Annotated in this window: 49 protein-coding genes (1 of these 49 running past the window's edge); 19 read left to right on the forward strand and 30 right to left on the reverse strand. The window is 71.2% G+C overall.

The annotated features are described in order from the left end of the window. Positions 1-248: 248 nt before the first annotated feature. The 6 genes from ACZ79I_RS25605 to ACZ79I_RS25630 form a co-directional block, all read right to left on the reverse strand. Entirely contained in the window at positions 249-5,246 is a 4,998-nt protein-coding gene (locus ACZ79I_RS25605; RefSeq protein ID WP_471499809.1) for a DNA repair ATPase, read from the reverse strand. A 72-nt stretch (positions 5,247-5,318) separates the two neighbouring features. Next, positions 5,319-7,388 carry a flotillin family protein gene (locus tag ACZ79I_RS25610; RefSeq protein ID WP_471499810.1) on the reverse strand — a complete coding sequence of 690 codons (2,070 nt, stop codon included), beginning with the start codon at positions 7,386-7,388 and terminating at the stop codon, positions 5,319-5,321. A gap of 287 nt (positions 7,389-7,675) precedes the next feature. Beyond that, a complete protein-coding gene (locus ACZ79I_RS25615; RefSeq protein WP_471499811.1) occupies positions 7,676-8,974 on the reverse strand; it encodes an ArsB/NhaD family transporter in 1,299 nt (432 codons plus the stop codon). Further along, entirely contained in the window at positions 8,971-10,224 is a 1,254-nt protein-coding gene (locus ACZ79I_RS25620; protein ID WP_471505212.1) for a cation:proton antiporter, read from the reverse strand. The genes ACZ79I_RS25615 and ACZ79I_RS25620 overlap by 4 nt, the downstream gene beginning before the upstream one ends. Positions 10,225-10,546: 322 nt before the next feature. Continuing rightward, on the reverse strand, positions 10,547-11,008 hold the full coding sequence (locus ACZ79I_RS25625) for a CBS domain-containing protein (protein ID WP_471499812.1): 462 nt from the start codon (positions 11,006-11,008) through the stop codon (positions 10,547-10,549). Next, entirely contained in the window at positions 10,995-11,594 is a 600-nt protein-coding gene (locus ACZ79I_RS25630) for a hypothetical protein (RefSeq protein ID WP_471499813.1), read from the reverse strand. The genes ACZ79I_RS25625 and ACZ79I_RS25630 overlap by 14 nt, the downstream gene beginning before the upstream one ends. Positions 11,595-11,755: 161 nt before the next feature. Here ACZ79I_RS25630 and ACZ79I_RS25635 point away from each other — a divergent pair, with 161 nt between their 5' ends. Both ACZ79I_RS25635 and ACZ79I_RS25640 read left to right on the forward strand, forming a co-directional pair. Continuing rightward, positions 11,756-11,881, forward strand: coding sequence for a hypothetical protein (locus tag ACZ79I_RS25635; RefSeq protein ID WP_471499814.1), 126 nt, complete (start codon positions 11,756-11,758; stop codon positions 11,879-11,881). Positions 11,882-11,908: 27 nt separating this feature from the next. Continuing rightward, positions 11,909-12,073, forward strand: coding sequence for a hypothetical protein (locus tag ACZ79I_RS25640; RefSeq protein ID WP_471499815.1), 165 nt, complete (start codon positions 11,909-11,911; stop codon positions 12,071-12,073). A 60-nt stretch (positions 12,074-12,133) separates the two neighbouring features. On the opposite strand, the gene ACZ79I_RS25645 is transcribed toward ACZ79I_RS25640, so the two are convergent. The 12 genes from ACZ79I_RS25645 to ACZ79I_RS25700 form a co-directional block, all read right to left on the reverse strand. Next, positions 12,134-12,730 carry a biotin transporter BioY gene (locus tag ACZ79I_RS25645; RefSeq protein WP_471499816.1) on the reverse strand — a complete coding sequence of 199 codons (597 nt, stop codon included), beginning with the start codon at positions 12,728-12,730 and terminating at the stop codon, positions 12,134-12,136. A 39-nt stretch (positions 12,731-12,769) separates the two neighbouring features. Then, positions 12,770-13,744 (reverse strand): 5-oxoprolinase subunit C family protein, encoded by a 975-nt coding sequence (locus tag ACZ79I_RS25650; protein ID WP_471499817.1) that lies wholly within the window; start codon positions 13,742-13,744, stop codon positions 12,770-12,772. Beyond that, on the reverse strand, positions 13,734-14,624 hold the full coding sequence (locus tag ACZ79I_RS25655; protein ID WP_471499818.1) for a 5-oxoprolinase subunit B family protein: 891 nt from the start codon (positions 14,622-14,624) through the stop codon (positions 13,734-13,736). The genes ACZ79I_RS25650 and ACZ79I_RS25655 overlap by 11 nt, the downstream gene beginning before the upstream one ends. Beyond that, on the reverse strand, positions 14,621-15,997 hold the full coding sequence (locus ACZ79I_RS25660) for an acetyl-CoA carboxylase biotin carboxylase subunit (RefSeq protein ID WP_471499819.1): 1,377 nt from the start codon (positions 15,995-15,997) through the stop codon (positions 14,621-14,623). The genes ACZ79I_RS25655 and ACZ79I_RS25660 overlap by 4 nt, the downstream gene beginning before the upstream one ends. Before the next feature lie 6 nt (positions 15,998-16,003). Next, complete coding sequence (locus ACZ79I_RS25665) at positions 16,004-16,249, reverse strand: acetyl-CoA carboxylase (RefSeq protein ID WP_471499820.1); 246 nt, start codon at positions 16,247-16,249, stop codon at positions 16,004-16,006. A gap of 38 nt (positions 16,250-16,287) precedes the next feature. Then, positions 16,288-17,013: a 5-oxoprolinase subunit PxpA gene (gene pxpA, locus ACZ79I_RS25670; RefSeq protein ID WP_471499821.1), complete on the reverse strand. Its 726-nt coding sequence runs from the start codon at positions 17,011-17,013 to the stop codon at positions 16,288-16,290. Between the two features lie 6 nt (positions 17,014-17,019). Then, a complete protein-coding gene (locus ACZ79I_RS25675; RefSeq protein WP_471499822.1) occupies positions 17,020-17,364 on the reverse strand; it encodes a hypothetical protein in 345 nt (114 codons plus the stop codon). A gap of 9 nt (positions 17,365-17,373) precedes the next feature. Continuing rightward, positions 17,374-18,120: an SDR family NAD(P)-dependent oxidoreductase gene (locus ACZ79I_RS25680; RefSeq protein WP_471499823.1), complete on the reverse strand. Its 747-nt coding sequence runs from the start codon at positions 18,118-18,120 to the stop codon at positions 17,374-17,376. Then, a complete protein-coding gene (locus ACZ79I_RS25685) occupies positions 18,117-18,905 on the reverse strand; it encodes an SDR family NAD(P)-dependent oxidoreductase (RefSeq protein WP_471499824.1) in 789 nt (262 codons plus the stop codon). The genes ACZ79I_RS25680 and ACZ79I_RS25685 overlap by 4 nt, the downstream gene beginning before the upstream one ends. A gap of 182 nt (positions 18,906-19,087) precedes the next feature. Further along, a complete protein-coding gene (locus ACZ79I_RS25690) occupies positions 19,088-20,467 on the reverse strand; it encodes an MFS transporter (protein ID WP_471499825.1) in 1,380 nt (459 codons plus the stop codon). Beyond that, a complete protein-coding gene (locus ACZ79I_RS25695) occupies positions 20,464-21,354 on the reverse strand; it encodes a polysaccharide deacetylase family protein (protein ID WP_471499826.1) in 891 nt (296 codons plus the stop codon). Before ACZ79I_RS25695 ends, ACZ79I_RS25690 begins: the two co-directional genes overlap by 4 nt. Before the next feature lie 61 nt (positions 21,355-21,415). Next, positions 21,416-22,402, reverse strand: a complete 987-nt coding sequence (locus tag ACZ79I_RS25700; RefSeq protein WP_471499827.1) for an asparaginase — start codon at positions 22,400-22,402, stop codon at positions 21,416-21,418. Positions 22,403-22,552: 150 nt separating this feature from the next. Between ACZ79I_RS25700 and ACZ79I_RS25705 the strand changes: the two genes are divergently transcribed. Then, positions 22,553-23,602 (forward strand): LacI family DNA-binding transcriptional regulator, encoded by a 1,050-nt coding sequence (locus ACZ79I_RS25705; RefSeq protein WP_471499828.1) that lies wholly within the window; start codon positions 22,553-22,555, stop codon positions 23,600-23,602. A 78-nt stretch (positions 23,603-23,680) separates the two neighbouring features. Here ACZ79I_RS25705 and ACZ79I_RS25710 read toward each other — a convergent pair whose 3' ends face one another. Beyond that, on the reverse strand, positions 23,681-25,243 hold the full coding sequence (locus ACZ79I_RS25710) for an aldehyde dehydrogenase (NADP(+)) (protein ID WP_471505215.1): 1,563 nt from the start codon (positions 25,241-25,243) through the stop codon (positions 23,681-23,683). Positions 25,244-25,386: 143 nt separating this feature from the next. Between ACZ79I_RS25710 and ACZ79I_RS25715 the strand changes: the two genes are divergently transcribed. The 12 genes from ACZ79I_RS25715 (at position 25,387) to ACZ79I_RS25770 (ending at position 37,346) form a co-directional block, all read left to right on the forward strand. After that, a complete protein-coding gene (locus tag ACZ79I_RS25715) occupies positions 25,387-26,547 on the forward strand; it encodes an NAD(P)/FAD-dependent oxidoreductase (RefSeq protein WP_471505217.1) in 1,161 nt (386 codons plus the stop codon). Continuing rightward, positions 26,544-26,798 (forward strand): (2Fe-2S)-binding protein, encoded by a 255-nt coding sequence (locus ACZ79I_RS25720; RefSeq protein WP_471499829.1) that lies wholly within the window; start codon positions 26,544-26,546, stop codon positions 26,796-26,798. The genes ACZ79I_RS25715 and ACZ79I_RS25720 overlap by 4 nt, the downstream gene beginning before the upstream one ends. Continuing rightward, positions 26,791-28,209: an FAD-dependent oxidoreductase gene (locus tag ACZ79I_RS25725; protein ID WP_471499830.1), complete on the forward strand. Its 1,419-nt coding sequence runs from the start codon at positions 26,791-26,793 to the stop codon at positions 28,207-28,209. The genes ACZ79I_RS25720 and ACZ79I_RS25725 overlap by 8 nt, the downstream gene beginning before the upstream one ends. A 45-nt stretch (positions 28,210-28,254) precedes the next feature. After that, complete coding sequence (locus ACZ79I_RS25730) at positions 28,255-29,151, forward strand: dihydrodipicolinate synthase family protein (protein ID WP_471499831.1); 897 nt, start codon at positions 28,255-28,257, stop codon at positions 29,149-29,151. 2 nt (positions 29,152-29,153) lie between these two features. Continuing rightward, on the forward strand, positions 29,154-30,155 hold the full coding sequence (locus ACZ79I_RS25735; RefSeq protein WP_471499832.1) for a proline racemase family protein: 1,002 nt from the start codon (positions 29,154-29,156) through the stop codon (positions 30,153-30,155). A gap of 427 nt (positions 30,156-30,582) precedes the next feature. Then, on the forward strand, positions 30,583-31,731 hold the full coding sequence (locus tag ACZ79I_RS25740; RefSeq protein WP_471499833.1) for a branched-chain amino acid ABC transporter substrate-binding protein: 1,149 nt from the start codon (positions 30,583-30,585) through the stop codon (positions 31,729-31,731). A 76-nt stretch (positions 31,732-31,807) separates the two neighbouring features. Continuing rightward, a complete protein-coding gene (locus tag ACZ79I_RS25745) occupies positions 31,808-32,707 on the forward strand; it encodes a branched-chain amino acid ABC transporter permease (RefSeq protein WP_471499834.1) in 900 nt (299 codons plus the stop codon). After that, positions 32,707-33,807 (forward strand): branched-chain amino acid ABC transporter permease, encoded by a 1,101-nt coding sequence (locus ACZ79I_RS25750; RefSeq protein ID WP_471499835.1) that lies wholly within the window; start codon positions 32,707-32,709, stop codon positions 33,805-33,807. The genes ACZ79I_RS25745 and ACZ79I_RS25750 overlap by 1 nt, the downstream gene beginning before the upstream one ends. Next, positions 33,804-34,643 (forward strand): ABC transporter ATP-binding protein, encoded by an 840-nt coding sequence (locus ACZ79I_RS25755; protein ID WP_471499836.1) that lies wholly within the window; start codon positions 33,804-33,806, stop codon positions 34,641-34,643. The genes ACZ79I_RS25750 and ACZ79I_RS25755 overlap by 4 nt, the downstream gene beginning before the upstream one ends. Next, the gene (locus ACZ79I_RS25760; RefSeq protein WP_471499837.1) at positions 34,640-35,353 is read left to right on the forward strand and encodes an ABC transporter ATP-binding protein; all 714 of its coding nucleotides are present in this window, start codon (positions 34,640-34,642) and stop codon (positions 35,351-35,353) included. The genes ACZ79I_RS25755 and ACZ79I_RS25760 overlap by 4 nt, the downstream gene beginning before the upstream one ends. 17 nt (positions 35,354-35,370) lie before the next feature. Further along, complete coding sequence (locus tag ACZ79I_RS25765; protein ID WP_471499838.1) at positions 35,371-36,417, forward strand: proline racemase family protein; 1,047 nt, start codon at positions 35,371-35,373, stop codon at positions 36,415-36,417. After that, entirely contained in the window at positions 36,414-37,346 is a 933-nt protein-coding gene (locus tag ACZ79I_RS25770; RefSeq protein ID WP_471499839.1) for an ornithine cyclodeaminase family protein, read from the forward strand. Before ACZ79I_RS25765 ends, ACZ79I_RS25770 begins: the two co-directional genes overlap by 4 nt. 450 nt (positions 37,347-37,796) lie before the next feature. On the opposite strand, the gene ACZ79I_RS25775 is transcribed toward ACZ79I_RS25770, so the two are convergent. The 9 genes from ACZ79I_RS25775 to ACZ79I_RS25815 form a co-directional block, all read right to left on the reverse strand. Next, positions 37,797-40,148, reverse strand: a complete 2,352-nt coding sequence (locus ACZ79I_RS25775) for a M9 family metallopeptidase (RefSeq protein ID WP_471499840.1) — start codon at positions 40,146-40,148, stop codon at positions 37,797-37,799. Between the two features lie 336 nt (positions 40,149-40,484). After that, entirely contained in the window at positions 40,485-41,498 is a 1,014-nt protein-coding gene (locus ACZ79I_RS25780; RefSeq protein ID WP_471499841.1) for an ABC transporter ATP-binding protein, read from the reverse strand. Next, entirely contained in the window at positions 41,495-42,556 is a 1,062-nt protein-coding gene (locus ACZ79I_RS25785) for an ABC transporter ATP-binding protein (protein WP_471499842.1), read from the reverse strand. Before ACZ79I_RS25785 ends, ACZ79I_RS25780 begins: the two co-directional genes overlap by 4 nt. 2 nt (positions 42,557-42,558) lie before the next feature. Then, a complete protein-coding gene (locus tag ACZ79I_RS25790; protein ID WP_471499843.1) occupies positions 42,559-43,545 on the reverse strand; it encodes an ABC transporter permease in 987 nt (328 codons plus the stop codon). Beyond that, positions 43,542-44,486: an ABC transporter permease gene (locus ACZ79I_RS25795; protein WP_471499844.1), complete on the reverse strand. Its 945-nt coding sequence runs from the start codon at positions 44,484-44,486 to the stop codon at positions 43,542-43,544. The genes ACZ79I_RS25790 and ACZ79I_RS25795 overlap by 4 nt, the downstream gene beginning before the upstream one ends. A gap of 12 nt (positions 44,487-44,498) precedes the next feature. Then, entirely contained in the window at positions 44,499-46,241 is a 1,743-nt protein-coding gene (locus ACZ79I_RS25800; RefSeq protein WP_471499845.1) for an ABC transporter substrate-binding protein, read from the reverse strand. A 241-nt stretch (positions 46,242-46,482) separates the two neighbouring features. Continuing rightward, entirely contained in the window at positions 46,483-47,190 is a 708-nt protein-coding gene (locus ACZ79I_RS25805) for a GntR family transcriptional regulator (RefSeq protein ID WP_471499846.1), read from the reverse strand. A 112-nt stretch (positions 47,191-47,302) separates the two neighbouring features. After that, positions 47,303-48,766 carry an aminopeptidase P family protein gene (locus ACZ79I_RS25810; protein WP_471499847.1) on the reverse strand — a complete coding sequence of 488 codons (1,464 nt, stop codon included), beginning with the start codon at positions 48,764-48,766 and terminating at the stop codon, positions 47,303-47,305. Continuing rightward, positions 48,763-49,299: an ATP-binding protein gene (locus ACZ79I_RS25815; RefSeq protein WP_471499848.1), complete on the reverse strand. Its 537-nt coding sequence runs from the start codon at positions 49,297-49,299 to the stop codon at positions 48,763-48,765. Before ACZ79I_RS25815 ends, ACZ79I_RS25810 begins: the two co-directional genes overlap by 4 nt. 391 nt (positions 49,300-49,690) lie before the next feature. On the opposite strand from ACZ79I_RS25815, the gene ACZ79I_RS25820 reads away from it, so the two are divergent. After that, positions 49,691-50,794 carry a LysR family transcriptional regulator gene (locus ACZ79I_RS25820; RefSeq protein WP_471499849.1) on the forward strand — a complete coding sequence of 368 codons (1,104 nt, stop codon included), beginning with the start codon at positions 49,691-49,693 and terminating at the stop codon, positions 50,792-50,794. Between the two features lie 96 nt (positions 50,795-50,890). Continuing rightward, the gene (locus ACZ79I_RS25825; protein WP_471504790.1) at positions 50,891-52,471 is read left to right on the forward strand and encodes an IS1182 family transposase; all 1,581 of its coding nucleotides are present in this window, start codon (positions 50,891-50,893) and stop codon (positions 52,469-52,471) included. A 225-nt stretch (positions 52,472-52,696) separates the two neighbouring features. Here the strand turns inward: ACZ79I_RS25825 and ACZ79I_RS25830 are convergent, their stop codons facing one another. After that, on the reverse strand, positions 52,697-52,891 hold the full coding sequence (locus tag ACZ79I_RS25830) for a hypothetical protein (protein WP_471499850.1): 195 nt from the start codon (positions 52,889-52,891) through the stop codon (positions 52,697-52,699). A gap of 308 nt (positions 52,892-53,199) precedes the next feature. On the opposite strand from ACZ79I_RS25830, the gene ACZ79I_RS25835 reads away from it, so the two are divergent. Next, complete coding sequence (locus ACZ79I_RS25835; protein WP_471499851.1) at positions 53,200-55,380, forward strand: DEAD/DEAH box helicase; 2,181 nt, start codon at positions 53,200-53,202, stop codon at positions 55,378-55,380. 80 nt (positions 55,381-55,460) lie between these two features. On the opposite strand, the gene ACZ79I_RS25840 is transcribed toward ACZ79I_RS25835, so the two are convergent. Continuing rightward, positions 55,461-56,498, reverse strand: a complete 1,038-nt coding sequence (locus ACZ79I_RS25840; RefSeq protein ID WP_471499852.1) for a hypothetical protein — start codon at positions 56,496-56,498, stop codon at positions 55,461-55,463. A gap of 206 nt (positions 56,499-56,704) precedes the next feature. Here ACZ79I_RS25840 and ACZ79I_RS25845 point away from each other — a divergent pair, with 206 nt between their 5' ends. After that, a protein-coding gene (locus ACZ79I_RS25845) for a hypothetical protein (protein ID WP_471499853.1) crosses the window boundary here: on the forward strand, positions 56,705-57,512 show its start. It continues 1,580 nt past the right edge of the window; the window shows 808 of its 2,388 coding nt (coding positions 1-808); it begins with the start codon at positions 56,705-56,707; its stop codon lies off the right edge, out of view.

Consider the following 57,512-nt stretch of genomic DNA (forward strand, 5'->3'; position numbering starts at 1 on the left):
CTCGCTCGGCGCGAGATGCCCTCAGCAGGGACACGGACAGCGGCTGCTCATCCCGGCAGTTTCCATGACCGGCCAGTGCCTGAGCCATCCGTTTTGTCGGGCAGTGGTCTTTCGCTTCGACATTACTTGAGGTTGGTCTTCATGCCGTCATCGTCGTGGTCGGTCGGTGGAGACCGGTCGCCTTGCCGGGAGGGCGGTAGAGCGGGGTCAGCGCCATGCGTCGATGAGGTGGTCGGGTGAGGACACCGTCACCGCTCCTTCGGCCCGGCCGCGTGTCGGGCGTCGGGGCTCGCAAGCAGGGAGCGTGGGCCTGCGGCGCGGGTGATGGCGGACTCGACGGCGGCCACGCGGTCGGCGAGCAGGCCGAGTGCGGCGACGACGGGGGTTCCCCCTGCTTGGGCGAGGCCGAGGGCTCGGGGGAGGGCGAGGGGGTCCTCCCCCGGACCGCCGAGGGGCTGGGCACGGACGTAGGAGGCCTTCAGCTCGGCCCAGCGGTCGGCCTGTCGTGGGGTCAGGGTGCCGCGCAGTTCGGCGAGTTTCAGCAGGCCGGCCTCGGCGCCGCTGGTGAGGGTCTGGGCCTCCGCGGTGAAGTGGTCGTCGATGACGGCGGCGAGTTCGGCGTCGTCCATGACGGGCTGGATGCGCTGGGCGATCTTGTTCATGGTGCGGTAGGAGCCCTGGAGCCGGAAGGGCGGCTCGGTGCGCGTGGTGTCGGACTGTGCGGCGGAGGCGATGTAGGCGGCGTTGACCGCGAGGACGGTCGCGCGCGCGGTGACCAGGTGCCGCAGCACGGCCACGATGCGCTCCGCCTCGGCCGGGTCGTAGGGGTGTACGAGGCGGTCGGGGCGGGCCGTGGGGTCCTGCTGCGCGAGCCGGATGAAAAGGTCGAGGTCGCGGCGGTCGCGGCCGGCGAGCGGGGCGAGCACCGGGTTGGAGGTGAGCGCGTTCTCCAGGAAGCTGAGCGCGAAGACGTCCTCCTTGCCGGCGAGGACGTCGCCGAGGTTCCAGATGTCCGCGCGGTCGGCGAGCATGTCGGGGACGCGGAAGCGGGCGCCGGACTCGGTGTAGGGGTTGCCGGCCATGCAGACCGCGAAGCGCTTGCCGCGCAGGTCGTAGCTGCGCGGTTCGCCGTCCCACACGCCGTCGATGCGGCGGGTGGCGTCGCACAGGGGGATGAACTTCTGCAGCAGCTCCGCTGAGGTGTGCTGGATGTCGTCGAGGTACAGGAGGGTGTTGTTCCCGGCCGTGAGCGCGAAGTTGATCTTCTCGATCTCCTGGCGGGCCGTGGCGTTCGGGGCCTCGGCCGGGTCGAGCGAGGTGACCGTGCGCCCGAGGGCCGGGCCGCTGACCTTCACGAGCATCAGGCCGAGGCGGTCGGCGACGTACTCCATCAGGGTCGTCTTGCCGTAGCCGGGCGGGGAGACCAGCAGCAGGAGGCCGCCCGTGTCGGTGCGCCTGGTCTCGCCCGCGGTGCCGAGCTGCCGGGCGAGGCTGTCGCCGACGAGCGGGAGGTAGACCTCGTCGATGAGGCGGTTGCGGACGAAGGACGCCATGGCGCGCGGGCGGTGGTCGTCCAGGCGCAGGCGGGTGCGTTCGGCGGCCACCAGCGCGGTACGCCGACGCAGACAGCTGCGGAAGGCGGGGACGTCCCGCTCGTCGAACCGCTTCGTCCGGGCGAGGAACTCGTCGATCCTCAGGGAAAGGCGGCGGCCGGTGATGCGCGGGTGGGTGCCCAGCAGGTTCGCGGCCGAGGCCGTGAGTGCGGCGTCGGACTCGTAGCGGGTCAGCTCCGGGCACAGCTCGGCCGCCACCGCCTCGGCCAGGTCCCCGGCGGCGGCGTCCGTGCCGGTGGAGGCCGCGAAGGCCGACAGCCATGCATCGGCCAACTGGCGGCGCGCCGCGAGGTCGTCGAGTGCGGCGAGGTCGTCGTCGTAGGCCGCAGTGCCCACCGTACGGCGGAACCTGCCGAGCAGCGTGCGGGTGGCGGCGCTGACGACGAAGCCGTCGGGTCCGGTCGTCAGCTCGTCGAAGAGGTACGCGGCCGCTGCGGACGCGGGCCGTTCGGCATCCGGGTCCCATGCGGCGATCGCCTCCGCCAGTTCCTCCTCCAGGTCGCCGATCGCGGGTGCCAGGCCGAACGTGTCGCGGGCCCGGGCCAGGGACACGGCCCGCCGGGTCCACGTCCGGCGCGCCCCGGCCGTGGTGCCGTGCGCCCAGTACAGCTGGGCGGCCGCCCGGGCGGCGGGTTCGTGGCGCAGGGGGCCGGCCTGCTGGTGCAGGGGCAGGAGGGCGGCAAGGATCACGGTGGCGTCGTGGTCGTGGACACCGCGCTCATGGCCCTCGTCGTACGCCTCCTCCGCGGCCTTGCGTACCAGGGCGGGGAGATCGGCCTCAGCGAGGGCGGTGGGGCCGTACTCCCTCAGCAGGCGGGCGGCGAGGTGTTCGGCGCGGTAGACCTCCGGTGACTCGGAGGGCAGGTGGCGGTCCCAGTACCGGCGGGTGGCGGCGAAGCCGGGGTCGGTGACGGGTGAGCGGTAGTCGGTGCCGGTGAGGGCGAAGGCGAGGCCGTCGCCGTGCGGGACCAGGGTGAGGTCGAGGGGCTGGGTGGTGACGGCGAAGCGGTGGCTGCCCAGCCGGAGGGTCCGGCCGTCGTCGGCGTACAGGTCGGTGCGGTCGCGCAGGGCGCGGGCCGCCTCCTGGCGGGCTGCCTTCAGACCGCCGTCCAGCTCCTCGGCGTGTACCGGGTCGCCGAGTCCGCGCAGTTCGTCGGCGGTGCGGCGGACCTTGGAGACCAAGGGGTCGGAGGCGAAGTAGCTGCTCACCGCGTCGGTGTCCGCGAGGGCGGCCGCGCGCCGTGCGATCGTGTCCAGGACGCGGGCGGCGGACGCGGCGAGCTGCTCGGCGCGGCGGGCACGGGCGTCGAGGAAGGTCTGCCTACGGGCGGAGAACGCCTCGTGGACCTCCGCGCGCTTGTCGGCGAGTGCACCGAGGAAGTCGTCGAACTCCGCGAAACGGGACTCCAGGTCCTCCAGCCGCACCAGCATGCCCGTCAGTTGCTCGTCGCAGGCGTCCGGACCGTCCGCCGACGCGAGCGCGCCGGCGACCGCCTGGCCCAGCAGCGCGAACTCGGCGGCGAACTCGGCGCGCCCCTCGCTGTCGCGCAGGCTCCGGCGGCGGGCGTCGAGCAGGGCACGGGCCCGGTTGACGCCGCCCAGCACGTCGGCGATGCGCTCCAGGACGGAGGTGCGCACGGTGGCGTCGGCGATGTCGAGGCCGGTGACGACCTCGGTGACCGTGCGCATCGTGTCGGCGAGGCCGTCGAGCCGGGAAACGACGGGCGCGGCCCCGGCCGCGCTGCCGATCGTCTCCGCGTCGGCCACAAGACGTTCGATGTCCTGGTGATGTCCGGCGAAGGCGTCCTCGCGGGCCAGGAAGGCCACGGCGCGCTGCCCGAAGGAGGTCAGGTCCGCCTCGGCCTGGGCGGCGAGTTCGTCGATGCGGGCGGTGTCGGCGTACCGCATCTCCTTCAGGGTCAGCAGATGACCCTGGGCGTGGCGCAGTTCGGTCAGACCGGCCACCCAGGCGGCCGCGCCACGCGGCGCCTCTCCCCGCAGCCGGCGGACCACCGCCGCCAGGCGGCCGGCGGCCTCGTCGAGTGTGCCGGCGGCCTGGCGGGTCAGCGTCTGGACGGTGCGGAACTCGGCGAGCACCTGTTCGGCTGTGGCCCGTACGGCGTCCAGCGGAGTGCGCAGGTCGCCGAGTCCGGGCTCGCCGAGCCAGTGGTGGCTGTCGGCCGCACGGATGCAGGAAGCGACCAGCGCCTCGTACACCTCGACCGTGGGGGTGGTGTCGGCGACGGCACGGCTGATGGACAGGCAGTCGGAGATGCCGCGCACGAGGTCGGCGTTGCCGACGCGGCCCATGGGGTCCGCCCCGCGCGAACGTGGCCGAGGGCTCGGGGAGGGGCCGGTGCCGGTGCCGGTGCCGGTGCCGGTGGCGGTGGCGGTGGCGTACGTGTCGGCGGCGTAGGGGGACGTCCACTGCTGGAGCGGGTGCACGCGGGCGGGTCCGTCGCCGTCGGCCCGCAGCAGCGTCAGGGTGCCGTCGTCGAACCGGGCCCATCCGTGGCAGGACAGCGGGCCGGCGACCTCCTTGCGGATCGTGTTGTACGACAGCAGCAGGCTGCGCCCCTCGGCGCGTGCGTGGAACGCGAACAGCACGTCCTCGCCGTACGGCGAACGCACCTCCCGCTCGAACCCCAAGCCGTCCGTGTCGAGTTCGTATGTCTTGTGGGTGCCCGTGGCCAGGCAGTAGCCGCCGGGGAACACGATCCCCTGGTCCTCGGGCAGGCGGCGGCACGCCTGACCGATGCCGTCCAGGCGGACCACGGCCCTGGTGAGGGTGTTGAAGACCAGGTAGCGGTCCGTGTGCTCCTTGTAGGGGCGGATCCTCAGCAGGATCAGGGCTCCCACGCGCGCGTGCGCGATGTCCGCGTCGGCGAGTGACTGCAGCGGCTCGTCGACGGGCTCGCTGTGGATGCCCCCGTCCGTCTCGGTGTCGTCCTCCGTCCTGACGGTGAGGGCGCCGCCGACGGTGGAGACGAACAGCTCGCCCCGTACGGAGACATGCGGGTGACGGCCCAGGACGTGGTCCTCGCGGGTCGTCTCCGTCCACGCGAAGTCGTGGGAGGGCGGGAGCACGTGGTCGCGCTCGCCGCGCGCGTCCAGGAACGTCGCCCGTCCGTCGTCGGCCAGTGCCCAGCGCAGCACCCGGATGTCGTCGGGCTTCTCGCCGGTCTGGAAGACGGCCAGCAGCCTGCCGTCCGCGCGGCGCAGCCGGAGCAGGCGGGCCTGGCGGTAGTAGCGGTGCAGGGCCGCGAACTCCCGTACGAAGCCCGGGTCGTCCAGCAGCCCGGGCACGGCGTCGTCGGGCAGCCGGCTCAGGTCGCGGCCGTGCAGCGCCAGGACGTCGCCCACCGCCGGCCCGGGCCGTGTGCCGTGGTAGCCGAACAGCAGGAAGTCCCCGACCGCGACGACATCGCGGGGCACACAGGCATGCTCGGTCCGCAGCCGGGCGGTAGCGGTGAGGCCGAGCCGAGGGGCACCGAACTCCTCCACGCGGCGGGCGTTGAGGCGCTCCACACGGGCGGCGAGTTCTGCGGCCTGTGCGGTGAGCCGGTCGCGCAGCACCTCGTACGGTGCGGTGTCGACGGTGTCGTACGAGCCCGTTCCCGGGGCGGTGGCCATGGATCGTGCGTCCTTTCCACGAGGTCGGTGCCGGAGCTGCCGCCCCCTGTGCGGCAGCTCCGGCACCGCGGTTCATCGGGCTCGGGCCGTGCCGTTGAGCGCGGTGAGCGGGGTGTCGGCGAGGCCCAGCTCCCCCGCGCGGTCGAGGAGTTGCTGCACCTGTCCGGCGTTCGTGCCGCCCGCCTTCATCAGCTTCATCAGCAGCGCGGAGACGGTGAGGTTCTGCACGTCGGCCGTGGTGACCGAGCCGAGGATCCGGCTCAGGTCCTCCGTGAAGCCGGCTGAGCCGTCCAGCCAGGGCCTGGCCAGTGACTGCGCGGTCCGGGAGTGCTCGACGAAGCCGTCGACGCCCTTGCCGAGCGCGATGGAGGACAACAGCCGGTCGAAGAAGACCGACTCGCCGCCGACGATGTCGATGTCGGCGTTCTCCAGACCGGTGGCGAGGACCGTGGCCTGTGCCTCGGCGACCTGCCGCTGGACGTCCAGTCCGGCGAGCCGGATCTCCTTCTCGGCCTGCAGCCGCAGCCGGTACTCCTCGTGTCCGCGGGACGCCTCGTCCAGGGCGGCCATCGCGGCCGCCTTCTCGGTCAGGCCGGCCGCCTCGGCCTTGAGCTTCTCGCCGATGGCCGTCGCCTCGGCGAGGGCCTTGGCCTGTGCGCCCTCTGCCTCGGCCCTCAGCCGTGCCTGCGTGCCCTCCGCCTCCGCGCGCATCCGGGCCTCGGTGGCCACGGCCTCGGCACGACCGGCCTTCTGAATGACCTCGGCCTCCTTGTCCCGGACCTGCACGGCCGCAAGCCCCTCGGCGGCCGCCTCGGCCTGGACACCCTCGGCCAGCCGCAGCCTGGCCCGGGCGTCCAGATCGGCCGTCTTCAAACGCGCCTCCGCCAGGGTCAGTTCCTCCGCCGCGCGGTGCGTGGCGGCCTGCTGGGCGGCCTCGGCGGCCTTGATGTCCTTGACCAGCTTCTCCTGCGCCTCGGCCTCCGCGGCGATGATCACGGCCTGCCGCTGCCGCTCCGCCTCCTCCACGGCGCGCAGCTTCTTGATGGACTCCTCCTGCTCGGCGACCGTACGGTCGACGGCGACGCGCTCGCGGACGACCTCGGCGATGTCCCGCTTCTCCGCCTCGACCTCCTTCTCGGCCGCGATCCTCGTCAGCTGCGTCTCCCGCTCCCGTGCGATCACCTCCAGCAGCCGGTCCTTCTCGATGCGCTCGTTCTCCACGGCGATGACCCGCTCGCGGTTCTTCGCGGCGACGGCGACCTCACGGGCCTGGTTCTCGCGCTGGACGCCGAGCTGCTCCTCGGTGTGCAGGAACGCGCTCTGCGCGCGCAGCCGTTCCTCCTCCACGACCCGCGCGGTCTCGGCCTCCTCGCGGGCGCGCGAGGTCTCGATCTCGCGCCTCTGCCTGATCTCGGCGTCGGCCTGGCGGCGCTCCAGTTCCAGGATCGCCTCGCGGGCGTCGACGTTCTGGCGGGTGATCTCCTTCTCCTCGGTGCGCTGGGCCTCGTTGGTGCGCACGTGCTCCACCACGGTCAGTTCGGTGATCTTCCGGATGCCCTGCGCGTCCAGGACATTGGCCGGGTCCAGCTGGGTCAGCGGCGTCTGCTCCAGGTAGTCGATCGCCGCGTCCTCCAGGTGGTACCCGTTGAGGTCGACGCCGATGACCTCGATGATCCGGTACCGCAGCTCCTCGCGCTTGGTGTAGAGGTCGGTGAAGTCCAGCTGCTTGCCCACGGTCTTCAGCGCCTCGGAGAACTTCGCGTGGAACAGCTCCTGCAGCGTGTCCCGGTCGCTGGCCCGCGCGGTGCCGACGGCCTGGGCGACCTTGATGACGTCCTCGACCGTCTTGTTGACCCGTACGAAGAACGAGATCCGGATGTCGGCGCGGATGTTGTCCCTGCAGATCAGTCCCTCCCGCCCGGCCCGTGTGATCTCGATCGTCTTCACCGAGATGTCCATCACCTCGGCCTTGTGCAGCACGGGCAGGACGACGTGACCGGTGAAGGACACGTCGACCTTCCGGGTCTTGGAGACGATCAGCGCCTTGCCCTGCTCGACCTTGCGGAAGAGCCGCGAGACAACGGACAGCGCCACGACGGCGAGAAGCAGACAGGCGGCGGCGAGCACGCCGATGACATCCATGGCATACGTCCTTGAGGCATGAGGAAGGTGGAGTGGAGGGCCGTCGGAGGCGGGGCAGGGGCCCCGGCAGAGGTGAGCCGGGGCTCAGGCGGTGTGATCGTGCACGGCCACGGGCGCCGTCGGGCCCGGGTGCCGGGCACCTGCCGGTGCCCGGCACCGGAACCATCCGCAGTGCTCCCCGCACCGCATGATGCACGGCCGTGGCCCGTCCCCGCATTGCCGGTCCCCGGCAGCGTTCACGGGGGTCTGTATGCCGGTGAGCCGCTGAGAAACCGTCAGCCCCGGGCTCAGGCGAGGGCGAAGTAGCGCAGCCACACGTAGGCCAGGGAGACGGCCACGGTCGCGGCGGTCACGATGAGGCCGTACCTGGTGAACTGCCAGAAGGAGATGGGCTGTCGGTTGCGTTCGGCGATCCCGAGGACGACGACGTTCGCGGAGGCGCCGATCGCGGTGGCGTTGCCGCCCAGGTCGGCGCCGAGGGCGAGGGCCCACCACATGACGTGGTTGCCCGAGCCGCCCATGTCGTGCACGATGCCGGCGGTGATGGGGGCCATGGTGGCGACGTACGGGATGTTGTCGACGATCCCGGACAGGACCGCCGAGCCTCCGAGCAGGATCATGGATCCGCCCTGCTCGTTTCCGCCGATGAGGGCCGCCAGCTTCTGGGAGACCTCGCTGACGACGCCGGTGTCGATGAGCCCGCCGATCATGATGAACAGGCCGGCGAAGAAGGCGAGGGTGGGCCACTCCACCTCGTTCAGGACGTCCTGGGTGTCGACGGTGGAGACGGCTATCAGCAGTCCCGCGCCGAGCAGGGCGACGATGCTGGGCTCGTAGTGCAGTACGGGCTGGAAGACGAAACCGGCCACGACCAGGGCGAGGACGATCAGGCCCTGGAGGAGCAGACGCGGGTGGCGGATGGCCTCACGCTCGTCCAGCTCCATGATCTCGGCGGCGCGGTCCCCGTCATAGGCGAAGGACCTGCGGAACATCACCCGGCACAGGAGCAGGAGGATGACGACCAGCAGCGCGGCGAGCGGGGCGAGGTGGAGGACGAAGTCGTTGAAGGTCAGGCCCGCCCGGCTGGCGATGATGATGTTGGGCGGGTCGCCGACCAGGGTCGCGGTGCCGCCGATGTTGGAGGCCAGCACCTCGGCGATGAGGAACGGCGCGGCGGGCAGCGTCAGGCGTTCGCACACCAGCAGCGTGACCGGGGCGACCAGCAACACCGTGGTGACGTTGTCGAGCAGTGCGGAGGCCACCGCCGTGATGACGACGAGCATGGCCATGACCCGGAACGGTCTGGCGCGGGCCCGCTTGACCGACCAGATCGCCAGGTACTCGAACATACCGGTCTTCTTCAGCACGCCGACGATCATCATCATGCCCGTCAGCAGGAAGATGACGTTCCAGTCGATGCCCGAGTCCTCGGAGTAGAAGGCGGAGACGTCGTCGGTCGCCCCGATCGCCAGCATCAGCCCCGCGCCGCCGAGGGCCACGGCGACGCGGTGGATCTTCTCACTGATGATCAGCGCGTAGGCGCCGACGAAGACGACGACCGCCGCCCAACTGTGCCAGTCGTTCACGGTCCTCCGGGTCCTTTGCGGGTCTGCAGGGGCACGCGCGGGGGAGCGGCTTCGCCGTCCCCTCCGTCCGGGATGCCCGCCAGGTCGTCGACGTCGAAGGCGCGGGCGATCGGCACGTCGGTGGAGCTGTGGGCGATGATCGAGAAGGCGATGCAGACGGCGATCAGGGTGAACGCCTCCTCCGCCTGCGGGATGCCCGACTGCAGCACGAGCAGTCCGTAGACGACCGAGGCGAAACCCTTCGGGCCGAACCAGGCCGCCACCAGCTTCTCCCGCCGCGAGATGCGCGTGCCGAGGAGCGAGAGCAGCAGGGAGGCCGGGCGGATCAGGACGATCGCCAGGACGACGACCGCATAGCCTCCGGGCGACAGGTCGCCGAACAGCCGCGGGGTCAGCAGCGCGCCGAAGACCAGCAGCGCCGCGAACTTCGCCAGCTCCGCCAGCGCCTCGCCCAGCGGTTCGAAGGACCTCTTCGCCTCCGGCGAGACGTGGGCGAGGATCGCGCCCGACGAGAACGCCGCCAGGTAGGGGTTGGCATGGGTGAGGTGGCAGGCCGCGTACAGGATGATGCCGGTCGCCAGCGGCAGCAGCGGCTGCAGCTTGGGCTCCGCGCCCAGCAGCCGGAAACGCGCCAGGCCGTTGACGAGCAGTGGCAGAGCGGCGCCGAAGGACAGACCGAGCAGCAGTTCCAGCGCGATCCTCCCCGGTGAGGCTTCCGCGGTGCCGGCCACCGGGCCGGCGGCGGCGATGAGCAGCAGGACGACGGGCAGCGCCAGCCCGTCGTTGACACCGCTCTCGACGTTCAGCAGTTGCCGCAGCTTGGCCGGGACCTCCGCACGTCCGACGATGGCCGAGGCGAACACCGGGTCGGTCGGCGCCAGCACGGCACCGACCAGGAACGACGTCGTCCAGTCCAGCCCTGCCGCATAGTGGGTGAGCAGGCCCGTGAAGACGAACGCGAGCGGCATGCCCAGACCCAGGGCCCGCGCCGGGTTCCTCCAACTGGCCCGCAGCTTGGGCAGCGAGACGTGCATGCCGTCGGTGAACAGCACCGCGAACAGCGCCAGATCGGCCGTCACGGACACGATCCCGCTGCCCGGCGTGATGTGGATCAGGCCGAGGAACCCCTCGCTGACGAGCGCACCCCCGACCAGGAAGAGCAGGGAGGTGGAGAGCACCGTCCGTGCCGCAAGACCCGACAAGAGCACCGCGATCAGCAGTGCGACGCCGAACACCACCACCAGCACCATGGCCAACGCCCCGATCGGAAGAGAGAACTGTCCCCTGCTCGCCGACCAGGCTTCCCGGCACACCGCGGGGAACCTTACCTGCCCTTGGTGCGTCTTTGGCAGACTGTTTGTGCGCACTCCCCGGGGGCGGACATTGCCGGATCCCGGCAGACCGCGGGCCGATGGCGACGCTGCGAGGCGCTGCCGCGCGGTGCGGTGGTACGGACCCCGGTGGGTACTTCGGCGGGTACGGACCCCGGTGGGTACGGACTTCGGCGGGTACGGACCCCGGTGATCGCCTCGCACACGCCCGGCCGTGCGCCGCACGGGCGGACCGCCCGCGTCAGGAGGCGGCGCTCAGCAGCCGCTCCAGCAGATGGGAGGCGGTGATCACACCCAGCAGCCGCGGGCCGGCCTTGTCCGTCTCCACGACCGCCACCAGCGGACTGCGGGCCCGCGCCATCAGCGCTGCGACCTCCAGCGCCGTCGCGTCCGGGTCCGCGACCGGTGGAGCGGGGTCGCTCTTCGACAGGCAGTCGCGGACCGAACGGCCTGCCAGCGCCGTGCAGAGCCTGTCGGCGTGGCGTTCGTCGACCACTGCGGCGAGCGTCGGATCGTCGATGACGTACGCCGGCACCAGGATCTTGACCATCTGTGAGGCGGGCAGGACCGCCGCCGGCGTGCCGTCGTCGTCGACGACCAGCAGGGCGGGCAGCCGGTGCCCGGCCATCAGCCGTGCCGCCGCCGTCGCGTCGGTGGCGGGGCTTACCGTCTCGTATTCCACTGCCAGATCACGTGCCCGCACGACCCGCTCCCGTTCCGCTGAGTGTCCCGCTGCCCGGAAGCGTCGCGCGGATGCGGTGCGGCCGGACGTCGCGCGGCGGTTCCGCTGCCATTGTGAGGCAGCCGGCGGGTGTCTCTCGCGGACCTCTGCCGCCCGCCGGGCGACGGCGCCCGGCATCCTCCGGGCCCGTCGGCCACCACCGTGTGCGGCACGCCGCCTGCCCGGTCCCGTCGTCCGCGCCGACGGCCGCTGATTTCCCCGCGGGCCTCAGCCCGCTTCGGCGCGCGCGCCTCGACGTCCTCGATGCCCGAGGGGCGTCCCGCGCGCGTCCACCGCGCGTACCGGCCGGCCGCACGGCGGCGTGCGCGATGCCGGCGATCTGGGTGGAATCGGCGCCCGGGACGCCGATGCGCAGCCGGACGGCCAGGGCGGTCAGGGACAGGGTCAGGCCCCCGACGATGACCAGCAGCAGCGCGAGAGTGCCGCGGCCGAAGCGGCGGCGGTGGGTGTCGTCGAGCCGGCCGAGCTGGGCGATCGCGGTCGACGGCGCCTCGATTCCGGTGGCCAGCGCCATGGCGACCGGGAAGGCCAGGACCACCGCGAGCACGGCGGAGCGGCCGGGGTCGGTCGTGGCCGCGGCGTGCCCGGTCGTATGGGGTCAGCCCCGCGACCACCAGGAGCAGCAGGAGCGCGAGCGGCACGCGCACCGGGGCCGGCGCCGGGAAGAGGGCGACGACCGCGCCGGCCGCGGCCGCGATCGAGACGCCGATGGTCAGCACGAAGTCGACGACCAGCGCGCCGACGGGCGGGAACGTCCAGCGGGCGCCGAAGGCCCGCCCGGCGGCGGCTGCCGCGCCGCCGCCCCTGGGGAAGGGCCGTACGAGCTGCCAGTAGTTGGCGGTCACGACCACGACGAGCCCGATGACCAGGCTCACCGTCGGCAGCAGCAGCGCCAGGTCGCCGTGCTGGGCGCGCAACGCGGCCTCGATCGCCTACGCCACCGAGGAGACCGGGTCCGCGATCACCGCGAAGGCGAACGCGAAGAAGAGGACGGAACGGCGCGGGCCACGCACGGTACCCGGCTGAGCCGCGGCTGCGGGGGCAGCTGTCTTGGAGGGGGCACGTGAAGACCTTCCCGGCACACCGTCAGCGGGTGCGGTCCGTCACGCTCCAGGCGGCAGGCAGCAACGCGCTCGCGGCAAGAGCCTTGAGGACATCGCCCACCAGGAACGGCACGAGGCCGTGGACCACGGCCCAGGCGAGCGTCTGATGGGTGGCGAGGGCGAGTACGGGAACGCCCAGCGCGTAGATGGCAAGTGAACCGGCGGCGTAGGTCAGCAGCGTGCCGAGGAGGCGCCGGTCTGCGCCCCGCTGGGCAAGTGCCCCTACGAGGTACCCGGCCACGACGAACCCCAGCAGGTAGCCTCCGGTCGTGCCCAGCACGGCCGGCAGGCCGCCGGTGGCCCCGGCGAAGACCGGCAGTCCCGCGACACCGGCGGCCAGATAGACCAGTTGGCTCAGCGCGCCGCGGGTGGCGCCGAGGGCCGCTGCGGTCACGAGCACGGCGAAGGTCTGCAGCGTGACGGGCACCGGTGAGCCCGGCACGGGCACCGAGACCTGGGCGGCCAGGGCGGTGAGCCCGGCGGCGCCGACGACGAGTGCGGCGTCGCGGGTGCGGCTGCGCGTCCAGATGAAGTCGGCGAGCGAGCCCCTTCGAGGGGCGGACGACACGAGGGAACTCATAGGGGGGCCTTTCGGGCGATGGCTGAGGCAGGGAATACGTCAGGACGGCTGGAGCAGGGCCGTGCGCAGATGCCGGACGCGTTCTGCGGCGGCTGCTCTGGCATCCAGTGCCTGCTCCATGGACACAGGGCGGAAGCGGGTGCGCGTCCCGGGCGCGGACTGGCCGACGAGGTCGAGATCGGCGCTGATCACCGTTGCGACCATGGCGTAACCGCCGCCGGAGACGGCGTCGCGGTGCAGGATGATGGGCTCCACTCCGCCCGGCACCTGGATGGATCCGAGCGGGTATCCGGCGTCCACGATGTTCGAGGGGTCGGAGCCGGCGCCGAACGGCTGCACCCGCTCCTCCCACTCCAGCGTCCCGCCGCTGTACCGGAAGCCCACCCGGTCCGCCACGGGCGTCAGCATCCACGTGGTGTCCAGCAGCGAGGCGAGGCCGGCCGGGGTGAGCCGGTAGTCGTACAGGCCGAGCATGACGCGCAGGTCGATCTCGCGGGAGAGCACAGGGCGAAGGTGCTCGGGCACGACCAGTCCCGGCCGCCCGCCGCCGGTGCCGACGGACAGCATGTCCCCGGCCTTCAGCGCGCGGCCCTCGAAACCGCCGAACGCGCCGAGGGCGTACGTCGACCGGCTGCCCAGCACCAGCGGCACCTCGACACCCCCGGATACCGCGATGTAGATCCGGGCACCCTGTTCCAGGTAGCCGAAGGAGAGCACGTCGCCGGCCGCGACAGCGAAGGATTCCCATTGCGGTGCGGGCCGGCCGCCCGCCAGGACCGGCATCCCCGCACCGGTGACGGCCACCACCGCGGGCTCGGTGAACCGCAGTTCCGGCCCCATGTAGGCGGCCTCGATCAGGGAGGCTCCGTCCTCGTTCCCCACCAGCAGGTTGGCGGCCAGGGCGGAGTAGAGATCGACCGCGCCCGACGGCGGGATACCCACCTCGTAGTAGCCGGGACGGCCCTGGTCCTGGACGCTCGAGGCGAGGCCCGGGTTGACGATCTCAATGGCCATACAGGGCCTCCAGCAGTGTGGCGTTGTATGCGTCGGGGCCTGCCAGGAAGTCGCGCAGGCTGAAGCTGACCGGGCTCTGGCGGTAGCGGAAGGTGCCCGCTGCGACGTCTTCCGCGATGCGCTCGTACTCGCCCTCGTCGATCGGACGGAACTTCACGATGTCACCGGGCCGGAAGAAGACCATGAAGTCCTCGAAGTCGGGCAGCTTCCGAGCCGGGTCGAAGATCGGCACCGGGGTGACACCGAACATCTGGTAGCCGCCGGCGCCGCGCACGGAGTAGATGCAGGAGAAGCAGCCGCCGTATCCGACGGTCAGCGCCGGCGTGTCGGTGCGGGGGCGCAGGTACTTGGGGACTTCGAGCTGCCGCTCCTGCGGGACCATCTGGTACAGGAACGGAAGTCCGGCGACGAAGCCGACCATCGAGGTGATCCACGGTGAACCGGAGTGCCGTTCGATGAACGCCTGCGCCGAGGGCAGCCCGTTCTCGATCGCCGCGAATTCCAGGTCGTTTCCCTCCGGCCGCTGATGGCGGTCGCGGAACCGGGCACCGGTCTCGTTGGTGAAGGGGTCGTCGTACCAGACCGGTACTTCGACGATGCGGGTCTGGAGCGTCAGGGACGGCGCCTCACCGACCTCCCGCTCCACCTGCCGCACGGCGGCCTCCAGCGATGCCGGGGCAATGAGGTCCGGGTCGAACCGCACCATGAGGGACGCGTTCGCCGGGCAGATGTCGACCACGCCCGGCAGCTTTCGGCTGTGGAGCAGCTTGGCCATGGCCATCGCCTCGAAGTTGACCTCAAGGCTCATGGCCTCGTCGAGTTGGACGACGAGATGCTCGTCCCCGCCCCATGAGTAGCGGCTGCGAGTGGGCGCACTCACACGGTCCTCCCCGTGGCGTCGCGGTCGGAGGCACGGCCGGCCAGCCAGCTCTCCAGGAATGTGGTGTGGTAGGTCGCGTGGACGAACTCCGGCAGGTCGACCAGAGTGCGCAGGAACGGCGCCGTCGTGGCCACCCCCTGCACCTCGACCTCGTCGAGCGCCCGGCGGGCGCGCGCCAGGGCGGCCTCGCGGGTGTCGCCCCAGACGACCAGCTTGGCGATGAGGGAGTCGTAGAACGGGCTGACCTGGCCGCCCTGTTCGCAGCCGGAGTCGACGCGCACGAAGGGACCCCCGGGCATCCGCATCGTGGTGATCGTGCCGGGGCTGGGCATGAACCCCAGGTCGGGGTTCTCGGCGTTGAGCCGGAACTCCAGGGCATGGCCTAGTGGTCGGACCTGCTCCTGGGTGAAGGACAGGGAGGCGCCCGCCGCGACCGTGAGCTGTTCCCGCACCAGGTCCCTGCCCGTGACCATCTCGGTGACCGGGTGCTCGACCTGGATGCGGGTGTTCATCTCGATGAAGAAGAACTCCTCCCGCGCGGAGTCGTAGAGGAACTCCACGGTCCCCGCACCGGAGTAGGAGACCTCCGCCGCGAGGCGCACCGCCGCGTCGGCCATGTCCTGGCGGACGTGTGCCGGGACGTTGGGCGCGCATGCCTCCTCGACGACCTTCTGCCGGCGGCGCTGCAGGGAGCATTCGCGCTCTCCCAGGTGCAGGAAGCGCTCGCCGTCGCCGAAGACCTGCACCTCGATGTGGCGCGCATCGGGCACGAACCGCTCGAGGTAGACCTCACCGCTGCCGAAGGCCGCCACGGCCTCGGCCTGGGCGAGGGGGAGCGCCGTGCGCAACTCGTCTGAGGACTCGACGATCCGGATGCCGCGGCCCCCGCCGCCGGCCGCCGCCTTCACCGCGATCGGGTAGCCGACGCGCTCGGCGACGTCGAGGGCACGGCTCAGGCCGGTCACCGCGCCGTCGGAGCCGGGAACCGTCGGCACGCCTGCGCGGGCGGCGGTGGAGCGGGCCAGTGACTTGTCGCCCATCAGCCGGATCGCCTCGGGGGAGGGACCGACGAACGTCAGGCCCGCGTCGGCGACTTGCCGGGCGAATGCGGCACGCTCGGAGAGGAACCCGTAGCCGGGGTGCACGGCGTCCGCCCCGGATCGCAGGGCAGCGGACAGGACCGCGTCGGCGTCGAGATAGCTGCGCGCCGCGGGGGCGGGGCCGATCACCACGTGCTCGTCGGCCGAACGCACATGCAAGGCGTCGGTGTCGGCCTCGCTGCAGATCGCGACGGTCGGCAGGCCGAGCTCGCGGGCTGCCCGTACGATGCGCAGGGCGATCTCGCCCCGGTTGGCAACCAGAAGCTTGCGCATGTGTCGTCAGCCCGCCTCTATGGTCGCGACCGGGTCTCCCGGGCCGAGCAGCGCCTCGTTCTCGGCGACGAAGGCGGTCACTGTGCCGGCGGTTCCGGCCTTGACCTCGGCGAACTGCTTCATGATCTCGATGATTCCGATGGTCTGGCCGGCCGTGACGGATGCACCGATCTCGGCGAACGGCGGCTGGTCAGGTGCGGGGCGCCGGTAGAAGACGCCGGGCATGGGGGAGCGCACAGTGTGCTCGGTCATGGATGTCCTTTCCTCGTCTGGCCGCTGGGCGGGGGATCTCAGGCCGACTGGAGGACCTGGCGTACGGCGGTGGCCACGTCGGCGGCGTTCGGGGTGTCGGAGTGCACGCAGATGCTGTCGAAGCGGACGGGGATGCGCCGACGGGACTCCGTTTCGACCAGGCCCTCGGTCAGCGCGAGCCGGGCGCGGTCGGCGGCGAGCCGGGGTGGAGTGGCGTGCGGCCGGCGGACGATGACGAGGCTGCCGTCGGCCCGGTACCCCAGGTCGACGTAGAACTCGGCGACGAAGCCGACGTCGCGCCTGGCCGCGACGCGTTCGTGCGCGGTCCCGGCCATGCCGTACACCGGGACGCCGTACTGCACCGCCACATCGCAGACGGCGTCCATCAGCTGCTCGTCGCGGGCCACCATGCCGTAGAGCGATCCGTGCGGCTTGATGTGGCGCAGCGGCACTCCCTCGGCGTCCAGGTATCCCTTGAGCGCCGCCACCTGGTAGAGCACCAGGTCGCGCACTTCCTCGGGGAACAGCTTCATCTCCCGGCGTCCGAAGCCCACCGCATCGGGCAGACCCGGGTGTGCGCCGACGGCGACCCCGGCGGCCGCGGCCTTCGCCACCGTCTCGCGGATGCCCACCGGGTCGCCGGCGTGGAACCCGCAGGCCACATTGGCGGCGTCCACCAGCGGCAGCAGAGCGTCGTCGTTGCCGAACGAGTGAATGCCGAATGACTCGCCCATGTCTGAGTTGAGGCTCACAGGCACGGTCACACCTTCTTAGGTCGTAGGGGGATGTGAGGGGGCCGCCGCTCCCGCCGAGGCGGCGACGGCGTCGAGGATCGGAGTCCGCGGTCGGCCGGCGAGTGCCCCGGCCACATCGAGGCGGGGCCCCGGCAAGGACAGGAGCACCTGCCACAGGTGGCTGACGGTGGTCACCACGACGCTCCGCCCCGTCCCGGAGTGGACCACCCACGCCCCGACCGAGCAGGTCACCCGGGCGGGATGACCACCCTCGCTCAGGACGCCGTTGACGATCCGGGCGACCTCCCAGCGGGCACGGCTGGTGCAGAGGACCCCGGACCAGGCGTCGGTTGCGACGGCTCTCCCGCATGCGCCACACATGGTTCGCTCCTACGGCATGACGTCGCCGGAGTTGGGCCCCAGCGTCTGGCCGACGAACAGGTCACCGCCCGGGGAACCCGCCAGGAGCACCGCGGTCGGCGCGACCTCCTCGGGCCTGCCGAACCGCCCGAGCGGCAGTTCGGCCCGCTTGGCCCGCTTCCAGTCCTCGGATATCCCGTCGACCAGGGGCGTTTCGATGGGGCCCGGGGCGATGGCGTTGACCAGCACCCCGTCACGGGCCACCTCCAGGGCCAGCGCCTTCGTCAGGCCCAGGACGCCTGCCTTGGCGGCGCAGTAGTGCGTCAGCGACGTCCCGCCCTTGATGGCCAGTTGCGAGGCGATGTTGATGACCCGGCCGTAACCGCGGGACACCATGCCCGGGACCACGTGCCGGCACATGAGGAAGACTCCGGTCAGGTCCACGTCGATGGTCTGCTGCCACTGTTCCAGCGACATCTCCACCAGCGGGCTCTGGGTCAGGATGCCGGCGGAGTTGACCAGGACGTCGATCCGGCCCAGTACCCGCTCCGCCGCGGCGACGGCCTGCTGGACCAACCGCTCGTCGGTGACGTCGGCAGCCACGCCGCCGACCGCACCGATGGACCGCGCGGTGCTCTCCGCCGCGGCAGCGTCGTGGTCGAGCACGACCACGTGCGCCCCGGCGGCGACGAATGCCTCGGCGATCGACCGTCCGATGCCGCTGGCGCCACCGGTGACCAGGGCCGTGCGACCGGTCAGGTCTGCGATCGGCCTCATGCGCGCATCTTCACGGTCAGGCCGCCGTCGACGATGAGCTGCTGGCCGGTGACGTACCCGGCCTGCGGCGAGTTGAGGAACCGGATGACATCGGCGACCTCGTCGGGTTGCCCGACCCTGCCGACGGGGATGTCATCGCCCGCGCGGAGAAGGCCTTCAGGACCGAGCGAGTTCACCGGGTCGGAGGACTGGGGGGTTTCGATGAGGCCGGGTATGACGGTGTTGACGCGGATGCCGCGGGGGGCCAGCTCCACCGCCAGGCTGCGGCACAGCCCGAGCACCCCGGCCTTGGCAGCGGCGTAGTGCGCGTGGTCCTCCCAGCCGTAGACGCCTCCCGCGATCGATGAGACGGCGACCATCGCGGAGCCCTCACCCATGTAGGGGGCGCAGGAGCGGAAGGTCCGCAGCACACCGGTCAGGTCGACGGCGAGCATGTCGTCCCAGGCCTCGTCGGTGAGGCCGGCCAGCGGAGTGCGCCGGAGGACGCCGGCGTTGGCCACCGCGTAGTCGATCCGGCCGAATGCCGCGTGCGCGCTGCGCGCCAGTTCGTCGACCTGACCGCTGTCGCGGACGTCGACCTCGACGACCAGTCCCTGGCCCCCGGCGGCCTGCACCTGATGAAGCGTCTCGTGGGGGTCGTGCGGGTCGCCGGGGAACGTGCCGATCACCACGCGGACGCCTTCGCGGGCATAACCGACCGCGACGGCCCGGCCGATCCCGCTGGCCGCTCCGGTGATGACCGCGACCGCAGACGCGCCGTCACCGGCCTGCGTCTGTCCTGCCATGACGTGAACCTTTCTGCGAAACATGTGAGATCCGTCAGGTCTTCGAGACCTGTCGGGGAAACGAGGTGTCCGAGACGTGTCCGAGACCTGCGGGGGCTGCAAGATCCCTGAGAGGGAACAACGCCGGTGGGCGGAGAGAGGGGTCCGCCCACCGGGCCCCGCGAACGGATTCGTACGGACGGTCAGTGCTCGAGGCGGGCGACGGGCTTGGCGAGCATCATCAGCGCACCGGAGAGGAACGTGCCGACCGCGCCGACCCAGAGCGCCGCCGTACCGGTGCCCCATGCGGCCGCCGCTCCGGTGAAGAGGAAGCCGCCGAGGATGGTGCCGGGCTGGCTCATCGCACCGATGATCACCGTGCCGGTGCCGCGGCAGTCCGTCGGGTAGCACTCCCCCATGTAGAACATGATCGCCGCGTACGGGCCCACCAGGAAGAACAGCCCTATGGCGTAAGTGGCCACGATCAGTGCCGTGCTGGTGACCAGCGGGGAGAGCATCGCCGCGAAGGCCGCACCGGAGATCATCCACCCGATGACGATGGTCCGCTTGCGCCCGATGCGGTCGCCGAGCCAGCCGTGGAAGATGTATCCGAAGTAGGCGCCCAGGTTGATGACGATGAGCATCCAGAACGCGGTGCTCAGCTGCACGCCCTTGGCGTTGGCCAGGATGGAACTGCCCAGCACGCTGAAGATGTTGATGCCGAAGAAGTTCACGATCCACGCCAGCGAGAGCACGATCGTGTTCCTGCGCAGCTCGGGCTGGAAGATCCGGGCGATCGGGGCGCTGTCGGTGTGCTCCACCCCGTAGTCGGCGGCCAGCTCCTCGGCCTCGCGGGTCTTTCCCTCCGCCTTGAGCTTCGTCAGCTTCTGGTGCAGCTCGAACTGGGGGGTCTCGCGCAGTTTCTTGCCGATCGTGACGATCAGCACCACCGCGGGAAGGCTCGCCACCAGGTACATCGCGCGCCAGCCCATCGAGTCCAGCAGGATGAGCGCGAGAGCGCTGGAGAGCAGGAAACCGAGGGGCCAACCGCCCTGGACGATGCCGTACCAGAACCCGCGGCGCTCGCGCTTCTTCTCGTCCTCAGTGATCGAGAACACCTCGTTGAGGTAGGTCGCGTTCACCGACTGCTCGGAGAAGCCGAGGCCGCCGAGCGAGCGTACGCCGACCATGCCGGCGATGCTCGCCAGACCCATCTTCGCGGGGGTGAGAGCGGTCAGGACGGAGGCGACGGCGGTGCCGCCGATGGTGACCATCATGCCGCGGCGGCGCCCGAGCCGGTCGATGACCGGTCCGACACCGAAGGCGACGATCGCGGTGCCGATGGCGATGAGCGTGTTGACCAGGTAGGCGGTCGACGCGCTCCAGCCGAAGTCGTCCTGCATCACCGGAAGCAGGGTTCCGAACAGGCCGTAGTCGAAGACCGCGACGGTCCAGGCGAGGAGTGCCAGGATCATGGCCGTGTTGGTCTGCTGCCGGGTGAATGCCGGGAACTGCCGCCGTCGGCCTTCCGCCGGTGCCGTCTCGGGCGTGTCGCCCGTCGGTGAGACCATCTCGCTGCTCATCTGGCCTGGTCCTTCCATGGGTGACGGGCGGCGTAGTCGTCGGCGATCTGGTCGAACGTGACCCAGCGGACGCCCTCGTGGCTGTTGATGTGCTCGATAAGCCGCTCAAGCATGAGCAGCACCTGCGGACGCCCGGAGACGTCCGGATGGATGGTGAAGGTGACGGCCGCGTAGTCCATCTCCCGGTAGACCCAGTCGAACTGGTCCCGCCACATCTGCTCGATGTCCCGGGGGTTGACGAAGCCGTGGCTGTTCGGGCTGGCCTTGATGAACATCATCGGCGGCAGGTCGTCCAGGTACCAGTTCGCCGGGATCTCGATGAGTTCGGTTTCTTTGCCGCGGACCAGCGGCTTCATCCAGTCCTCGGCCCGGGCGCCGTAGTCGATCTTGGTCCAGCTGTCGCCGACCCGCACGCGGTAGGGCGTGAAGTCGTTGTGCATCAGCGAGTGGTCGTACTTGATGCCCCGTTCGAGCAGGAGCTCGTTGGTCACCGGCGAGAACTCCCACCACGGTGCGACATAGCCGGTGGGGCGGCGATCGGTGATCTCCTCGATCAGGTCGATGCAGCGGTCCAGGACCGCTGCCTCCTGCGTGCGGGTCATCGCGATCGGGTTCTCATGGCTGTAGCCGTGCACGCCCACCTCGTGCCCGCCGTCGACGATCTCGCGGAACTGGTCCGGGAAGGTCTCGATCGAGTGGCCCGGCACGAACCAGGTGGTCTGCAGGTCGTACTTCGAGAACAGCTTCAGCAGACGCGGCACCCCGACCTCGCCGGCGAACATGCCGCGGGAGATGTCGTCCGGGGAGTCCTCGCCCCCGTACGACCCCAGCCAGCCGGCGACGGCGTCGACATCGACGCCGAACGCGCACAGGATTTCCTTAGGCAAGGTCAACTCCTTCCCATAACCCGGCCACCGTGGCCGGGAGTCGTGAGTCCAGCGGCTGGGATCAGCCGGTGGTGTAGGCGGCCAGTGCTTCCCGCGCCACACGCGGGTCGGCGTGCACTCCCAGGAGTGCCGCGAGGAGCACGCGGGCCTGGGGCGGGCGCAGCACCCCGGTGGGGACGGCGCCCGCAGCGAGGAGGTCGGCGCCGCCGCCGTTGCCGTAGATCGAGGCGACGGGCCCGGCGGCGACCCGCGTGGACGTGGCCACCACGATTCCGGAGGCGGTCAGTTCGCCCACCGCCTCGCAGATCGCTTCGTTGGCGTTGCCGGCCCCGGTGGCCTCCAGCACGATGCCGCGCGCACCCGCGGCGGCGAAGGCATGCAGGGCCGTCGCATCCGCGCCGGGGTAGCACGGGACGATGTCGACACGTGCGCGGGAAGGGTCCATGGCCGAAAGGTCCAGTCGCAGCCGCGGACGCGGCGCCCGTGAGACGTGGACGGTGCGGCCGTGGACCCAGCCGAGCAGCCCGCCGTCGGGGGAGGCGAACGTGCTGGAGGCCAGGGTGTGGCTCTTGCGCGTACCTCCTGCCGCGAACACCGAGCCGTCAAAGACGATCAGCGTGCCCATGCCCCGGCTCGACGGCTGCGCAGCCACCGTGATGGCGTCGGAGAGGTTGCGCGGGCCGTCGCTGTCCGGGGCGTCCGCGGGCCGCTGAGCGCCGGTGAGCACCACCGGACGGTCGTCGTGCAGGAAGAGGTCGAGGAAGAGCGCCGTCTCCTCCGCGGTGTCCGTGCCATGCGTGATCACCAGGCCGTCGACGTCCTCCTCGCGCAGATGCCTCCGTGCCCGCAGGGCGAGCGTCCGCATCCGCTCCAGGGTCATCAGGTAGCTGCCTATCCGGAACACGTCGTCGACGCGGACCCGGACCTCATCGGCCACGGCCAGCCGCTCCACCAACTCGGCGCCACCGGCGCGTGCGACGGCTCCGGCCGTGCCGTCGCTCCGGGTGGCGATCGTGCCGCCGGTCGCGAGCACCGTGACGGTCCGCACCGATACCTCCAAGTGTGTCCCGGTCTTCTCTGACCGATATGTCCGCGCTAACGTTTGCGCCGAACGATTGCGCATATAAAATGCGACCTGGAGGCACCCGTCAAGGGATCGGGGGGAAAATGTTGTCCGGCCGAGAGGGGAAGACGGGGAATGGTCGAGGGTTCTACGGAGGGGTCGCTTCCGCACAAGGACGCCGCGGGCCGGGCTACGTTGCGCACGGTCGCCGAGCTGGCCGGAGTCCATGTGTCGACGGTTTCCCGGGTCCTGAACGGGACGACAGGCACCGGGGTCCGTATGGCCGGCCGGGAGACCGCCGACCGGATCCGGCGCATCGCGGAGGAGGTCGGCTATACGCCCAATCCGCACGCGACGAGCCTGCGCACCCAGCGCAGCAACCTCGTCGGGGTGCTGGTCCCGCGGCTCGTCGACATGGTGCTGGCCACCATCTACGAGGGCATCGAGGAGGCATGCGCGTCGTCGGGGTTCTCCGCGTTCGTGGCCAACACCGGCGACGACCCGGTGGCGCGGCGTCAGCGCACCGAGATGGTGCTCGCCCGCCGCGTGGACGGGATGATCTTCGGCGATGCCGACATGGACGGGCGCTTCCTGAACGAAGTGGCCAAGCGCGGTGTCCCGTTTGTGCTGGTCTCACGGCGCGCCGGCTCCCACCCGTCGGTGACCTGTGACGACTACCGGGGCGGCCAGCTGGCCGCCGAGCACTTCCTGCAGCTGGGTCACCGGCGGGTCGCGGTCATCGCGGGTGAGCCGTACGCCAGCACCGGCATCGACCGCACCGCCGGCTTCCGGGACACCTTCGCCGCAGCGGGGATCAAGGTGCCGGCATCCAGGATCGTGCACTCCCGCTTCGACACCGGCGGAGGCCGAGAGGCCATGCAGCGGCTGCTGGCCGGGCGCACCAGGCCCACCGCGGTGTTCGCCGTCAACGACTTCGCCGCGATCGGCGCCATGGGGGCGTCGTGCGACGCGGGACTGACCGTCGGCACCGACATCGCGGTCATCGGGTTCAACGACGTACCGCTCGCGGGGTCGCTGCCCGTCGGCCTGTCGACCATCCGGTCCCCCATGCACGACATGGGTGTACGTGCGGTCCAGCTGCTCATGAGGCGACTGGCGGGCGAGGACGTCGAATCCGAGAGGCTGCCGCCCGCCCTGGTCGCCCGTGCCTCGACACTGGGCTGAGGCCCAGGAGTCGTCACGGCACGGCCCGGTTCTCGTACCTCCGCATGTGCAGAGCGGAGTGCGTGGCCGGTGGTGCCGTCACCGTGACCGCGGCCGGAGCACGCCGTCGACGAGCCGGGTGACGCCCAGAGGGTTGTCGGCGCGCAGTTCCTCGGGCAGGAGGGCGTCGGGGAACGACTGGTAGCAGACGGGCCGGAGCCAGCGTTCGATCGCCAGGGTCCCCACGCTGGTCGTACCGGGCGAGGAGGTCGCGGGCCACGGGCCGCCGTGCACCATGGCATGGCAGACCTCGACTCCTGTCGGCCAGCCGCCCCAGAGGATCCGCCCCGCTCGCTCCTCCAGGACCGGCAGGACCCGCCCGGCCGTCTCCAGGTCGGCGTCGGTCCCGTGCAGGGTGGCCGTCAACTGCCCCTCGACGTGCTCCAGCAGAGCAAGGAGCCCGTCGACCCCGGACCACCGCACGACGAGTCCGGCGGCGCCGAAGACCTCGCTGGAGAGGTCCTCGTGGGCCAGGTAGGTCGCCGCGTCGCATTCGAGGACCACCGGGCCCGGCGCGTACGGGCTCTCACCGGGCGGGCCCTGCGCCACCACCGAGACACCGTCGGTGGCCGCCCACCGCGCCGATCCTCCGGCGCAGGCGTCCGCGATGCCCGGGGTGAGCATGGGCTGTCCCGCGGTGCCGGCCACAGCCCGGGCCACGGCCGTGCGGAAGGCGTCGCCGGCAGCGCCCGCCGGCAGGAACAGGAGGCCCGGATTCGTGCAGAACTGGCCCGCGCCGCTGGTCAGCGACGCCACGTACGCCGCGGCGAGTGGCACGGGATCGGCCAGGGCCCCGTCGAGGATGACGACGGGATTGACGGACGACATCTCGGCGTAAACGGGAATGGGCACAGGCCGGGCGTTCGCCGCCTCGACCAGCGCGGTCCCGCCGGTCCTGGAGCCGGTGAATCCGACGGCCGTGATCCGCGGGTCGCTCACCAGCGTCCGGCCGACCTCGGTGCCGCGGCCGACCAGCAAGGAGAAGACGCCGGCGGGCATGCCGGTGCGCTCGGCGGCAGCGGTGACGGCACGGGCCACGAGTTCGCATGTGCCCGGATGAGCCGGGTGCGCCTTGGCGACGACCGGACAGCCGGCGGCCAGAGCGGACGCGGTGTCACCGCCGGCGACGGAGAAGGCCAGCGGAAAGTTGCTCGCGCCGAAGACGGCCACGGGGCCGAGGGGGATCTTGCGCAGGCGCAGGTCCGCTCGGGGGAGCGGCCGGCGCTCGGGAAGCGCGGTGTCGACACGGACATCGAGTGCGTCTCCGCTTCGGACGAGGTCGGCGAACATGCGCAGTTGCCCGCAGGTGCGTGCGCGTTCGCCGGTCAGGCGGGGAAGGGGCAGCCCGGTTTCGCTCGTCGCGAGCCGGAGGAGGTCGTCGCCCAGCGCCTCGATCTCCTCCGCGCAGGCGTCGAGGAACGCGGCCCGCCGGTGTGCGGGCAGGGTCCGGTACTCGCGCGCGGCGGAGGCGGCCCGCTCTGCCGCCCGCGCGACGTGGTCCGGTGAGGCGTCCCGCAGCCGAGGGCCCCGGGGCTCGCCCGTGGCCGCCACGGTGGCGCGCCACGCCTCGCCCTCACCGGGGACGTCACGGCCGGCCACGATCGAGTTTCCGGTCGGATTCACAGGGCCTCACCCTCGCTCAGGTCTCAACAAGGTCACACCGGAGTCGGCGTTGTCTTCAGGTCGATCAGGTGTATAGCCTAAGCAATGTCATGTGACATTGCACAGAGGAGGAGTCGGTGACCCTGAAGGTCGTCGTCGTGGGCGCGGGCGTCGTCGGCGCCGCGTGCGCCTTCCACGCCGCCTCGGCGGGCATGGACGTCACGGTCGCCGACCGGGGACCCGTCGGTGCCGGGACGACGAGTCGCGGGGAGGGCAACGTCCTTCTCTCCGACAAGGAACCCGGTCCCGAACTCGACCTGGCGCAGCTGAGCCGCAGGCTGTGGGACGAGGCCGGCGAGGAACTGGGGCCGGACTCCTTCGAACTCGAGCCCAAGGGCGGCCTGGTCGTCGCGAGCACCACCGACGGCCTCGCGGCGCTCCGGCGGTTCGCCGCGCGGCAGGAAGCGGCCGGCGTCCGCATCGAACCGATCGGTCAGGTGCAGGACCTCGAACCCCACCTGGCTCCCGGGATTCCCGGCGGCGTCCACTACCCGCAGGACGCCCAGGTGCAGCCGGTCCTGGCGGCGGTCGCGCTGCTGCGTGCCGCCGTGCGGCGCGGCGCGCGCCTCCACACGGGTGAGGTCGCCGCCGTGGTGACGGGCCGGGACGGCCGGGTGACGGGCATCCGGACGACGGCCGGCGCCGTCCTGCCCGCCGACGCCGTCGTCAACGCCGCCGGGACATGGGGAGGCGAGGTCGGCCGCCGCCTCGGTACGCCCATCGAGGTGCTGCCACGCCGTGGCTTCGTGCTGGTGACCGAACCGCTGCCGCCGATGGTCCGGCACAAGGTCTACTCCGCCGACTACGTCGCCAATGTCGCCTCGTCCGACGCCGGACTGGAGACCTCGTGCGTCGTCGAGGGCACACGCGGCGGCACGCTCCTCATCGGCGCCAGCCGGGAACGCGTCGGCTTCGACACGACGATGAACACCGCCGTGGTCGCCAGGCTCGCGGCACAGGCGTGCCGGCTGTTCCCCTTCCTGCGCGGAGTCCATCTGATCCGCGCCTACCGGGGCTTCCGGCCGTACTGCCCGGACCATCTGCCGGTGATCGGCCCCGACCCGCGGGTCGCGGGGGTCGTCCACGCGTGCGGTCACGAGGGCGCGGGGATCGGTCTCGCCCCGGCGACCGGCGCGCTCGTGACGGCCCATCTGCTCGGCCGCCCCTGGCGCGGCGCCGATCCGGCGGCGCACACCGGCCTGCTGCCCGACCGCTTCCTCGTCCCCGGAGGTGCGCAGAAGTGAGCGAGATCATCGTTGATGGCGAACCCCTGCCGTTCGTCGAGGGACAGACCCTCGCCGCGGCCCTGGTGGCCGCGGGCCGGGTCGCCTGGCGCACCACCCGTGTGGCGCACCGCCCGCGCGGCGTCTTCTGCGGGATCGGCGTCTGCTTCGACTGCCTTGTGACGGTCGACGGAGTCGGCGGGCAGCGCGCCTGCCTGGTACCGGCCCGTCCGGGCATGACCGTCACGACCGGGGAGGGTGACGATGAGTGAGTCGGCGGACGTCGTCGTCGTGGGCGCGGGCCCGGCCGGCATGGCCGCGGCGGCCACCGCTCTGGCCGGTGGGCTGCGCGTCGTGCTGGTGGACTCCGGCACGGCCCTCGGCGGCCAGTTCTGGCGGCACCCGCCGGAGCACGCGCGATCGCTGATCCGGACCGAGGACCTGCATCACGCACTGCGCACGTACCGCGCCCTGTGCGAGGCGTTGTCGGCGGGCCGGGCGGCGGGACTGCTCGATCTGCGCCTGGCGCACCATGTGTGGTCCCTGGTCCGCGACGACGGCGGATTCGAGGTCCACGCGGTGGACCGGCGCGAGGCGCCCTCGGAAACCGCGGTGGTCCTGCGCGCGCCGAGGGCCCTCGTGGCGACCGGCGCCTACGACCGCCAACTCCCTTTCCCCGGCTGGGATCTGCCCGGTGTGCTCACCGTCGGCGGCCTCCAGGCACTGCTCAAGGGCGGCGGGGTCGCGGCCGGGAGCCGTGTGGCGCTGGGCGGTACCGGCCCCTTCCTGCTGCCGGTGGCCGCCGCCCTCGCGGCGCGCGGGGCCGAGGTCGTCGCGGTGTGCGAGGCGGCCGGCCCGTCGGCGTGGCTGCGGCACCCCGGTCCGCTGCTGCGCAACCCGGCCAAGTGGGCCGAGGCAGCCGGGTACGCCGCCGCGCTCGCACGCCACGGCATCCGGGTCCGCCCGCGCACGGCGATCGTCGGGGCGGAGGGCGGCGACCGGGTGACATCGGTCCGGATCGCCTCGCTGGCGCCCGACGGCAGCCCGCGCCCGGGCACGGAACGACGGGTCGAGGCCGATGCCGTCGGCGTCGGCTGGGGTTTCGCACCGCAGCTCGACCTGCTCGTCCCCCTCGGCTGCGAACTCACCGACTCGGCTGACGGCAATGCCGTCGTCGCCGTCGACGACGGGCAGCGCACCACCGTTCCGGGGCTCTACGCGGCGGGCGAGGCGTGCGGAGTGGGCGGGGCGGCACTCGCGGTGGGCGAAGGGCGCCTTGCCGCAGAGTCGGTCCTCACCGATTCGGGCGCCGCGCCGGTGCTGGGGAGAAGGCGCCTGGCCGCGGTGCGGGCAGCGGTGGCCGGACAACGTGCCTTCGCCCGGGCACTGGGTCTTGCCCACCCGATCCCCCGGGCATGGTCCTCGTGGCTGACCGACGAGACCGTCGTGTGCCGCTGCGAGGAGGTGACCGCCGGCGCGGTCCGGGCCGCCGTAGCCGACGGCGGCGCACGTGATCACCGGCAGGTCAAGCAGCTGACCCGGGCCGGTATGGGCTGGTGCCAGGGGCGGATGTGCGGACCGGCCGTGCACTGCCTCACGGCACGGAACCGGGCCTACGTGCCCGCGGAACGTCTCGTCGCGACGCCCGTCACGCTCGGTGCGCTCGCCGAGCTCGATGAATGACCGCCGAAAAGGACGGACAACAGTGAAGACCGACAAGGAGTGCTCATGACCGAGACCCGAAAGCCCTGGCACGGCGTCATCGTGGCGACGAGCCTGCCGTTCAACGAGGATCTCACGATCGACTTCGGCGCCTACGGAGACAGCGTCGCCTGGCTCGCCGAGCAGGGGCTGCACGGTGTCGCGCCGAGCGGGTCGCTCGGCGAGTACCAGACGCTGACGTACGAGGAGCGCGACCGCGTCGTCGAGACGGCCCTCGCGAACGCCCCGGACGGGTTCACCGTCATGCCGGGTGTCGGCGCCTACGGCGGTCGCGAGGCCAGGCGGCACGCCCGGTTCGCCAAGGACGCCGGCTGCCAGGCCGTCATGTGCCTGCCGCCGAACGCCTACCGCGCCGACGACCGCGCGATCCTCGAACACTACGAGCTGGTGGCCTCCGCCGGCCTCCCCGTCACCGCGTACAACAACCCCATCGACACCAAGGTCGACCTGCGCCCGGAGTTGCTGGCCAAGCTGCACGCCGAGGGCTTCATCGTCGGGGTCAAGGAGTTCTCCGGGGATGTCCGGCGCTGCTACGAGATCGCCGAGCTGGCGCCCGGCCTCGACCTCATGATCGGCACCGACGACACCGTTCTGGAGGTCGGCGTCGCCGGCGCCAAGGGCTGGGTCGCCGGCTATCCGCAGGTCTTCCCCCGCGCCTGCCTCGCGCTGTACGAGGCGTCGGTCGCCGGTGACCTCGGCACGGCCCTGCCGCTCTACCGTCAGCTGCACCCGGTGCTGCGGTGGGACAGCAGGACGGAGTTCGTCCAGGCCATCAAGCTCGGACAGGAGATGACCGGCCGACGCGGTGGCCCCTGCCGTCCGCCGCGGCAGCCGCTCACCCCGGAGACGCAGGCGGTCGTGCGCGCCGCCACCCAGGCCCTCATCGACGCCGGGGTGAGCTGACGATGCGTTCGGCCGTCTGTTACCACGCCGTCGACTCCCACACCGAGGGCATGCCGACCCGGGTGATCACGGGTGGTGTCGGCGTCCTTCCAGGGGCGACGATGTTCGAGCGGCGGCAGCGGTTCGTCGCGGAACGCGACGACCTGCGCACCCTGCTCATGTGCGAGCCGCGCGGCCACGCGTCGATGTCCGGGGCGATCCTGCAGCCCCCGACCCGGCCGGACGCCGACTACGGCGTGCTCTACATCGAGGTCTCCGGCTGCCTGCCGATGTGCGGGCACGGCACCATCGGCGTGGCGACGGTCCTGGTCGAGACGGGGATGGTCGAGGTCGCCGAGCCGGAGACCCTGGTCCGGCTGGACACACCCGCGGGGCTGGTCACGGCCCGGGTGCGGGTGCGTGACGGCCGCGCCGAATCGGTGACCCTGGAGAACGTCGCGTCGTACTGCCACGCACTCGACCAGGTCGTCGACGTCGAGGGGTTCGGGCCGGTGCGGTACGACATCGCCTACGGCGGAAACTTCTACGCCATCGTCCGGCTGGAGGACCTCGGCATCCCCTTCGACCGGGCCGAGAAGCAGCGGCTGCTCGACGCCGGGCTGTCCCTCATGACCGCGATCAACACGCAGAACCCGGTGGCCCACCCGGAGAATCCCGAGATCAATGTGTGCCACCACGTGTACCTGGAGGCCCCCGGATCGACCGCGGAGCACTCCCGGCACGCCATGGCGATCCACCCGGGCTGGTTCGACCGGTCGCCCTGCGGCACGGGTACCAGTGCCCGCATGGCGCAGCTGCACGCACGAGGGCAGCTGACGGTCGGGCAGGACTTCGTCAACGAGTCGTTCATCGGCTCCCGGTTCGTCGGGCGCGTACGCGGCGAGACGACGGTCGGGGGCCGGCCCGGCATCCTGCCCTCCGTCACCGGACGCGCCTGGATCACCGGAACCGCGCAGTACATGCTCGATCCCTCGGACCCCTACCCGGCCGGCTTCACCCTCTGAGAGACCTCGTATGCCGCCGGCGCGGCATACGGGATGGCCGAAAAGTCACACATCCATCACGGGGCCCGGCAGGTCTCCCGCCCCACGGCACCAACCGCTATTGTCTGTGCAATGTCACACATTACAAATGCGTGGCATTGTGCGGTCGGAGTCATGCGTCCATCACGAGTTCCGGTGGGCTCCGAATCCGCGAGAACCCCTTCCCGTCCGCCCGATTCGCACAGCGCGGAACGTGCGCACGACGGGAGCGCAGGGCGAGTTGCGCGTCCATCACAAGTGCCGCGCGGCTCTCCGCCCGTGCGAACGGCGAACGACTATCCGTGCAATGTCACACCTTGCAGAGGGGCGTCGCATTGCCACAGCCGGGGAGCAACCCCGGCCACCGGATGATCCGCCCGTCGGCGGACCACGCGAGACGGAGTAAGGCATGACCACTATGCGTCGCGGAACCATGGCGGCGGCAGCCATGGCACTCGGGCTCACCCTCACCGCATGCGGTGATCTCACCCAGGACGGTTCACGAAGCAGCGACTCGGGCACCATCAAGCTCGGCATGCTCACGCCGCTGACCGGCAGTTCGGCGGCCATCGGCCCGTACATGAAGGACGGTGCCCAGCTCGCTGTCGACGAGATCAACGCCAGGGGCGGGGTCGACGGCCGTAAGCTCTCCCTCACGGTCGAGGACGAGGCGTGCGACCCGAAGACGGCCGCCGCGGGAGCCGCCAAGCTCGTCAGCGCCGGCATCGTCGTCTCCGTCGGCGGCTACTGTTCGTCGGCGACCCTGCCGACGCTCGGCATCTTCGACAGGGCGCACATACCGGTGATCATCCCGGCGGCCAACTCCGCCGACCTGCTGAAGGAGCGGCGGGGGAACGTCTTCCTGATCAACGGCACCGGTATTCAGCAGGCCGAGGCGGCGTCGGAGTTCATCAAGGCGGAAGCCGGCAGGGGTGTCGCCCTGATCGACGACAACACGTCGTACTCCACCGACATCACCGCGCGCACCGGGGACCAGCTGGCGCTGGCCGGCGTCAAGGTCGCAAGCCGCCAGTCCGTGACCGCGGGAGAGTCGGACTACTCCGGAGCCGTCAACGCCGTGCTGGACTCGAAGGCGGACTTCGTCTACTGGACCGGCTACTACCAGGAGGGCGGACTGCTCATCAAGCAGCTCAGGGCCGCCGGGTACAAGGGCGGGATCATGGTCGCGGACGGCTCCGTCGACGGCAAACTGATCAAGATCGCGGGCCGGAAGAACGCGCAGGGCGTGTTCGCCACGATGACCCAGACGCCGCAGACCATCCCCGACGGTCAGTCGTGGGTCGCCAAGTACAAGAAGAAGTTCGGCTCCGAGCCCGGCCCGTACTCGACACAGTCCTACGACGCCGTGCGTGTCGCCGCGGAGGCGGTCAGGAAGGCCGGTTCCACCGACGGCAAGGACCTGGCCGAGGCGCTTGCGCGGATCGACGGCTTCAAGATCTTTTCGGGCCCGCTGAAGTTCACCGTCCAGCACACGCTGAGCGGGGGCGGCTTCGACATCCTCGTCGTCAAGGACGACGACTTCGTCCTGAACAGGTGACGCCGGCCGGGTGGTCGGCGGACGCCGGCCGGCCACCCGCGTGTCGCCGCTCGCCCTCACGCACCGGGAAACCCACATGGACCACTTCATCCAACTCGTGCTCAGCGGCCTGTTCGTCGGCTCGTTCTACGCCCTGGTCGCGCTCGGCTACTCGATGGTCTACGGGATCATCAAACTGCTCAACTTCGCCCACGGCGACCTCTACATGCTCGGCGCGTTCGCCGGTTTCACCGTGCTCAGCGTCGGTGCCGGTGCGCTGGGCGGCGGGTTCGTCGCGCTCATCGCCGTCATGGTCGTCGCGATGGTCACGACCGGCATCCTCGGCATGGTCCTGGAGCGGGTGGCCTACCGCCCGCTGCGCAGTGCGCCCAGGCTGTCCGTCCTCATCACCGCCGTCGGCGCGAGCTTCGCGCTCGAGTACGGCATCGCCGTCGCCTTCGGCCCGAACCCGGAGGTCTACCAGATCGGCGTCGACGGCGGCACCCTTGACCTCTTCGGCGCACGGATCACCTACGCGCAGGCGGCGATGACGGCGATCGCCGTCCTGCTCATGGCCGCCCTCGACACCCTGGTCCGGAAGACCCGTTCGGGCCGTGCGATGCGCGCCATCGCGCAGGACCCCAGGGCCTGCCTGCTCATGGGGGTCAACGTCGACCGGGTCATCGCACGGACCTTCTTCCTCGGGTCGGCGCTCGCCGGCGCAGCCGGCGTCATGGCCGGTGCCTACTACGGGAAGATCGACTTTCTGATGGGCTTCGTGATCGGACTCAAGGCGTTCACCGCGGCGGTCATCGGCGGCATCGGCAACCTGCGCGGAGCCGTTCTCGGCGCGATCGTGCTCGGTCTGCTGGAGTCGTTCTCCGTCGCCTACCTCGGCAGTGAGTGGCGTGACGTCTTCGCGTTCGGCTTCCTCATCCTCTTCCTGACCGTGCGCCCCACGGGGCTGCTCGGCGAGCGTGTCACGGAGCGTGTGTGATGAACGACGAGTCCACCCCGCGCCCCGCCGAGGACGCCTCGGCGTACGTCAGGGCGGTGGAGGAGCGCGCACCCGCGAACGTCGCGCTCGCCGGCAAGGGAGTCGGGACCCCGAGGACGGGCCGTGGGGCCGTCGCGGAGGCGGTGTCGGGCGTCCTGGCGAGCAGACGGCTCGGCTTCGGCGTGGCGGTCGCCGCGCTGGCCCTGCCGTACCTCGACTCCAGCACGTACGTCATCCAGATCGCGGTGGACGCGCTCATCTTCGTGATGCTCGCGGTCGGGCTGAACATCGTGGTCGGCTACTGCGGACTGCTCGACCTCGGGTACGCCGCGTTCTTCGCGATCGGGGCGTACACCTCGGGACTGCTGTCGACGAGATTCGGGTGGCCGCTGATCGCGACCGTTCCCGTGGTCGTGGTCGCCGCGGTCGTCGGCGGACTGGTCATCGGCGGGCCGACGCTTCGGCTGCGCAGCGACTACCTGGCCATCGTCACCCTCGGTTTCGGTGAGATCATCCGCATCACGGCGAACAACCTCGGCTTCACCGGCGGGCCGAACGGCATCTACGGCATCCCCGACTTCGGTGACTTCGGCCTGCGCGCCGACATCGCGCTCTACTGGATCACGGCGGTCCTCGTCATCGCCGCCGTGCTGTTCTCCAGCCGGCTCGGACGCGGCCGGATCGGCCGGGCGTGGCGCTTCGTCCGCGAGGACGAGGACGCCGCCGAGGCGATGGGCATCCACACCTACAAGGTGAAGTTCGCGGCCTACATCGCCGGCGCCGTCTTCGGCGGCATCGCGGGCGTGCTGTTCGCGGCGCACCAGACGGCGATCTCGCCGCCGAGCTTCAACTTCCTGTGGTCCGCGCTCATCCTGATGGCCGTCGTCCTCGGCGGCATGGGATCGGTCCCGGGCGTCGTCGTCGGAGCCCTGGTGATCTCACTCCTGCCCGAGTTGCTGCGCGGCGCCGAGAACTGGCGCTATCTCATCTTCGGTCTGCTGCTGATCGTCGTCATGATCTTCCGTCCGCAGGGACTGCTGCCGGCCCGCACAGGCGAACCCGGGCGGCGCGGACGCCGAGCACAGGAAGGTGCGTCGTGAGCAAGGTGCTCCTCGATGTGAGGAACATGGCGGTCTCGTTCGGCGGAGTACGCGCCGTCGACGGCCTGACGTTCTCGGTCCGCGAGGGTGAGGTGCTCTCGGTCATCGGCCCGAACGGTGCCGGCAAGACGAGCGCGTTCAACTGCATCACGGGCTTCTACAAGCCGTCCGCGGGCTCGGTGACGTTCGACGGCACCGACGTCACCGGGAAACGGCCGGCCGTGATCGCCGCGAGCGGGATCGCGCGCACGTTCCAGAACCTCCGGCTCTTCGGGGAGCTGACCGTGCTGGACAACGTGCGGGCGGGCATGCATGTCCGCATCAAGCAGAACTTCCTCGACGCGATGCTGCACACGCCCCGCTACCGGCGCACCGAGGACGCGGCCACCGACGAGGCGCACAGGTGGCTCGACTTCGTCGGGCTGGAGTACGACCGGACCGCGCAGATCCGCAACCTCCCGTACGGCGAGCAGCGGCGCGTCGAGATCGCCCGGGCGCTGGCCCGCGAGCCCCGGATGCTCCTGCTCGACGAGCCCGCGGCCGGACTCAACCACCGGGAGAAGACACGGCTGCTCGACCTGATGCGGCGTATCGCCGCTCTCGGGATCGCGGTGGTGCTGATCGAGCACGACATGGGCCTGGTCATGCAGGTGTCCGAACGGGTCGTCGTCCTGAGCCACGGCAGGGAGATCGCCGACGGCACCCCGGCGGCGATCCGGTCGGACCCGGCGGTCATCGAGGCCTACCTGGGCGCGGAGGACGAGGAGGCGCACGCGGAGGCCGAGCGCATCGCGGCCGAGGCGGGTCCGGGCGGCACGGCGGAGGTGGAGTGGTGAACACGGTTCTCGACATCAAGGGTCTCGACGTCGCCTACGGCAAGGTGGAGGCCCTGCGGGGCCTCGACCTGACCGTCGGCGAGAACGAGATCGTCGCCCTGCTGGGCAACAACGGCGCCGGCAAGTCGACGACGGTGTCGACGATCTCCGGCGTGGTGCGGTCCCGGGCCGGTTCCGTCACGGCGTTCGGGGAGGACATCACGGCGGCGACCCCCTGGTCGATCGTCGAGCGCGGGATCGTGCACGTGCCCGAGGGCCGGCGGATCTTCTCCCGGCTGACCGTGCACGAGAACCTCCAGCTCGGCGGCTACACCGTGCGTGACGGCGCGTCGGTCCGCAAGCGGATCGAGCGGGTCTACGAACTGTTCCCGCGGATGGCCGAGCGCCGCGACCAGCAGGGCGGCACCCTCTCCGGCGGTGAGCAGCAGATGCTGGCGATCGGCCGGGCCATGGTCGCCGGGCCCCGGCTGATCATGCTCGACGAACCGTCGATGGGTCTGGCGCCGCTGGTCGTCGCCCAGGTCATGGACGCCATCGTGTCGATCAACCGGGCGGGTACGTCGGTCCTGCTCATCGAGCAGAACGCACGGGCCGCGCTGAAGATCGCCCACCGCGGCTACGTCATCGACTCCGGCCGCGTGACGGTGACCGGTTCGGCCGCCGGACTGCGCGCCGACCCGCAGGTCGTCGAGGCATACCTGGGAGGGTGACACGGATGACGAGGCGGATGACGACGAGGACGGAACCGATCGGGACGATCGACTGGCACACCGGCGGTGAACCGTTCCGCATCGTGCCGGACAGCCCCGCCGCGGTGACCCGTGACGGGCTCACCGTGGCCGAGCGCCGCCTCGTCGCGATGGAGAGCGACGAAGCCCGGTGGACGCGGGCGCTGCTGTGCGGCGAACCACGCGGTCACGCGGGCATGTACGGCGGCTTCCTCGTCCCCCCGGACGATGCCGGAGCCCACCTCGGCGTCCTCTTCTGGCACAGGGACGGGTTCTCCACGGCCTGCGGACACGGCACGATCGCCCTGGGAGCCTGGGCGGTCGCCTCGGGCCTGGTCCCCGCCCCCGCCGACGGGATGACGGACGTCGTGGTCGACGTCCCCTCCGGGCGGGTCACGGCGAGCGTCCGCACCCGCGGGGGCCTGGTCGAGGACGTCACGTTCACGAACGTCGCCGCCCACGTGCACGCCCGCGGCGCCGACGTCGTGACCTCCCGGGGGACGGTCACCGTCGACATCGCCTTCGGCGGCGCGATGTACGCCGTGCTGCCGGCCGCGGCGGTCGGTCTGCGGGTCCGGCCGGAGGACGTCACACAACTCATCGCGGTGGGACGGGAGATCCGCGACGCGCTCAACGACGCCGGTGCCGCCGAGCACCCAGCGGACGCCCGGCTGTCCGGGATCTACGGGACGGTCCTCACCGAGGAGGTGCGCTCCCCGCGGCTCGGCGCCGACGGCGGCCGGCGGCTGCACCAGCGCAACATCGCCGTGTTCGCCGACGGCCAGGTCGACCGCTCCCCGTGCGGCTCGGGCACGTCGGCCAGGGTCGCCCTTCTCGCCGACAGCGGGGAACTGCGCCCAGGGGACGAGTTGCGGCACGAGTCCGTGGTGGGCTCCGTGTTCCGGGCACGGATCACGGAACGGACCACGGCCCACGGCGTCCCTGCGGTCGTCACGGCGGTGACGGGCACCGCCCATGCCGTCGGGACCTGCCGGTTCACCGTCGATCCCCGCGACACGCTCCTTCCCGGGTTCGTGCTGCGATGAGCGTGACACTCGACGCCGATGACGTCTTCGCGCTCGGTCCCCTCGCCGCTGTCGCCGCGATCCGTGACGCCCTGGCCGAGGGGCTCGATCCGGACGGCGACGTGCCGCGCACCGTCCTCCCCCTGGCCCACGGCCAGGGGCTGCTCATGCCGTCGGAGGCCGGCGGCTGGTTCGGGGTGAAGGTCGCGACCGTCGCTCCCGGCAATGCCGCGCGTGGCCTGCGACGGATCAACGCGACCTACCTCCTGCACGACAGCGAGACGCTGACGCCCGCCGCGATCCTCGACGGGGTCGCGCTGACGACCTTGCGCACGCCCGCGGTCGCGGTCGCGGCCTGTCTCGACCGGCTGCGGGCTCTCGCGGGCTCCCGCCCCGGCGGACTGCGGCTCGTGGTCTTCGGCGCGGGCCCGCAGGGCGAGGGCCATGTGCGCACGATCAGGGCGCACACACCGGTCGCCGATGTCACGGCCGTCACGCGTCGCGGCGGTGCGACCCCGGCATGGGCGGACCGCCACCTGGCGGCGGGCCGCACGGAGGTCGCCGGCCGCGTCCGCGACGCGGACGTCGTCGTCACCGCGACCTCGGCCCGCGCACCGGTCGTCGACGGGCACCTCGTGCGCGACTCGGCGGTCGTGCTGGCCGTCGGCTCCCATGAGCCGTCCGCGCGTGAGCTCGACGGTGTGCTCATGGGACGCGCGACGGTCGTCGTCGAGAGCCGCGACGTCGCGCTCCGTGAGGCCGGAGACGTCGTCCTCGCGGTGCGGGAGGGCAGGCTCGACCCGGGGTCGCTGGTGACCATGGCCGATCTGCTCGGCTCGGGAGCGATGGTCCCCGCCGATCGTCCGATGGTCGTGAAGACGAGCGGGATGGCGTGGGAGGACCTGGTGGTGGCCGTCGAGGTGTACCGCCAGGCGGGCAGGCGGGCATGAGCCGGGGCGAGCGGGGAAACGCCGTGCGCCCCGGGCCTGCTCGCAGCACGGTCCCAGGGGGCACGGGCGCCGGTGGTCTGCCCGGGCGCGGGGCGCGCTCAGCCGGACAGCAGCGTGACTCCCCGGTCCGGCAGCGCACGGCTGATCGGCTCGTTGCCTGCCGCCGTGCTTCTGGTCGATCCAGGCGCCGCCGAAGCGGGAGCCCAACTGCTTGCGCGGTGCGGTGGCGACGTCTGCGAGACGGTTCTGCCGGAGCACCCGCCGCTGTGCTCCCTGGGCGGAGACGTGCTGGTCCGCGGCGAGTTGAGTGGCGGCGGCCTGCTGCGAGGCGCTGAGCGCCGGTGTGTTCCGGGCGTTGTCGCGCGCGTGCCGGCGATGGTGCCTGTGGCACGGCCGGGGCGGGGGGAGCCGCCCCGGCCGTGAGGGGGTCGGCACCGGTGTGCCGACCGGTCAGTACTGGGTGGAGACGGTCACCCCGGAGAAGCTCTGGTTCGCGTAGAGGGTGATGTAGTTGTAACCGGCCGGAGGGTTGGTGATGGTCAGGGTGTGGCTGTTGCCCGCACCGGCCGAACGGCTGGTGTAGCTGGTGCTGGTGGCCCAGCTGCCGCTGTCGTAGTAGAGGTCGGCGTCACCGGTGCCGCCGGACGTGGTGATCTTCAGCTGGGACACGCCGGCCGGCAGGTAGATGTAGAGGTAGTCGTTGTCGCCGGTGGCGGCGGTCCGGTCGCTGCGCCGGCAGTTGCGGTCCAGCACCCGAGTGTCCGAGGCGGTGCACTCGGTCATGGTGCCGCCACCGCCACCGCCACCACCGCCGCTGCAGCTGCCCGCCGCGCAGCCGGCCAGCCAGGTGCGGAAGTCGCTGTCGTAGCGGGTGCCGATGGTGCCGGTGAGGTAGCTGCGGGCCGCGTTCCAGTTACCGGTGCGGTAGTAGCCGAGCACCGTGGTCATGTCGGAGGGGTGGTTCTCCAGCATGTACCGGGAGGCGAGGTAGCCCCAGCGGTAGATCCGCGTGGTGTCGTTGCTGTACGTGGTGTCGAACAGCGTGCTCAGGCTGTACGTGCCGTAGCCGGCCTCGGTCATGGCCTCGTTGTAGGTGACACCGCGGTAGGAGTAGGAGATGTACTCCGCGAAGCCCTCGATCCACCACACGGTCGGCGTGGTGATGCCGGCGTTGAAGTCGCCGTACATGTCGAACCGGCCGTCGAGGTAGTGGGTGTACTCGTGGTTGAGGTTCCAGATCTGGAAGTCCGGACGCAGCCACTCGGCCTCGTAGGCGATGAAGCGGGGCTGGTTGCCGGCGGCCGCCGGGTCTCCCTCCAGGTACATGCCGCCGTTGTTGGTGTCGATCCCGTACATGGCACCGGCATAGGTCTGGTAGTCGGTGCTGGAGTCGAAGACGACGACCTCGATGGTGCTGTTGTTGTCGTTGGCGACCGGGCCGTTGTCCTTGACCACGTTGTGGAAGTAGGCGTCCTGGCTGCGCAGGCTGTTGCAGGCCCAGGACAGCTCACTCGACGTCATCTGCTGGGCCTTGATGGTGATGCTGGAGCTGCACGGGTAGGTCACCGTCAGCACCGAACTCGCCAGCTGTGACTGCAGGTTGCAGGTGCCGTAGTAGGAGCAGTTGGTCTTGTCGTAGTAGTCGGTCATCTCGGCCACGCCGACCCAGAGCGGGGCGGTGGTGCCGGTGATCGAGCTGGACGTCAGCAGGCCGGCGGCCATCGGGCGGACCTTCGGCCGCAGCGCTGAGTCCTGGAGGAACCTGCCGAGTTCACGTCCGGCGTTGGACGTGAGGTAGGACTGGCCGGTGCCCAGGAGCGAGAGGTGGCCGGTCGCGAAGTCGTACAGCGAGTCGATCAGGCCGGGGTCGGACTCGACGGCGCTGACGAACGCGGGCACCTGGTGGCCGCGGAACGTCACGGTGTAGACGTTGTTGAGCGCGTTGAGCATCCACCAGGAGGTGTTCCAGGAGGAGTTGTAGTCCGCCAGCAGCCGCTTGACGACGTAGATGTAGCGGGCGTTCTCCTCGGAGCTGTCGATCAGGGTGACGGCCTCGGCCAGGGTCTCACCGTTGGCGTCGGAGACGTCGCCGGAGTGCGGGCTGGCGAAGAAGGCGTCCAGGGCGGCGCGGACGGCCGTCTGCAGGGTGGTGCCGTAGGTGCCCACGTCGGTGGCGTTGTACCAGTGGACGTAGTAGCCGGCGCGCAGGTAGAGCACCAGCTGCGGCATACCGGTGGTGCCGTTGCCGGGGTAGGACGACGAGCCGTCGCGCAGGGCGTAGGCGACGGTGGTCATCTGCGACTCGCTGAACGCGTAGTGGGCGTCGGTGCCGGTCAGGCTGAACAGCGAGTTGACGCAGTCGGTGGTGGACGCCTTGATCTGCGTCACCAGGGCGCTGCCGGTGCGGCTGGTGAAGTCGGGGACGCTGCACGCGGCCGCGGCGGTGGGAGTGTTCTTCCCGGCTGCCGCCTCGCCCGGTGTCTTCAACGACATGGAGGGCCGGACCGGCAGTTTCTCGGGCCGGCCGTAGGGCTCCTTGAGCGCGTCCTTGCTCGCTCCCAGCGGCGGGAGTTCGGACGCCTTCAGGCGTCCCTTGCCGACGTGCTCGGTCTCGGCGGTGGCGGACTGCGCCACCGGCGGAGGACCGGAGTGCTTCCCGCCTGCGCCCGTGGCGTGTGCGGCGGACACGGGGGTTCCGGTCTCAGCGCCGGCCGGCTGCGCCAGCAAGCCTGTGCCCATCGCGAAGGTCACGGCCAGCGGCAGCACCGCGCCCAGACTTCGTCGGACCAGCGATTTTCTCACTATGCCTCCCATGCGGGTTCGGACCACGCGGTGCGTGGCCGATGGGGGATGGGGGTCGTGGATCGCGAGGGCTGACGCCGCCGACCTGGACGGGGCACGACGGTGCGACCCTTGCAGGATTGACATGACCACGACTTGTACCATGTACCATTGCACACGTGACATGTCTCAGGGAAGTCGTCCGGCGGAACTGGGGGTGCCAATCGGCGTACATGAGCGGGGCGTTGGACTCGCCGCGGGCAAAGGACCTGGTGAGTGGGCGCAGAGGGGTGGGGTCCGGAAGTCCGGCCCCACCCCTGCCTGCGTCCCCCGGCTCATGGAAGCCGGCCGTTCCTGTCAGACGGTCTCCGGGAAGTGGCAGGCCGCCTTCCGGGTCCCGTACCCGACGGCCGCCAGAGCGGGCCGCCGGGTACGGCAGATCTCCTGCGCCTTGGGGCACCGTGGATGGAAGGCGCAGCCGTCGGGCGGCGCGGCCGGGCTCGGCGGATCGCCCGGCAGCACGATGCGTTCGCGGCGGCGCTCCGCGACGGGGTCGGGCAGCGGGACGGCGGAGAGCAGTGCCCGGGTGTACGGGTGGGCCGGCGTTCCGTACACGTCTTGCTTGTCACCGGCTTCGACGATGCGGCCGAGGTACATCACCGCCACCCGGTCGCATATCCGCTTGACGACCGACAGGTCGTGGGCGATGAAGAGGAGGGCGAGGCCGAGTTCGCGTTGCAGGCGCTCCAGCAGGTTGACGATCTGGGCCTGCACGGAGACGTCGAGCGCGGAAACGGGTTCGTCGGCGACGATGAGCCGGGGGCCGGTGGCCAGCGCGCGGGCGATGCCGATGCGCTGGGCCTGGCCGCCGGAGAACTGGTGTGGGTGGCGGTCCAGGTGTTCCGGGTCCAGGCCCACCAGGTCCAGCAGTTCCGCCGCCTTGCGGCGTGCGGCCAGGGCGGAGCTGCCCTGGATCAGCAGCGGCTCGGAGATGATACGGGCGGCGGTCTGCCGGGGGTTGAGGGACGCGTACGGGTCCTGGAAGATCATCTGCAGGTGCCGCCGTGTCGGTCTCAGCCGGCGTTGCGGGACGCGGGTGATGTCCTGGTCGTCGAAGGCGATGGTGCCGGCGGTCGGCTCCAGCAGCCGTACGAGCATCCGGCCGGTGGTGGACTTGCCGCATCCGGACTCGCCGACCAGTCCCAGTGTCTCGCCTGCCGCCAGGTCGAAGCTCACCCCGTCGACCGCCCGTACGGGGGCGGCGGGACGGCCGAGCCGGCGCCGGCCGGGGAACGTCTTGGTCAGGTCGCGCACGGAGAGCAGCACACCGCCGGTCCGCTGCGCGGGGGCCGGGGCGTCCGGGTGGGTCATCGAGCCTCCTCGGCCGCGGTCCGGGTGCGGTTGCCGGGCGTGGAGCCCGTGGAGACGCCCAGGGGCAGGTGGCAGGCGACCAGCCGGCCCGGTGCGTAGTACGCGGGCGCGGGCCGCTCGCCGGCGCAGCGGAGGCGGGCGGCCTCGTCGGCTTCGGCCGCGCGGGGGCAGCGCGGCGCGAAGGCGCATCCGGGTATCGGCGCCGCGAGCGAGGGCGGGCTTCCCGGTATGGCGCGCAGCGGGGCGTCGCCGGGGTCGTCCAGCCGCGGCAGGGAGTCGAGCAGGCCGCGGGTGTAGGGATGGGCGGGCTGCCGGAACAGGTCGTCGACGGGGGCCTGTTCGGCGGCGCGTCCGCCGTACATGACGAGCACGTCGTGGGCGACGCGGGCCACCACGCCCAGGTCATGGGTGATCATCAGGACGCCCAGGTGCCGCTGCTGCTGGAGCCGGGCGATGAGTTCGAGGATCTGGGCCTGCACGGTGACGTCGAGGGCCGTGGTGGGCTCGTCGGCGATGAGCAGATCGGGTTCGCAGGACAGCGCCATGGCGATCACGGCTCTCTGGCGCATGCCGCCGGAGAAGTGGTGGGGGTACTCCCTCGCCCTGCGGGCCGGTTCGGGGATGCCGACTTCGCCGAGCATGTCCACGGCCTTCCGGCGGGCCGCCCGGCGGCCGGTTCCGAAGTGGCGGCGGTGTGCCTCGGCGATCTGCTCGCCGACCGTGTAGGCGGGGTGCAGCGCGGACAGTGGGTCCTGGAAGACCATGGCCATGCGCCGGCCGCGCAGCCGACTGAGCTGACGGTCGGTCAGGGAGAGGAGTTCCCGCCCGGCCAGCGCGATCGAGCCGCTGACCCGGGCTCGCCCGTGCAGGCCCATGACGGCCATCGACGTGACCGACTTGCCGGACCCGGACTCGCCGACCAGCCCCAGGGTGCGGCCGGCCTCGACGGTGAAGGAGATCCCGTCGACCGCCCGCACGCTCCCGGCCGGGGTGTCGAACCGGACGCGCAGATCGCGTACGCGCAGCAGTGGCGCGTAGGTTTCGGTGGTGGACCGCACGGCTAGCTCCTCACCCTCGGGTCGACGACGGCGTACAACAGGTCGATGACGACGTTCGCCACGACGATGAAGAAGGCGGCCAGGAGCGTGACACCCAGTACGACGGGCTGGTCCGAGCGTTGCAGGGCGTCGTAGAAGAGCCGGCCCACGCCGGGGATGCCGAAGACGGACTCGGTGATGACGGCTCCGGCGAGCAGGGCGCCGAGGTCCATGCCGAAGATGGTGAGCACCGGCATCATGGCGGAGCGCAGACCGTGTTTGGCCACCACGATGTGTCCGGGCATGCCCTTCGCTCTGGCGGTGCGGATGTAGGGCTGGGCCATGGCCTCGATCATGGAGCTGCGGGTCTGGCGGGCGTACATCGCGGCGTAGAGCAGCGCCAGCGCGGTCCAGGGCAGCAGCAGGTTTGCCGCCCATCCCAGTGGGTCACCGGTGAGCGGGGTGTAGGTGGGGTAGGGCAGCAGGCCGCCGACGCGGACCAGGCCGTAGATGAGCATGACGGCGGTGAAGTAGACGGGGAGAGAGGCCGTTGCGACGGCACCGACCATCAGCGTCCGGTCGAGCGGCCCGCCCTTCTTCAGCGCGGCGGTCACCCCGGCGCCCACCCCCAGCACGAGCCACATGCAGGCGGCGCCGAGGGCGAGCGAGGCGGAGACGGGCAGACGGTCCGTCAGCAGGTCCCACACCGGCAGGGCGTTGTCGTAGGAGTAGCCCAGGCACGGGAATCCGCAGTGCAGCGCATGCGGTCCGCTGCCCAGGTCCCGCCCGGCGAAGATGCCGACGAGGTAGTCGCCGAACTGGCGCCACACCGGCTGGTCGAGACCCATGTAGTGACGCACCTCCGCCAGCCGCTCCGGGCTGCATGTCTTGCCGCAGGCGGCTGCGGCCGGGTCGGCGGGCAGGAGGTAGAAGACGACGAAGGTGACGGCGCAGACGGCGAGCAGCACACCGGCCACGCCGAGGCATCTGCGGGCCAGGTAGGCGATCACGGGCGCCCTCCCTGGGGATCGAGGATGTCGCGCAGGGCGTCGCCCAGCACCGTGAAGGCCAGCACCGCGACGAAGAGGAAAGCGCTCGGGAGGAAGAAGTACATGGGGTCCGTCTCGTAGTAGGCGACGGCCTCGGCGATCATCTGGCCCCAGGAGGAGGCCGGCGGGCGGACGCCCACCCCGAGGAAGCTCAGCGCCGCCTCTGTGCTGATCATGCCGGGGATCAGCAGCGTGGTGTAGGCGATGACGGGGCCGGCGATGTTGGGCAGGATCTCCCGGGTCAGGATGCGCCACGGCCGCGAGCCGGCCACGCGGGCCGCCTCGACGTACTCGCGGTGGCGCAGGGAGAGGGCTTCACCGCGTACCACGCGGGCGATGCCGGGCCAGCCGAAGGCTCCGATGACGGCGGTCATCAGCAGGACCCGGTTGACGTCCTGCGCCACCGACATCATGGCGATCATGAAGATGAGCGAGGGGAAGGACATCGTCAGATCCATGAGCCGGCTCAGCACGGTGTCCACGCGGCCCCCGAAGTAGCCGGCCGCGATGCCTGCCGCGGTCCCCGCCACGACGACGATCGAGGTGGCGGCGAACGCGATCAGCAGCGAGACCCGGGCTCCGTGGACCACGCGCGCGAACAGGTCGCGGCCGGTGGCGGGTTCCACCCCGAGCCAGTGCTCGGCCCCGATGCCGCCGAGCGGCCCGCGGGGCATGCCACCGAGGTAGGGGTCGATGGCGTCACCGTCGAAGGCGGTGGGTGACCAGCCGCCCAGCCGGCTGAGCAGCGGGGCGCTCAGCGCGATCAGCACCAGCAGTGCGACGGCGACCAGGGCGAGCCTGTCGCCCCGGTTCCCCCACAGCTTGCGCAAGGTGGTCAGTAACGGGTTCCCGGGCAGGGCGGACGGGCCGGTGCGCGCGGTGGTGTGCAGCGTGGTGGTCATGACGGCGCGTCCTCAGCCCTTGCTCCTGGACGGGTCCTTCAGACCGATCACGGCGAAGTCGAACTGGCCGGTCCAGGCGGGATGGCCGAAGGCGCCGGCGATGTTGTCGCCGGCCAGCAGGGGCTTGCGCTTCCACAGCAGCGGAACGGCCGGCGACTTGCGCTGGATGACCGGATCGAGGTCGATCCAGGCCTGGTTGGCGCTCGCCGTGTCGGACATCGCGGCGATCTCGTCCATACGCTTCTCCACCGCCGCGTCCCGGAACTGGGACACATTGCCCTGGTTGCCCTTCTCCTTGATGGTCCGGCCGTCGAACACGAAGGGCAGAAAGGTGGAACCCGAGGGGTAGTCGGGGCACCAGCCGCTGATGGCCATGTCCGGGGCGTGCTCGGTGTCGCCGATCACGTCGTAGTAGACCGAGGGGTCGACGGTCTGTATCTGCAGGCGGACGCCGACCTCGGACAGGCTCTGCTGGAGTGCCTCGGCCCGGGTCTTGTCGCCCGTCGACACCGTGATCGTCGTGGAGAAGCCACCGGGCTTGCCGCCCTCGGCGAGGAGCTTCCTGGCCTTCTGCACATCGCCGGTGGCCGACCGCCCGTAGGGGAAGCCCGCTCGGCGCCCGCCGGTGAGCGCCGGCGGGAGGTAGCCGGTGGCGACGTCGTTGAGGGCGGGACCGCCGCCGGCGGTCACCTGGGCCGACCTGTCGACCGCGTACTGCATCGACTGACGCAGCTTCAGGTTGTCGAACGGCGGTCGGGAGGTGTTCAGGGCGAGCATGTCGGTGCAGCCGGTCCGCTCGGCGGAGAGTCTCTTCCTGACCTCCGGCCGGGGCAGCACCTTGGGGATGCTGGACGGCTGCATGTCGGACCACTCGACGGCGGAGGCGTCGGCACCCTCGCTGGCGATGATGCGGTCGTCGATCTGACCGCCTTTCAGGCCCTGCTGCACCACGATCCGGTCGGGGTAGGCCCTGCGCACCGTGTCCGTGGACGCGTCCCAGTGCGGGTTGCGGACCAGTACCAGCCTCTTGCCCCGCGCATAGCTTTCGATCTTGTACGGCCCGGAGGAGAACGGGCGCAGGTCGTACTGGACGCCCTTCTCCCGGGACTCGGGCACGGGGGAGAAGGTGGGCAGCGTGACCGTGGAGGAGAACTCGGCGACCGGCCGGCGCAGCGAGAAGACGATGGTGCGGTCGTCGGGAGTCCTGATCGAGTCCAGGTGCCTGCCCTGCAACGGCCCGGTGTAGCCCTCGGTGCCGGCCAGGTACCGCTGGGCGTAGTCGGGGCCTCCGGCCAGGTCCGGGGCGAAGGAACGCTCGACGTTGTACTTGATGTCCTGGGCCCTGACCGGGGTGCCGTCCTCGTACTTCAGGCCGGGCTTGAGCGTGAACGTCCAGGTCCGGCCGCCGTTGGAGGGCGTGCCCAGGTCGGTGGCGAGATCGGGGACGATTTCACTGCCCTGGTCGCCCGGCGCGGCCTTGAACGTGGTCAGCGTGCGGTAGAGCAGGCGGATGCCGAAGTCCATGGTCGGCATCACCCAGTTGCGGGCCGGGTCCAGGTGACCGAAGTCCTGGTTGGACAGCACGGTGAGGGTGCCGCCCTTCCCGGGGGTGCCGCCGATGACCGTTCCGGTGGAAACACCGGGCTGCTGGTGCTTTCCGGCGTCATCACCGCCCTGGCTCGTACAGGCCCCCAGCAGGGCCAGTGCGCATGAGGCACTCAACGAGGCGGACAGAGCACGACTCTGACGGGACATTGCCACTCCTTGCTCGGCGGGATGGATCGACCCCACGCCATGAGGTGTGACCGGTAACATAGTAATGTGAAATTTTATAGCCAAGCGTTATGCCATCTCTTTACCTGGCTGTGTCCCGCCCCGTGCGTCATCGGCCGCAAACTCGGGCCGGCGCCTGCCGGGATTTCGGGTACGCGGCGGATCCGGCCTCGAAGAGGCGGTCGCCAGGTGGCGCGCCAGTACTCCCCGGGGCCGGAAAAACCTACCGGCTGACGGGCCGAAGAGCCGGTCCGTGTTCCTGGGCGTCCTCCGGGCCGTCCGCCCACAGGGTGCGGACGTGTGAGAGATGGCGGCGCATGCAGTTCTCCGCCTCCTGAACCTGGCCGGCCGCCATCAGGTCGAGGAGTTCGACGTGCTCCTTGGCGGACGCGACCAGACGCCCCGTCTCGTTCAGGCTGCCCAGCCCGAACAGGCGTGAGCGCTTGCGCAGGTCGGACACCACCGCCACGAGATGGTGGTTGCCGGCCAGGGCCAGCAGCTCCAGATGGAACCGGTGATCGGCTTCGAGGTACTTGAGAACGTCGTGTTCCTGGGCGGCCGTGACGATCTGCTGCGCCAGCGGACGCAGAGCCTCCAACTGCTCGGCGCTCGCCGTCGCGGCGACGCGGCCCACGGTGGGGACCTCGATCAGGGTGCGGATCTCGGTGAAGTCGTCGAGGTCCTGGTCGGTCATCTCCGTGATGCGGAACCCCTTGTTGCGCACCGCTTCGACCAGGCCCTCCCTGGCCAGGTCCAGCATGGCCTCGCGCACCGGGGTGGCGGAGACGCCGAGTTCCGCCGCCAGGGTGGGGGCGGAGTAGATGACACCCGGACGAAGCTCGCCGGCTATGAGGGCGACACGGAGCGCATTGGCGACCTGATCGCGCAGATGGGTCTGGACGGAGATCACCTGCGGTTTGAGATGACGCATCTTCGCTCCTCCGTGTGCCCAGCCCAATGACCTCCCACTATACAATGTCACGTTGCTTTGGCGGATCCGGGGCGATCAGGCGCCTCCGGCCGTGGTATCGGTTCGACAGACGTCAGCCGCGCAGCCGGGCCATCCATGCCTCCACGTCGTCCGCCTCCCGTGGCAGGCCGGCCGAGAGGTTCTCGTTGCCTTCCCCGGTCACCAGGATGTCGTCCTCGATCCGTACGCCGATGCCGCGGTACTCCTCGGGAACGGTCAGGTCGTCGGGCTGGAAGTAGATGCCCGGCTCGACGGTGAGCACCATGCCCGGCTCCAGTGCGCCGTCCACATACGCCGCGGTCGGGGCCTTGGCGCAGTCGTGGACGTCCAGGCCGAGCATGTGACCGGTGCCGGCCAGGGTCCAGCGGCGCTGCAGTCCGAGTTCATGGGCCTCGTTCGCCGGCCGGTCCCCGAACAGGCCCCAGGCGGCCAGGTGCTCGGCCAGGACCCGCTGAGCGGCATCGTGGAAGTCGCGGTACGCGGCACCCGGCTTGACCGCGGCGATGCCGGCCTCCTGCGCCGCGTACACCGCTTCGTAGACCTTGCGCTGGACCGGGGTGAAGCGGCCGTCGACGGGCAGAGTGCGCGTGACGTCGGCCGTGTAGAGGTTACGGGTCTCCACCCCGGCGTCGAGCAGCAGGAGATCACCCGGGCGGGCCTGGCCGTCGTTGCGGACCCAGTGCAGGGTCGTGGCGTGAGATCCCGCCGCGCAGATCGACGCATAGCCGACGTCATTGCCATCGATCCGTGCGCGCGTCCAGAACGTCCCCTCGATGAGGCGCTCGGAAGTCGGTGCGGCGGTGCCGAGGCGGCGGACGACGTCCTCGAAGCCGCGGGCGGTGGCATCGCAGGCGAAGCGGAGATCGGCGATCTCGAACTCGTCCTTGACCAGGCGCATCTCGGCAAGGGCCGCGCGGAACTCCTCGTCGCGCTCGGCCGTCGCCCTCCCGCCGAGAGCGGCGTCGACGCCCGGGTCGTGGCCCCGCAGCAGGCGGACCGGGCCGGTGGCCGCACCGAGCCGGCCGGCGAGTGTGCGGACATCGCGGCAGGGCAGTCCGAGCAACTGCTCGTTCTCCGCGAGGCTGTTGCGGCGCCCGTCCCAGAGCTCGCCGTGGTAGTCGAGCCAGAACTCGCCGTTCTCGCGGTCCGAACGCGGGGGCAGACAGACGGTCGCCCGGTGCTCGCCGCCCGGACCGGGTTCCAGGACCAGCACGCCGTTCGGGGACTGGTCACCGGTCAGATAGACGTAGTCCGAGGACGGCCGGAAGGAGTAGGGCGAGTCGTTGGAGCGGACCTTCGGAATGCCGGCCGGGATCACCAGCAATTCGCCGGGAAAACGCGCGGACAGCTCGGCCCGGCGACGCGCGGTGTGCGCCGCCTGCGCAATGGGATCGAGACCTCGGCGTTCGGTGTCCGCCCAGCCCTGTTTCATGTTCTCGGCGAGTTCGGGGCTCACCTTTCCGTAGAGGCCGTTCTTCCTCTGCCTGTTTTCGTCCGGCTCCTCAGCCACCGTCTTCTCCTGAATCGGATCGGTCATTGCATCGCCGGAAGCAGTCTCTTCAGCAGCCTTGCTCCGGTGGGGGTGATCGACCAGCGCACATCGTCTTCCGGGCAACCGCCGTCCCGAGTGCCGCCTGTTGTCCCGTCGGCAGTGCTCCCGAGCGCCGTCGGCAGGGCAAGCACTGCCCAGCGGTATGTGCCGAGAGCGATGTGGCGGGTGCCGTGGAAGAGACAGAGCGCCTCGATGAGCGCCAGGCCGCGTCGGCCCTCGCCGCCGGGATCCGCCGCACAGGACTGCGGCAGCGGCGAGTTGCCATGGAGGGGATGGAGGGGTCCGAGTACTCCGAGGACGAGGAAGTCCCGCTCCAGGGTCGCCTCCACGGTCATGGGGCCGGCCGCGGTCAGGAGGCCGTCGGTGAGCAGCTCCGAAGCCACCAGTTCGAGCTGGAAGGACAGCTCGTCGTCGAGAGGTGTACCCCAGGACCGCACCGTCGCCGTGATGCGGCGGCGGGCGCTGTGCACCGCGGCCGCCGTCGCCTCGATGGTGAAGCGGACCTGGGTGTGGGGCATGGTGTCTCTCCTCGGAGATGGGGCGCTCCGGCGTTCAGCGGAAGTCGGGGCCGCCGCAGCGCACGACCCGTTCCTCGCGGCGGACGGTGGGCCACGGGGAGGCAGGAGTCTCGGGGGCGGACCCGCTCCACCTCGGCGGGACAGGACGCGCAACGGAGATTTCCACGGGCGACGTCACCGGGACAACGGGCGGCGGCATAAGAGAACCAGCGCGCCGGGCATAACGTCCGGCGCCGTGCCCCCGCGCCGTCCGGGCCGTACGGCTGGCCGTCGCCCGCCGGGTGCACACCCACCCCGGGAACGCGACATCACCGAACGCCGCACCTACCGTGCCCCCGCGCATAATGGACCCCCGTTTCCGCCATACAGCGAGACACAGCGAGGTGCACCGATGGAACTGGAGCTGCGCCATCTGCGTGTGCTGTGCGCGATCGCGGACTCCGGGAGCGTCGGGCGGGCAGCGGCCGCGCTCGGATTCACCCAGCCCGCGCTGAGTACACAGCTGCGCCGCATCGAGCGGCTGCTCGGCGAGGGCCTGTTCGTCCGCAGGAGGACGGGCGTGGAGCTGACCGCCTACGGTGCGGAAGTCGTGAGCCAGGCCCGCGAGGTCCTGGTTCGCGCCGATGCCCTCGGACGACGGCACCTGGGCTGCCCGACCGCGGCGGCCGGTACGCTCCGGCTCGGCGTCACCAACACACCGGTGGTGCCGACGCTGCTGGACACCCTCCGCGATGCCTGCCCGCACCTCAGGGTCTCCGTCTGCAGCGTGTACGCCACCGGTGAACTCCTCAGGCTTCTGGAGGCCGGCGAACTCGACGCCGCGCTGGGCGTCGACTATCCCGGACTGCCGGTGCGGCACTCCTCCGCGGTGGCGCACCGTGCCATCAACACCGTCCCGATCTTCGTGGCCATGCACGCGGACCATCCGCTGGCGCACCGCGTCGAGGTCCCGCTGGAGGAGTTGTCCGAGGACACCTGGTTCGTCGCCCCCGACGACGGGGTGGGCTGGCCCGGTGCCTTCTACGACGCCTGCCAGGCCGCGGGTTTCACGCCCGCCGGCACACACGAGTTCCACGTACTCGACCAGTTGCAGTCGATGATCGCCAAGGGCCTGGGGGTGACCGCCGTCCAGCCCACCGTGCGTCCCATCGACGGGGTACTGGTCAAGCCGCTGGCGGGGGACCCCCTGTGGCAGCGGCATCTGTTCATCTGGCGTCGAGAGGCCGTCGAGGCGTCCGTGGCCGAGGCTCTGCATCACCACGCCGGCCGCGTCTACCGCAACCTCCTGGCTCGGGCCCCGCACCTTCAGAAGTGGGTGACTCGCGCCTATCCGACCGCACGTTCACCGGACGGGCTCGGCCCACCGCCGTCCGGGCCCCGCAGCGCAGGGAACGCGCCCGCATCCGCAGCGAGAAGGGCATCCGCCGGGGCGGACGCCCCCTCGCGGCCGCAGCCTGGCCGGCCCGGCGCCGGCGCCACGCGGTCACGGCACTGAGCACCTGACTTCGCCGTGGCCGCCTAGAAGGCTCATGAAGATCTTGGTGTTCTGGCCCCGCCGCGTGAGCGGTGGGGCCAGACTCGTTTTGTGGTGATGGGGGAATGGGCCGGGGAGACGGTCGGGCCGGATGTGTGGGAGACCTGCCGGGAGTTGATCCCGGCAGGGAGTGTGTTCGCGTTCCTGGCCGAGCACCGTGGTGCGCTGTTCCCGGCGGAGATGTTCGCGGACATGTACCCCTCGGCGAACGGGCGGCCGAGCATGCCGCCGCAGATCCTTGCCTCGGCGATCACGCTGCAGGCCCTGCATGGGCTGTCGGACTTCGAGACGGTTCAGGAACTGCGGTGTGACCTGCGGTGGAAGGCCGCGTGCGGGCTGGGCCTGCATGACATGGCGTTCGATGCGTCGCTGCTGGCCTACTTCCGCCGTCGGCTGTCTCGCTCGGTGCGCCCGAACCGCGTGTTCGAGGCCGTGCGGGAGGTGGTGAAGGCCACCGGGGTGCTCAAGGGCAAGCACCGGCGGGCTTTGGACTCGACCGTGCTGGACGACGCGGTCGCCACGCAGGACACCGTCACCCAGATCATCGCTGCCGTCCGCGCGGTGATCCGCGAGGTTCCCGGCGCGGCCGAGGTGACGGCCGTGCAGTGCACCGCCCACGACTACACCGATCCCGGCAAGCCCCGCATCGCCTGGAACGATCAGCAGGCCCGCGCTGATCTCGTCGATGCCCTGGTCGGTGACGCGCTCAGGCTGCTGGGGCATCTGCCCGAGCAGGAGCTGGGCGAGAAGGCGGCGAACGCGGTCGGCCTGCTGGCCCTGGTCGCCGGGCAGGATGTCGAGCCGGCCAAGGACTCCGACGGCCGTGACGGGCGCTGGCGCATCACCCGCGGCACCGCCTACGACCGGACGCTCTCCACCGTCGATCCCGAATCCCGGCACGTCCACAAAACCCGTACCCACCAGCAGGACGGGTACAAAGCCCACCTCGCGATCGAGCCGGAGACCGGGTTATACACCGCCGTCGCCCTCACGCCCGGAGCCGGGCCCGAGCACCACGAGGCGGCCGTCGGCCTGGAACTGCTTGCCGACGAGGACAGCCCACTGGACGTCTTCGGCGACACCGCCTACTCCACCGGCGACGCCCGCCACAGACACGATGGCGCAGGTCACCGACTGTTCCTCAAACCCGCCCCGCTACGGCCCGCCGTCCCCGGCGGCTTCACCCTTGATGACTTCGCCATCGACACCACCGCAGCCCTGGTGACCTGCCCCGCCGGGCACACCGTCCCGCTCTCGGCACCCGGCGGCCGGCACGACCAGCGCACCGCCTCCTTCAAGGACGTGTGCACCGGCTGCCCCCTGCGCGAGCGGTGCACCAAAGCCAAGGCCGGACGCGTGGTGACCATCCGCCCGCACCACGACCTCCAGACCGCCGCCCGCCACCAAGCCGCCACCGACCCCGACTGGCAAGCCGACTACCGCCGCTGGCGACCACCGGTCGAACGCGCCGTCGCCTGGCTCGTCCACCACGGCAACCGCCGCCTGCGCTACCGCGGCACCATCGCCAACAACGCCTGGCTCCACACCCGAGCAGCCGCCCTCAACCTCCGCCGACTGATCAACCTCGGACTCACCCACACCCGCGGCCACTGGCAACTCGCCCCAGCCACCCCATAGCGAACAGGGACTGCCCGCCCACGGCCGGACAGCCCCACACCCAAGATCTTCATGAGCCTTCTAGTGCCGCGTCAGCCAAGGTTCGCCCCGTCGCGACGCCCGGCACGCACTCTCGCCGCACCGGCCGAAAGCCCAAGTACGTCCAGTACGAGGACTTCCGGCCGGCACGCCGAGAGCACGCACCGGACGCCGCTCCTTAACGGGCAAACCTTGACTGACGCGGCACTAGCTGCCTGGGCCTGCCGCGACGCCGTCGCCCTGCCGCGGCTCCACCGCCCTCCCCGGTACCAGGACGGCGAGGGTGCTGCGTGCCTCACGCCGCAGCGTGCGGCGCCGGGCAAAGGTCGCGGTGAGAGCGAGGACGGAGACCGTGCCCCCGTAGAAGACCGCGGCAATCGTGGAGAGGAGCCCGATCGTCATCGGGCACGCACCCTTCTTCCCCCGTTCGGGCCGCCCGGTTCACGACCCGGGGCGGGCGCTGATGCGTTTCCCCTTCACCATACGCGCGCCGTCAACTCCCCGTGCACGGCCCGCAGTGGGACCCGCGGCGGAGGCCACCCGTCGGTTCTGCGAACTATCCTCGACAGGCACCGCGGGCGGCACGACGCCCGTCCACGACGGCGGCGGCCCGCTGCTCCGCCATGACCCCGACGGCACCACGCTCAGCCGGGCCACGCCGGCCGGCGGGAGGACCGGGAGGACGCGGGGCACGATGAGAGGGGGGCCGGATGGGGCGTGGTGAGCGGGACGCGGTCGCGAGAGGAGCGCGACTGCACGAGGCGGCACGGTCGCTGGTCGGCGACCACGACAGGGCTGTCGAAGCGGTGCGGGCGGCACTGAAGCCGATGCACGACGCGGCGGTGGAGCAGGCGCTCGCCACTGTTCCCGTGGCCCGGCTCCAGGACGTCACCGGCGGACGGCTGCGGCTGGGGAACGTCGAGAAGAGCGGACTGCGCACGGTCAGGGAGGTGCTCGAAGCCGGCCCCTACCGGTTGCGGCAGATCCCCGGAGTGGGGCAGCGGACCGCCGACCAGATCACCGCCGCCGCACGCCGGCTGTCCGAGGCCGCCGGCGAGACCGTCGCGGTGCACATCGATGTGGACAGGCCGGAGCCACAGACGACGGCGCTCGTCATGGCTCTGCACGTACTGGTGGAAGCCGGACCGGAGGCCCGGCGCGCGGTGGAGACGGCCGGTGCCCTGTCCAAGCGGCTGGGCCCGCTGCTGGCCGAGGCCAAGCCCGTCGCCGGGCGCCTGCGGATGCTGCTGGCCGGACGGGCCGGGAGGACCCGCGCGCTGGAGGCCGTCGACGGGATTCGTGCGGTGACCGACGAGGCGGCACGCGCGGGCACCGCCGAGTCGCTCGCTCAGGCGTCGGTGGACCTGTTGCGCGGGCCTTCGACCGACATCGCGGCCTGGGCCGACTTCGAACTGCGCTCCGCCGAGTACTACGGCCTGCTCGCCGAGGTCTCCCGCCGGGTTCCCGACACGGCCGCCGCCGAGGGATTCCTGCCCGACGACATCGCCGAACGCGTGCGGGGGCAGCACCTCGACGACTCGCGCTGCCGGGTGTCGCTGCGCGGGTATCAGGCGTTCGGCGCCCGCTTCGCCCTCGCTCAGCGCAGGGTGATCCTCGGTGACGAGATGGGGCTCGGCAAGACCATCCAGGCCATCGCCGCTCTGACGCATCTGTCCGCCGAGGGGCACAGTCACTTCGTGGTCGTCTGCCCGGCGAGCGTCCTGGTGAACTGGACGCGGGAGATCGAGGCCCGCAGCGCACTGCGCGTCACCCCCCTGCACGGCCCGGACCGGCAGGACGCGTTCGCCGACTGGAAGGAGCGGGGCGGCGTCGCCGTGACCACCTTCGAGGCCCTGCGCGGATTTCCGGGCCCGGGCGGGGAAGAGGTCGGCATGCTGGTCGTCGACGAGGCGCACTGGGTGAAGAATCCCAAGGCCCTGCGGTCCCAGGCGGTCATCCGGTGGGCCGGGCACTGCGAACGGGTCCTCTTCATGACCGGCACACCGATGGAGAACCGTGTCGCCGAGTTCCGCAGCCTGGTCCGGATGCTCGATTCCGGCGTGGCGGAACGCCTCGGCGGCCATGACGGACCGGCCGGGTCCGTGGCCTTCCGGAAGGCGGTCGCCCCCGTCTATCTGCGCCGCAACCAGGCGGACGTGCTGACCGAACTGCCCGGCCTCCAGCACACGGACGAGTGGGAGGAGCTGAGCGCCTCGGACGAGGCGGCCTACCGCGAGGCTGTGCGCGCCGGCAATTTCATGGCGATGCGCAGGGCGGCGTACGCGCGCCCCGAGAAGTCCGCCAAGCTCGTCCGGCTGGGCGAAATAGTCCAGGAGGCCGCGGAGAACGGGCTGAAGGTGGTGGTGTTCTCGAACTTCGGGGCCGTCCTGGGGGTGGTGAAGGCTGCCCTCGATGCCGGGGTGCGAGGCGGTGGCCCCGTACTCGGACCCCTCAGCGGGCGCGTACCGCCCACGCGCCGGCAACTGCTCGTCGACGAGTTCGCGGACGTGTCCGGCCCCGCGGTGCTGCTGGCGCAGATCCAGGCCGCGGGGGTCGGGCTGAACATCCAGGCCGCCTCCGTGGTGATCATCTGCGAGCCCCAGGTCAAGCCGACCATCGAGCACCAGGCGGTGGCGCGGGCCCATCGCATGGGGCAGGTCCGGCCGGTCCGGGTGCACCGCCTCCTCGCTGCGGGAGGAGTGGACGAGCGGATGGTGAGGATGCTGGAGAACAAGGCCCGCATCTTCGACGCCTACGCCCGCCGCAGCGCGGTGGCCGAGGCGACCCCGGACGCCGTCGACGTGTCGGACGCGGAGATGGCCCGCCGTATCGTCGAGGAGGAACAGGCCCGGCTGGGCATGACCGACGGACAGCCCGCAGAGGTCCGGTAGGGCACGCGCGGAGACGGCGGTGTACGCCACGGCGCCTGGGCCCGGTACCGGCCGACGCGGGGCATGAGGGAGCGCGTCCTTCAGCGGTAGGCGTCGAGGACGCCGGCGAGCGGCTGGTAGGAGTCGTCGGGGTGGTGGACGCCGCGGACGCAGCGGTGCAGGGCCGCTGTCAGCTCGGTGCGCGGCCCGATGCGGCGGCCGACGCGGGCGACGGTGAGCCGGTCGAGCCGGTCCATGGTGACGTCCGTGTTCCCCCGCAGGGGCATCCAGCGGGCGCCGGTGGTGCGGCAGACGGTCTCGCCGAGGTACCAGACGGCGCAGTAGAACAGTGGGTCGTCGAAGAGGTCGACGGTGCCGGTCAGTGAGGCGACCCGCTCGCGCAGCACCCCTTCCAGCGTGACGAGCGAGGCGGGGGTGAAGTCGAAGGCGTCGGGACGGCCGGTCGCCTCACGCCACTGGGGGTGCACGTCCGCCTGGCCCGCCAGCCACGCGGCGAGGCTCGCGCCGGGCGGCCCGGGGTCGACGGGGGCCGGGGCGTCGGGCAGGGGGCGGCTGCCCGGCGACTGGGAGGGGGTCTCGCGGGCCCGGGCCACGGCCCGGTCCACGGCGGACTGCCAGGGGGCGTAGCCGTGGAGGAACGAGGCCAGGTGGCCCGAGGAGCCGGGGCGCGCGGCGTTGACCACGGCATCGCAGGGGTTGCAGCGGGGGAAGTCGTCCTCGTACCGGGCTTCTTCGGCGCGCAGGTCGTCCAACTCCCCGTCGTCCAGGACGTCCTTGGGGAGTGTGACGAGGGGCTCGACGAGGGGTTCGACGCCGGGACGGGGACCGGGTGCGGGTTCGGGGGCGCAGCGCCAGACGGCGCCGTAGTTGCGGACGTGGACTTCGCCGGTGTACCAGGCGGCGACGGTCAGGAACGTGCTGCCGCGGTCCGTGTCGGCGGCCTGGCGGCTGGGATAGCGGCGTCTGATCTCCGCTTCGAGCCGGCCCAGGCTGTGGGTGGTGAAGTCCCACGGTCCCGGGATCTGCGCGGCCCAGGCGGGGAAGGCGGCGGCCTGGGTGCGCAGCCACAGGTTCAGCCGGGGGTTGTCGGCCCAGGCGGGTGTGTCGATCGCGTCCACGGCAGGCAAGCGTAGGCGAGAGGCTCGACACGGGAGAGTAACGATCCTGTGGGCATGGGGAGTTGACGTGTGACACACCCGTGAATCTGTGTGACCGCTGTGGAAGTCGGCGGATAGCGTGGGGACTCGGGCGGCGCCGCATACGCGACGGGGGCTCTGGGGCGCCGCAGGCCATGTCACCGTCAGGGCTCCCGACGGAGATCACCATGAGACGAGCGATAGCCGCGCGCCCGCGGCGTCCCCTTGCCCGGACCGTCCTCACGGTCACGGCCGCCGGTGCCCTGGCCGTGACCGGGCTGCCGCTGCTGTCGGGGACGGCGTACGCGGACAAGGGTGTGCGCTGCGACGAGAAGTACGGCCTCACCGGCCGGCCGAACCCGGTTCAGCCGTGGGAGCGGAACATCCATGTCCGCGAGCCGCGGGCGTGGGACACCTACGACTTCGACGCCCCGCGGCAGGCCATGGACGGGCTCACGCTTCCACCGGGGACGCCGGAGCAGCAGAAGACGTTCTTGAAGGGGCTCAAGCCGTACACCGAGTACAAGGAGAACACCCCGAACCGCGTGTACGCCCAGTACCGGGACTACATGGAGGGGAAGAACTGGAAGGACACGCGCTACGGAAGCTTCGACAAGTGGCTGTCCGACGCGTGGATCCTGCCGAACAACAACAACCGGCGCGGCAGTTCCTTCGAGAAGAAGGTCGTCAAGGACCTCGGCCTGCTCGGCCCCGACTGGCTGTGCAACGAAGAGGTCGAGATCAAGGACAAGAACGGCAAGACCATCATGGTCAGGGACCCCAAGACCGGCAGGATGAAGCCGCTGGTCCGCAAGTTCGACGCCGTGAACTACAAGGACGACAAGTTCCTGGAGTTCAAGGCCGGTCCCGGCCGCGACACCAAGCAGGACTACGCCAACAAGATGTTCCTGGAGGACCCGCAGCGCCGGAACGCCCGGGTCACCTACGTCAACGGCGAGTCCAAGAGCAGCGCCACCCGTAACTACCTCGGCCGCC

The organism is Streptomyces sp. PSU-S4-23 (genome assembly GCF_055632315.1).

Bases quoted from the DNA above. Each gene is read 5' to 3' on its own strand.
- ACZ79I_RS25605 (WP_471499809.1), bottom strand. From the start codon at position 5,246: ATGGCCACCGCCCCGGGAACGGGCTCGTACGACACCGTCGACACCGCA.
- ACZ79I_RS25610 (WP_471499810.1), bottom strand. From the start codon at position 7,388: ATGGATGTCATCGGCGTGCTCGCCGCCGCCTGTCTGCTTCTCGCCGTC.
- ACZ79I_RS25620 (WP_471505212.1), bottom strand. From the start codon at position 10,224: ATGGTGCTGGTGGTGGTGTTCGGCGTCGCACTGCTGATCGCGGTGCTC.
- ACZ79I_RS25635 (WP_471499814.1), top strand. From the start codon at position 11,756: ATGGTCAGCACGAAGTCGACGACCAGCGCGCCGACGGGCGGGAACGTC.
- ACZ79I_RS25640 (WP_471499815.1), top strand. From the start codon at position 11,909: ATGACCAGGCTCACCGTCGGCAGCAGCAGCGCCAGGTCGCCGTGCTGG.
- ACZ79I_RS25645 (WP_471499816.1), bottom strand. From the start codon at position 12,730: ATGAGTTCCCTCGTGTCGTCCGCCCCTCGAAGGGGCTCGCTCGCCGAC.
- ACZ79I_RS25650 (WP_471499817.1), bottom strand. From the start codon at position 13,744: ATGGCCATTGAGATCGTCAACCCGGGCCTCGCCTCGAGCGTCCAGGAC.
- ACZ79I_RS25660 (WP_471499819.1), bottom strand. From the start codon at position 15,997: ATGCGCAAGCTTCTGGTTGCCAACCGGGGCGAGATCGCCCTGCGCATC.
- ACZ79I_RS25665 (WP_471499820.1), bottom strand. From the start codon at position 16,249: ATGACCGAGCACACTGTGCGCTCCCCCATGCCCGGCGTCTTCTACCGG.
- ACZ79I_RS25675 (WP_471499822.1), bottom strand. From the start codon at position 17,364: ATGTGTGGCGCATGCGGGAGAGCCGTCGCAACCGACGCCTGGTCCGGG.
- ACZ79I_RS25680 (WP_471499823.1), bottom strand. From the start codon at position 18,120: ATGAGGCCGATCGCAGACCTGACCGGTCGCACGGCCCTGGTCACCGGT.
- ACZ79I_RS25685 (WP_471499824.1), bottom strand. From the start codon at position 18,905: ATGGCAGGACAGACGCAGGCCGGTGACGGCGCGTCTGCGGTCGCGGTC.
- ACZ79I_RS25690 (WP_471499825.1), bottom strand. From the start codon at position 20,467: ATGAGCAGCGAGATGGTCTCACCGACGGGCGACACGCCCGAGACGGCA.
- ACZ79I_RS25705 (WP_471499828.1), top strand. From the start codon at position 22,553: ATGGTCGAGGGTTCTACGGAGGGGTCGCTTCCGCACAAGGACGCCGCG.
- ACZ79I_RS25725 (WP_471499830.1), top strand. From the start codon at position 26,791: ATGAGTGAGTCGGCGGACGTCGTCGTCGTGGGCGCGGGCCCGGCCGGC.
- ACZ79I_RS25730 (WP_471499831.1), top strand. From the start codon at position 28,255: ATGACCGAGACCCGAAAGCCCTGGCACGGCGTCATCGTGGCGACGAGC.
- ACZ79I_RS25735 (WP_471499832.1), top strand. From the start codon at position 29,154: ATGCGTTCGGCCGTCTGTTACCACGCCGTCGACTCCCACACCGAGGGC.
- ACZ79I_RS25740 (WP_471499833.1), top strand. From the start codon at position 30,583: ATGACCACTATGCGTCGCGGAACCATGGCGGCGGCAGCCATGGCACTC.
- ACZ79I_RS25745 (WP_471499834.1), top strand. From the start codon at position 31,808: ATGGACCACTTCATCCAACTCGTGCTCAGCGGCCTGTTCGTCGGCTCG.
- ACZ79I_RS25750 (WP_471499835.1), top strand. From the start codon at position 32,707: ATGAACGACGAGTCCACCCCGCGCCCCGCCGAGGACGCCTCGGCGTAC.
- ACZ79I_RS25765 (WP_471499838.1), top strand. From the start codon at position 35,371: ATGACGACGAGGACGGAACCGATCGGGACGATCGACTGGCACACCGGC.
- ACZ79I_RS25770 (WP_471499839.1), top strand. From the start codon at position 36,414: ATGAGCGTGACACTCGACGCCGATGACGTCTTCGCGCTCGGTCCCCTC.
- ACZ79I_RS25780 (WP_471499841.1), bottom strand. From the start codon at position 41,498: ATGACCCACCCGGACGCCCCGGCCCCCGCGCAGCGGACCGGCGGTGTG.
- ACZ79I_RS25795 (WP_471499844.1), bottom strand. From the start codon at position 44,486: ATGACCACCACGCTGCACACCACCGCGCGCACCGGCCCGTCCGCCCTG.
- ACZ79I_RS25800 (WP_471499845.1), bottom strand. From the start codon at position 46,241: ATGTCCCGTCAGAGTCGTGCTCTGTCCGCCTCGTTGAGTGCCTCATGC.
- ACZ79I_RS25805 (WP_471499846.1), bottom strand. From the start codon at position 47,190: ATGCGTCATCTCAAACCGCAGGTGATCTCCGTCCAGACCCATCTGCGC.
- ACZ79I_RS25810 (WP_471499847.1), bottom strand. From the start codon at position 48,766: ATGACCGATCCGATTCAGGAGAAGACGGTGGCTGAGGAGCCGGACGAA.
- ACZ79I_RS25815 (WP_471499848.1), bottom strand. From the start codon at position 49,299: ATGCCCCACACCCAGGTCCGCTTCACCATCGAGGCGACGGCGGCCGCG.
- ACZ79I_RS25820 (WP_471499849.1), top strand. From the start codon at position 49,691: ATGGAACTGGAGCTGCGCCATCTGCGTGTGCTGTGCGCGATCGCGGAC.
- ACZ79I_RS25825 (WP_471504790.1), top strand. From the start codon at position 50,891: ATGGGGGAATGGGCCGGGGAGACGGTCGGGCCGGATGTGTGGGAGACC.
- ACZ79I_RS25830 (WP_471499850.1), bottom strand. From the start codon at position 52,891: ATGACGATCGGGCTCCTCTCCACGATTGCCGCGGTCTTCTACGGGGGC.
- ACZ79I_RS25835 (WP_471499851.1), top strand. From the start codon at position 53,200: ATGGGGCGTGGTGAGCGGGACGCGGTCGCGAGAGGAGCGCGACTGCAC.